This is a genomic window from Actibacterium sp. MT2.3-13A, assembly GCF_018139985.1.
In the GTDB taxonomy this organism is placed as follows: domain Bacteria; phylum Pseudomonadota; class Alphaproteobacteria; order Rhodobacterales; family Rhodobacteraceae; genus JAGSOU01.
This window is the reverse complement of record NZ_JAGSOU010000025.1, coordinates 1-40,793: the sequence shown is the minus strand read 5'-3', so window position 1 is coordinate 40,793 and position 40,793 is coordinate 1. Positions and strand designations below refer to the sequence as shown.

At 63.7% G+C, this 40,793-nt stretch carries 61 protein-coding genes; 39 read left to right on the top strand and 22 right to left on the bottom strand.

Translation table 11 applies throughout. The features are described 5' to 3' along the window. Positions 1 to 113: 113 nt before the first annotated feature. The 21 genes from KCI33_RS16440 to KCI33_RS16340 form a co-directional block, all read right to left on the bottom strand. Entirely contained in the window at positions 114 to 1,169 is a 1,056-nt protein-coding gene (locus KCI33_RS16440) for a tyrosine-type recombinase/integrase (RefSeq protein ID WP_212525896.1), read from the bottom strand. A gap of 5 nt (positions 1,170 to 1,174) precedes the next feature. Further along, entirely contained in the window at positions 1,175 to 1,345 is a 171-nt protein-coding gene (locus KCI33_RS16435; protein ID WP_212525895.1) for a hypothetical protein, read from the bottom strand. Next, complete coding sequence (locus KCI33_RS16430) at positions 1,345 to 1,866, bottom strand: MmcB family DNA repair protein (protein ID WP_212525894.1); 522 nt, start codon at positions 1,864 to 1,866, stop codon at positions 1,345 to 1,347. The genes KCI33_RS16435 and KCI33_RS16430 overlap by 1 nt, the downstream gene beginning before the upstream one ends. Then, positions 1,866 to 2,051 carry a hypothetical protein gene (locus KCI33_RS16425; RefSeq protein WP_212525893.1) on the bottom strand — a complete coding sequence of 62 codons (186 nt, stop codon included), beginning with the start codon at positions 2,049 to 2,051 and terminating at the stop codon, positions 1,866 to 1,868. The genes KCI33_RS16430 and KCI33_RS16425 overlap by 1 nt, the downstream gene beginning before the upstream one ends. After that, the gene (locus KCI33_RS16420; protein ID WP_212525892.1) at positions 2,048 to 2,605 is read right to left on the bottom strand and encodes a hypothetical protein; all 558 of its coding nucleotides are present in this window, start codon (positions 2,603 to 2,605) and stop codon (positions 2,048 to 2,050) included. The genes KCI33_RS16425 and KCI33_RS16420 overlap by 4 nt, the downstream gene beginning before the upstream one ends. After that, entirely contained in the window at positions 2,602 to 2,901 is a 300-nt protein-coding gene (locus KCI33_RS16415) for a DUF4326 domain-containing protein (RefSeq protein ID WP_212525891.1), read from the bottom strand. The genes KCI33_RS16420 and KCI33_RS16415 overlap by 4 nt, the downstream gene beginning before the upstream one ends. A gap of 20 nt (positions 2,902 to 2,921) precedes the next feature. Beyond that, the gene (locus KCI33_RS16410) at positions 2,922 to 3,680 is read right to left on the bottom strand and encodes a phosphoadenosine phosphosulfate reductase family protein (protein WP_212525890.1); all 759 of its coding nucleotides are present in this window, start codon (positions 3,678 to 3,680) and stop codon (positions 2,922 to 2,924) included. Positions 3,681 to 3,808: 128 nt separating this feature from the next. After that, the gene (locus KCI33_RS16405) at positions 3,809 to 4,438 is read right to left on the bottom strand and encodes a hypothetical protein (RefSeq protein ID WP_212525889.1); all 630 of its coding nucleotides are present in this window, start codon (positions 4,436 to 4,438) and stop codon (positions 3,809 to 3,811) included. A gap of 133 nt (positions 4,439 to 4,571) precedes the next feature. After that, positions 4,572 to 6,386 (bottom strand): DNA (cytosine-5-)-methyltransferase, encoded by a 1,815-nt coding sequence (gene dcm / locus KCI33_RS16400; protein WP_249139118.1) that lies wholly within the window; start codon positions 6,384 to 6,386, stop codon positions 4,572 to 4,574. 5 nt (positions 6,387 to 6,391) lie between these two features. Further along, complete coding sequence (locus KCI33_RS16395; RefSeq protein WP_212525887.1) at positions 6,392 to 6,595, bottom strand: hypothetical protein; 204 nt, start codon at positions 6,593 to 6,595, stop codon at positions 6,392 to 6,394. After that, entirely contained in the window at positions 6,592 to 6,969 is a 378-nt protein-coding gene (locus KCI33_RS17985; protein ID WP_249139114.1) for a hypothetical protein, read from the bottom strand. Before KCI33_RS17985 ends, KCI33_RS16395 begins: the two co-directional genes overlap by 4 nt. Continuing rightward, the gene (locus KCI33_RS16385; RefSeq protein WP_212525886.1) at positions 6,966 to 7,307 is read right to left on the bottom strand and encodes a Ref family recombination enhancement nuclease; all 342 of its coding nucleotides are present in this window, start codon (positions 7,305 to 7,307) and stop codon (positions 6,966 to 6,968) included. Before KCI33_RS16385 ends, KCI33_RS17985 begins: the two co-directional genes overlap by 4 nt. Next, positions 7,304 to 7,756 (bottom strand): hypothetical protein, encoded by a 453-nt coding sequence (locus KCI33_RS16380; RefSeq protein WP_212525885.1) that lies wholly within the window; start codon positions 7,754 to 7,756, stop codon positions 7,304 to 7,306. Before KCI33_RS16380 ends, KCI33_RS16385 begins: the two co-directional genes overlap by 4 nt. Next, entirely contained in the window at positions 7,756 to 7,947 is a 192-nt protein-coding gene (locus KCI33_RS16375) for a hypothetical protein (RefSeq protein ID WP_212525884.1), read from the bottom strand. Before KCI33_RS16375 ends, KCI33_RS16380 begins: the two co-directional genes overlap by 1 nt. Beyond that, the gene (locus tag KCI33_RS16370) at positions 7,947 to 8,654 is read right to left on the bottom strand and encodes a hypothetical protein (protein WP_212525883.1); all 708 of its coding nucleotides are present in this window, start codon (positions 8,652 to 8,654) and stop codon (positions 7,947 to 7,949) included. Before KCI33_RS16370 ends, KCI33_RS16375 begins: the two co-directional genes overlap by 1 nt. Continuing rightward, the gene (locus tag KCI33_RS16365) at positions 8,654 to 9,325 is read right to left on the bottom strand and encodes a phage replication initiation protein, NGO0469 family (protein WP_212525882.1); all 672 of its coding nucleotides are present in this window, start codon (positions 9,323 to 9,325) and stop codon (positions 8,654 to 8,656) included. The genes KCI33_RS16370 and KCI33_RS16365 overlap by 1 nt, the downstream gene beginning before the upstream one ends. 174 nt (positions 9,326 to 9,499) lie before the next feature. Further along, positions 9,500 to 9,685: a hypothetical protein gene (locus KCI33_RS16360; protein WP_212525881.1), complete on the bottom strand. Its 186-nt coding sequence runs from the start codon at positions 9,683 to 9,685 to the stop codon at positions 9,500 to 9,502. 3 nt (positions 9,686 to 9,688) lie between these two features. Next, a complete protein-coding gene (locus tag KCI33_RS16355; protein ID WP_212525880.1) occupies positions 9,689 to 9,928 on the bottom strand; it encodes a hypothetical protein in 240 nt (79 codons plus the stop codon). A gap of 8 nt (positions 9,929 to 9,936) precedes the next feature. Further along, complete coding sequence (locus tag KCI33_RS16350; protein WP_212525879.1) at positions 9,937 to 10,092, bottom strand: hypothetical protein; 156 nt, start codon at positions 10,090 to 10,092, stop codon at positions 9,937 to 9,939. 11 nt (positions 10,093 to 10,103) lie between these two features. Next, positions 10,104 to 10,262, bottom strand: a complete 159-nt coding sequence (locus tag KCI33_RS16345; RefSeq protein ID WP_212525878.1) for a hypothetical protein — start codon at positions 10,260 to 10,262, stop codon at positions 10,104 to 10,106. Between the two features lie 211 nt (positions 10,263 to 10,473). Beyond that, positions 10,474 to 10,833, bottom strand: coding sequence for a helix-turn-helix transcriptional regulator (locus KCI33_RS16340; protein ID WP_212525877.1), 360 nt, complete (start codon positions 10,831 to 10,833; stop codon positions 10,474 to 10,476). A 21-nt stretch (positions 10,834 to 10,854) separates the two neighbouring features. On the opposite strand from KCI33_RS16340, the gene KCI33_RS16335 reads away from it, so the two are divergent. From KCI33_RS16335 to KCI33_RS16205, 27 genes are all read left to right on the top strand, one after another. Further along, positions 10,855 to 11,103: a hypothetical protein gene (locus KCI33_RS16335; RefSeq protein ID WP_212525876.1), complete on the top strand. Its 249-nt coding sequence runs from the start codon at positions 10,855 to 10,857 to the stop codon at positions 11,101 to 11,103. A 406-nt stretch (positions 11,104 to 11,509) separates the two neighbouring features. Beyond that, positions 11,510 to 12,058: a hypothetical protein gene (locus KCI33_RS16330; RefSeq protein ID WP_212525875.1), complete on the top strand. Its 549-nt coding sequence runs from the start codon at positions 11,510 to 11,512 to the stop codon at positions 12,056 to 12,058. Further along, on the top strand, positions 12,055 to 12,255 hold the full coding sequence (locus KCI33_RS16325) for a hypothetical protein (protein ID WP_212525874.1): 201 nt from the start codon (positions 12,055 to 12,057) through the stop codon (positions 12,253 to 12,255). Before KCI33_RS16330 ends, KCI33_RS16325 begins: the two co-directional genes overlap by 4 nt. Beyond that, entirely contained in the window at positions 12,255 to 12,500 is a 246-nt protein-coding gene (locus KCI33_RS16320; protein ID WP_212525873.1) for a hypothetical protein, read from the top strand. Before KCI33_RS16325 ends, KCI33_RS16320 begins: the two co-directional genes overlap by 1 nt. Next, positions 12,491 to 12,685, top strand: a complete 195-nt coding sequence (locus KCI33_RS16315; protein WP_212525872.1) for a hypothetical protein — start codon at positions 12,491 to 12,493, stop codon at positions 12,683 to 12,685. The genes KCI33_RS16320 and KCI33_RS16315 overlap by 10 nt, the downstream gene beginning before the upstream one ends. A gap of 183 nt (positions 12,686 to 12,868) precedes the next feature. Then, on the top strand, positions 12,869 to 13,303 hold the full coding sequence (locus KCI33_RS16310) for a hypothetical protein (protein WP_212525871.1): 435 nt from the start codon (positions 12,869 to 12,871) through the stop codon (positions 13,301 to 13,303). A gap of 38 nt (positions 13,304 to 13,341) precedes the next feature. After that, positions 13,342 to 14,199, top strand: a complete 858-nt coding sequence (locus tag KCI33_RS16305; RefSeq protein ID WP_212525870.1) for a hypothetical protein — start codon at positions 13,342 to 13,344, stop codon at positions 14,197 to 14,199. Beyond that, complete coding sequence (locus KCI33_RS16300) at positions 14,196 to 14,447, top strand: hypothetical protein (protein WP_212525869.1); 252 nt, start codon at positions 14,196 to 14,198, stop codon at positions 14,445 to 14,447. Before KCI33_RS16305 ends, KCI33_RS16300 begins: the two co-directional genes overlap by 4 nt. Then, a complete protein-coding gene (locus KCI33_RS16295) occupies positions 14,441 to 15,997 on the top strand; it encodes a DEAD/DEAH box helicase (protein ID WP_212525868.1) in 1,557 nt (518 codons plus the stop codon). The genes KCI33_RS16300 and KCI33_RS16295 overlap by 7 nt, the downstream gene beginning before the upstream one ends. Next, on the top strand, positions 15,994 to 16,908 hold the full coding sequence (locus KCI33_RS16290; RefSeq protein ID WP_212525867.1) for a hypothetical protein: 915 nt from the start codon (positions 15,994 to 15,996) through the stop codon (positions 16,906 to 16,908). The genes KCI33_RS16295 and KCI33_RS16290 overlap by 4 nt, the downstream gene beginning before the upstream one ends. Further along, entirely contained in the window at positions 16,905 to 17,156 is a 252-nt protein-coding gene (locus KCI33_RS16285) for a hypothetical protein (protein WP_212525866.1), read from the top strand. The genes KCI33_RS16290 and KCI33_RS16285 overlap by 4 nt, the downstream gene beginning before the upstream one ends. Before the next feature lie 319 nt (positions 17,157 to 17,475). Further along, entirely contained in the window at positions 17,476 to 17,664 is a 189-nt protein-coding gene (locus KCI33_RS16280; protein WP_212525865.1) for a hypothetical protein, read from the top strand. A gap of 24 nt (positions 17,665 to 17,688) precedes the next feature. Continuing rightward, positions 17,689 to 18,282, top strand: a complete 594-nt coding sequence (locus KCI33_RS16275) for a transcription termination/antitermination NusG family protein (RefSeq protein WP_212525864.1) — start codon at positions 17,689 to 17,691, stop codon at positions 18,280 to 18,282. Positions 18,283 to 18,493: 211 nt separating this feature from the next. Then, on the top strand, positions 18,494 to 18,853 hold the full coding sequence (locus KCI33_RS16270; RefSeq protein WP_212525863.1) for a hypothetical protein: 360 nt from the start codon (positions 18,494 to 18,496) through the stop codon (positions 18,851 to 18,853). A 55-nt stretch (positions 18,854 to 18,908) separates the two neighbouring features. Then, on the top strand, positions 18,909 to 20,117 hold the full coding sequence (locus KCI33_RS16265) for a terminase family protein (RefSeq protein WP_349252219.1): 1,209 nt from the start codon (positions 18,909 to 18,911) through the stop codon (positions 20,115 to 20,117). Next, positions 20,114 to 21,526 (top strand): DUF4055 domain-containing protein, encoded by a 1,413-nt coding sequence (locus KCI33_RS18110; RefSeq protein WP_212525861.1) that lies wholly within the window; start codon positions 20,114 to 20,116, stop codon positions 21,524 to 21,526. The genes KCI33_RS16265 and KCI33_RS18110 overlap by 4 nt, the downstream gene beginning before the upstream one ends. After that, positions 21,519 to 21,926 (top strand): hypothetical protein, encoded by a 408-nt coding sequence (locus KCI33_RS16255; protein ID WP_212525860.1) that lies wholly within the window; start codon positions 21,519 to 21,521, stop codon positions 21,924 to 21,926. The genes KCI33_RS18110 and KCI33_RS16255 overlap by 8 nt, the downstream gene beginning before the upstream one ends. Continuing rightward, on the top strand, positions 21,913 to 22,962 hold the full coding sequence (locus KCI33_RS16250; protein WP_212525859.1) for a minor capsid protein: 1,050 nt from the start codon (positions 21,913 to 21,915) through the stop codon (positions 22,960 to 22,962). Before KCI33_RS16255 ends, KCI33_RS16250 begins: the two co-directional genes overlap by 14 nt. Positions 22,963 to 23,234: 272 nt before the next feature. Then, positions 23,235 to 23,966 (top strand): hypothetical protein, encoded by a 732-nt coding sequence (locus KCI33_RS16245; protein ID WP_212525858.1) that lies wholly within the window; start codon positions 23,235 to 23,237, stop codon positions 23,964 to 23,966. Between the two features lie 25 nt (positions 23,967 to 23,991). Beyond that, complete coding sequence (locus KCI33_RS16240; RefSeq protein WP_212525857.1) at positions 23,992 to 25,161, top strand: P22 phage major capsid protein family protein; 1,170 nt, start codon at positions 23,992 to 23,994, stop codon at positions 25,159 to 25,161. A gap of 51 nt (positions 25,162 to 25,212) precedes the next feature. Continuing rightward, entirely contained in the window at positions 25,213 to 25,467 is a 255-nt protein-coding gene (locus KCI33_RS16235; RefSeq protein ID WP_212525856.1) for a hypothetical protein, read from the top strand. Position 25,468: 1 nt separating this feature from the next. Next, positions 25,469 to 25,963 carry a DnaT-like ssDNA-binding protein gene (locus tag KCI33_RS16230; RefSeq protein WP_212525855.1) on the top strand — a complete coding sequence of 165 codons (495 nt, stop codon included), beginning with the start codon at positions 25,469 to 25,471 and terminating at the stop codon, positions 25,961 to 25,963. Next, on the top strand, positions 25,960 to 26,319 hold the full coding sequence (locus tag KCI33_RS16225; RefSeq protein ID WP_212525854.1) for a hypothetical protein: 360 nt from the start codon (positions 25,960 to 25,962) through the stop codon (positions 26,317 to 26,319). The genes KCI33_RS16230 and KCI33_RS16225 overlap by 4 nt, the downstream gene beginning before the upstream one ends. Next, positions 26,316 to 26,711 carry an HK97 gp10 family phage protein gene (locus tag KCI33_RS16220; protein ID WP_212525853.1) on the top strand — a complete coding sequence of 132 codons (396 nt, stop codon included), beginning with the start codon at positions 26,316 to 26,318 and terminating at the stop codon, positions 26,709 to 26,711. The genes KCI33_RS16225 and KCI33_RS16220 overlap by 4 nt, the downstream gene beginning before the upstream one ends. Beyond that, positions 26,708 to 27,145, top strand: coding sequence for a hypothetical protein (locus KCI33_RS16215; protein ID WP_212525852.1), 438 nt, complete (start codon positions 26,708 to 26,710; stop codon positions 27,143 to 27,145). Before KCI33_RS16220 ends, KCI33_RS16215 begins: the two co-directional genes overlap by 4 nt. 3 nt (positions 27,146 to 27,148) lie before the next feature. Continuing rightward, positions 27,149 to 28,090: a phage tail tube protein gene (locus KCI33_RS16210; RefSeq protein WP_212525851.1), complete on the top strand. Its 942-nt coding sequence runs from the start codon at positions 27,149 to 27,151 to the stop codon at positions 28,088 to 28,090. Continuing rightward, positions 28,087 to 28,590 (top strand): hypothetical protein, encoded by a 504-nt coding sequence (locus KCI33_RS16205; protein WP_212525850.1) that lies wholly within the window; start codon positions 28,087 to 28,089, stop codon positions 28,588 to 28,590. Before KCI33_RS16210 ends, KCI33_RS16205 begins: the two co-directional genes overlap by 4 nt. Positions 28,591 to 28,888: 298 nt before the next feature. Here the strand turns inward: KCI33_RS16205 and KCI33_RS16200 are convergent, their stop codons facing one another. After that, complete coding sequence (locus KCI33_RS16200; protein ID WP_212525849.1) at positions 28,889 to 29,131, bottom strand: hypothetical protein; 243 nt, start codon at positions 29,129 to 29,131, stop codon at positions 28,889 to 28,891. A 52-nt stretch (positions 29,132 to 29,183) separates the two neighbouring features. On the opposite strand from KCI33_RS16200, the gene KCI33_RS16195 reads away from it, so the two are divergent. From KCI33_RS16195 to KCI33_RS16145, 12 genes are all read left to right on the top strand, one after another. After that, a complete protein-coding gene (locus KCI33_RS16195; protein WP_212525848.1) occupies positions 29,184 to 31,160 on the top strand; it encodes a phage tail tape measure protein in 1,977 nt (658 codons plus the stop codon). Then, entirely contained in the window at positions 31,153 to 32,259 is a 1,107-nt protein-coding gene (locus KCI33_RS16190; protein ID WP_212525847.1) for a hypothetical protein, read from the top strand. Before KCI33_RS16195 ends, KCI33_RS16190 begins: the two co-directional genes overlap by 8 nt. After that, entirely contained in the window at positions 32,256 to 33,074 is an 819-nt protein-coding gene (locus KCI33_RS16185) for a phage BR0599 family protein (protein ID WP_212525846.1), read from the top strand. Before KCI33_RS16190 ends, KCI33_RS16185 begins: the two co-directional genes overlap by 4 nt. Continuing rightward, on the top strand, positions 33,074 to 37,048 hold the full coding sequence (locus KCI33_RS16180) for a vWA domain-containing protein (RefSeq protein WP_212525845.1): 3,975 nt from the start codon (positions 33,074 to 33,076) through the stop codon (positions 37,046 to 37,048). Before KCI33_RS16185 ends, KCI33_RS16180 begins: the two co-directional genes overlap by 1 nt. A gap of 14 nt (positions 37,049 to 37,062) precedes the next feature. Continuing rightward, positions 37,063 to 37,575, top strand: coding sequence for a hypothetical protein (locus tag KCI33_RS16175; protein ID WP_212525844.1), 513 nt, complete (start codon positions 37,063 to 37,065; stop codon positions 37,573 to 37,575). A 13-nt stretch (positions 37,576 to 37,588) separates the two neighbouring features. Beyond that, the gene (locus KCI33_RS16170; RefSeq protein ID WP_212525843.1) at positions 37,589 to 38,308 is read left to right on the top strand and encodes a hypothetical protein; all 720 of its coding nucleotides are present in this window, start codon (positions 37,589 to 37,591) and stop codon (positions 38,306 to 38,308) included. Positions 38,309 to 38,310: 2 nt separating this feature from the next. Further along, a complete protein-coding gene (locus KCI33_RS16165) occupies positions 38,311 to 38,769 on the top strand; it encodes a hypothetical protein (RefSeq protein WP_212525842.1) in 459 nt (152 codons plus the stop codon). 11 nt (positions 38,770 to 38,780) lie between these two features. After that, positions 38,781 to 39,113, top strand: a complete 333-nt coding sequence (locus KCI33_RS16160) for a hypothetical protein (RefSeq protein ID WP_212525841.1) — start codon at positions 38,781 to 38,783, stop codon at positions 39,111 to 39,113. Beyond that, entirely contained in the window at positions 39,106 to 39,228 is a 123-nt protein-coding gene (locus KCI33_RS18080) for a hypothetical protein (protein WP_282960745.1), read from the top strand. The genes KCI33_RS16160 and KCI33_RS18080 overlap by 8 nt, the downstream gene beginning before the upstream one ends. A gap of 25 nt (positions 39,229 to 39,253) precedes the next feature. Next, positions 39,254 to 40,078, top strand: a complete 825-nt coding sequence (locus KCI33_RS16155) for an N-acetylmuramidase domain-containing protein (protein WP_212525840.1) — start codon at positions 39,254 to 39,256, stop codon at positions 40,076 to 40,078. Next, positions 40,075 to 40,332 (top strand): hypothetical protein, encoded by a 258-nt coding sequence (locus KCI33_RS16150; RefSeq protein ID WP_212525839.1) that lies wholly within the window; start codon positions 40,075 to 40,077, stop codon positions 40,330 to 40,332. Before KCI33_RS16155 ends, KCI33_RS16150 begins: the two co-directional genes overlap by 4 nt. Before the next feature lie 159 nt (positions 40,333 to 40,491). Beyond that, entirely contained in the window at positions 40,492 to 40,686 is a 195-nt protein-coding gene (locus KCI33_RS16145) for a hypothetical protein (RefSeq protein ID WP_212525838.1), read from the top strand. The last annotated feature ends 107 nt before the right edge of the window (positions 40,687 to 40,793 follow it).

The following is a 40,793-nucleotide window of genomic DNA, read 5'->3' as shown; positions in this document are numbered from 1 at the left end:
GTGGTAGGCCCGGCAGGCCTGCCGCAATCGTTTAAAAGCAATAGCTTAGGCGAAGTGCTGGGCACATTCTGCCCATTATATATCAATGGCTTACGATCCGGGTGCCCTGCACATCACCAGTCCATGCCGCTCATTTTCTGCATGGCCTCATGGGCCAGGCGCTGGCGGTTCACGTCGCGGGTGTAGTGCTCGCTCGTCTTGGCCTGGGTGTGACCGTGAACGGCCATGATGTGGTATTGGGTCGCGCCCTCCAGTGCCATCAGTTCGCCGGCGGCCTTCCTGATACCGTGCGGGCTGCGGTTCGTCAGCCCGGCCTCGGCGACCCTATCGCGGAACCAGTTCCCGAAGGCGGCGCTGGAGGCGAACGGCTTGCCCCAGGCGTTCAGCAGGTAGGTCTTGCCGACGACGGTCTGCGCCGAGATCGCGTCGGCCAGCGGCGGCATGATCGGAACGGTGACGCGCGCCGATCCCGTCTTGGCCGGTTGCCAGTCCAGATAGGTGATGCCGCCGCGCCTGATCTCGTGCGCGCGGCCTAGGCGGTAGGCATCCCCGATCCGGCAGGCTGTGAACATGAACAGGGTCAGCGCCAGGTGCGCCATCGTCCCCTTCGGGTGCCGTTCGCGGAACGCCTCGAGATCGTCGACCGACCACGGCACCGCCCCTTTTCCCTTGTTGATCGTCCCGATCCCGAGCGCCGGGTTGTCGGTGACGTGCCCGCGTTCCACCGCCCAGGCATACATGGCGCGGACGGCCTTCACCATGTTGTCGGCCGCGCCTGGCGTTGCGATCATCTTGTCGCGAAACTCGATCACCTTCTGGCGCGGCATCGCCATGTGCTTGTCACCATATTCGGCGCGCAGGCGGTCGTAGAACGCCCTGCGCTGCTTGAGCGTGCCAGGGTGCAGCAGGCCTGCCGCTACCTTTTCCTGCATGGCCTTCTCGAAGGCGAGGGACAGCCACGATACACTTTTGGGGATCGGCCCGAGCTGGTCCGGCGCCTGGTATTTCTCGCCGCGGCGCGCGGCCTGGTAGCGCGCCATGAATTCCGGGTGGTCGGGATCGACGCCGAGCGCGATCTTGCGCGTCTTGTCGCCCTTGACGCGGACCCTGTAGGCGTATCTGCCGGAGCGCTGCTTTTCCTTCATCAGGCCGGGCAGGTTGACGCGCATTTCACTCACCACGATTCGGGCTCCCTTTGGTCAGACTGCGCCTTTTCCTCCGCGGCTGGCAAGATTCGGATCGTGCCGTCCGGGTCGATCTTGACCTCACCGATCGGCAATCCGGCGGCGAGGGCGCCCTTGACGGCCCTCCTGACCTGGGCCTCGGTGAAGGTCGCGGCGGCCATCACGGTCTCCCGGATTTGCTTCTGCCGGTGAGCTTGCGAAGCAGCCGATCATTCTCTTTCCGCAGCATCGCGATCTGAGACTTCATCACATCGGTATCGCGTCGGATGTCGCCGCTGTTGCGCATTATCGACACAACCAGCTCCCAGGACGGCGCATCCTTGTCGCGGCGAGGTGCTGATAAGGGGCACTTCCAACCACCATCAGGGCACCACGTCCAAAGGCCAGCCCAATCCGGCACTTCGTCTTTCTCGATCAGTCCCGGCGGTGTCACATAATAGAATTCATCCGAGAAAAGGCGCGCTTGTCGCTGTTTGATCGCGCTATCACGGCGGAAATCCGCGCGGCTTACCTTGATCTCGTAGGCGCGTGCCAGATAGCCCTTTGATGCATGAGGATGCAGCGACCAGAAATCGCAACGCCTCGCGCCGCTGCTTAGAGCCAGCTCGGTAGCCCAGATTTCATGGATGTGCTTTGCTTTCAGGGCTTCGAGAATAGCCTCACTTGTTTCTGCATCCGTCATCACGTCCTCCTGTAGCTTTCCACCAGCCGCCCGGTATGGACGCGCTCTCCGTCGCGGACGGCGGCATAGTTGCGGCAGTCGCAATGATGGACATCCCATCCGGGGCATTCGTCGCAGGACGGAAGATCCATATCCCCCTGCACCAGTGGCCCGTTCGGCCCGCCGATCTGGATCGTGGCGATCATGATGTGGCCTCCCTCATCAACCATTCCGCATCTCGGGTCATGCCTGCGCGGACGATCAGTTTTGCGTGGCCGAAAACCGGAAAATCGAACCATTGGCCGGTTTCGCTTTCGACGATCTCGGGATCCAGCTGAGCCAGCGCGACGTCCGCTTTTTTCACCACGGTCACGACCAATTCCCCTGCCTCGATCTGCCTGATCAGCCACGGGCAGACCTGCGCCGACTGCCGCGCGCAGGCGCGATGACATGGGGCCATCACATGGCCGGTGTCGTCGGTGCCCGTCAGCCGGTTGCCGGGATGCAGCAGGACGCGGGCCTGGTGCTGGCGGATCATCCCGCCACACACATCGCAGCGCCCCTGAATGACGGCCTGCCGTTGCCGGTCCATGTGTGCGCCACCGAAGATCGGGCGGCCTTCGCCCATGGCACTCTTCTGGCTGAGCACGAAATGACCGCCGGCGATCTTGGATCGCACAACCGAATAGCCGGTCTCCTCTCCCGTCCATGGCGTCGTCCAGGGCACTGGTGATCCGTTGTGGGTCAGATCGAAAGTCATCCCGGCACCTCCTCGTTTGCTATCTCGAGCAGCACGTCCGCGTGGCAGGGCGCGTCCAGCGGGCACCAGCAGGCCAGATCCTTGCCGCGTAGCTCGGCCTTGATCGCGGCGACCAGATCGGCCTGCCCCGGCCGGGCAAGGTAGTCGCGATATAGCCGCACCAGGGGGGCGCGGTCGCCGTCGCCATCCTTGCCAGCCTGGTATGGGTTGCCCCAGCGGGACGGGCGGGCCACAACGACTGCGCCTTCGGGCTTGCGCCAGCCGCGGCGGCGCGAGAGCTGGATGCGCTTAGGCATGATTGCGCTCATTTTCGGGATCACAGTGAACAGACACGGCACGCTCCAGTCATGCGGCGCTCGCCCCTGAACATGTCGATCTGTTGAACCGTGCGGGGCGGCACGCGCCCCTTTTCGAACTCGGCGCGGAGATCGCGCAGTCCAGCCGGCCAGCTGTCGCGGCTCGGGTTGCGAAACGTGTAGGTCTCGCCACGCTGCTCCGACACCCATTCCTCCTCGAGCATCGCCGCCTCAAACAGATCCGGATGCATCTTCCAGAGCCGCCACCACTCGCCGAGCGTCTGGTGGTAGCACCTGGCGCAGTCCGTCCGCGCCGGGATCTCCACGCCGCGCTCGTCCAGGAAGGCCCAGACGTCTGCCTCGGTGAAGCCCTGCTCGCGGAGCGGGAACCGCATGGTGATGCCGTCGGTCTCTGGGAACACCATGCCCTGCCGCTCGCTTTCATCCGCACGCAGGCCGACGTATGAGACGGCCGGAGCCTGTTGCGCCAACCACCGATAGTAGGGCTCAAGCTTCAGCTGCCTGGTGCACCACCGCGCCCTGTGGTTCGGCAGCATGGTGTGCTGCTCGATAAGCGCCGAAAGTCCCTTTCCAGCGGTCACCGGCAGGATGCGGCTCCCGAGCATCTTACCGAGCTTGATCCAGTGCTCGATCATCTCTGGTAACTCGTCGCCGGTCGGCGTGCAGACGAACTGGTAATCACGGGGCTCATTCTCTGCCAGCCACAGCGCAAGTGCCGTGCTGTCCTTGCCGCCTGAGAGCGCCACAACGTGCTGCACCCCTGACTGCCTAGGCATATGGCACCTCATTCCATTCAATCTTGGTCATACTTCTGCCTCCTGATAAATCTGCGCCACCTCACCCTGCCCCAGTGGGCCGTTCGGGCCGCCGATATGGACCGTGGCGATCATGATGCGGTCGCCATCTGGTCGATGTTGCAGCGGTGGACGGTGAAGGTCAGGGCTACCACCCACGGGTTCGCGGCCCAGCCGAATCCACGCTTGGCGTTGAGGCCGTCCCATAGGTGCGCAAAGGCATCGCGGGCCATCGCGCGACTATAAACTTCGTCAAATGTCCACCCTTGCAGCTTTCGCGTCGGCTCCATCGCAAAACGCGCGCCCTCGGCCCGCGCATCAGCCTCGCTGATCTCCTGCAAACGCTGCACGCGCACGTCCGTCACCACCAGCGTCAGGCGCGAGGCCCAGCGGGGCATGTGGATGGATGGGTGCCAGTTCCCCCAATAGTCGTGCCAGCCGTGATCAGGATCAGCGGTATAGTGGACCTTCCCGCCGATTGCATCGATCGGTTTCTTACCCCAGCCAATGCCACTTACGGCGAACTTCTCCCGCACCCAGAGCCGATCGCCAATGGCATAAAGTAGCCGCCAGCGTGCACCATCTGGAGTTTCACAGGCAGTGATACCGCGTTCGTACTGGACGGGCGTCAGTGGTTTCAGCACCCTCCGCGTCTGCGTTTTCCGGCCATCAAGGATCGCTCTGATCATCGGCCCGCTGAACAGTATCGGTTTGTCGGTCACACTCCCACCTCCTGATAAATCTGCGCCACTTGCCCAAGGCGACGCAGCCCCTCAAGACACTCGATCTGTAACGCTGGGTGCGCGCTCGCCCAGGCGCTGGACAGCGGGGCGTTGATGTGACGGGCGAGGTAAGTCATGTCATTTCCTCGACTGCTCTGATGCGGTCGAAAACGAACTCTCCGCAGTTCACGGCCCAGCTGTTGCCGAGTGCCTTGTAGCGCGGGCCGTCAGGGCATTTTTCTGGCGGCTTCCCGCGCCATGCTATGCGCGTCCACCCATCTGGGAAGCCTTGAAGCCTCTCGCACTCGGTCGGCGTCAGACGGCGAACGTCCCAAGGCGTGGCGATCGCCGGAGCATCTGCACTGGCCGCGAGGGGGTGACAGGAGTCGCCAGGCCGAGGGTTGCTGTAGTTTCCTGGGCTGGTGATTTGCGTCGTGTCGAAGGCGACGGCAGGTGTCTTCGTCGTCGTTATCGGTGGAGAGTAGTTTACAGATATCTGATCTCCCTGAGCGGCGCTATTCTGCGCCCCGAACGCCAAGGGAACCACATATAGGTCATTTTCTTCGCCGCACATGGGGCACTCAAAAGGAGATAATCCACCAATTCCATCCCCATATTCGTCAACGAACACCTCTCCGCAGTTCCCGCATTTGATATCTGGCGTTCGGCTATGCACCGGAACAAGCGGCGTTCCGCGCCCTGTCCCATCCTCGCTGGCGTCAAAGCCTTCGCCGCGCAGGGAATGTGCGACAATTGTGGAAAGGTCTGCCTCCGGCAAAGCTCCCTTTCGCTCTCGGGCGGTGAGTGTGCATGTCGGGTCGTGGCTGGTGATCAGCCCTCCGTCGCAATCGAAATCTGTTCCGAGCCCGCCACCGCCTGTAGGGCGCGCGCTAATTGTGGGGGCAGTTTCAGCAACCGTTTCACCGCGCTTTACTGCCCAGTGCTTTCCAGCATTGCCGCGACGTGTGTTTTCCTTCCCGGTTACAGGCTCAAGGTGCGCGGGATTAACACACTTGCGATTCCGGCAGAGGTGATCAAGTTCAAGCCCATCTGGTATCTCGCCATCAATCTGCTCATAGGCAAAGCGGTGCGCCCGGACAGACCGATCCTGGTCGTTGCTCCAGAATATGCCGTAGCCCTTCTCGTTTAAGGCGGCAGTCCAATCCCAGCAGGATTCCGTCTTCTCGACCTTCGACCAGAACCGCTCGTGGTCGGTCTCGCCTGGAGCGTTTACCGGCCCGCTTCCTGGCTCTCCGTGTTTGCGCCAGTGCTGATAGTGAGCGTTGCACCATCCTCGCTTTCTGGCGTCTCTGTCACATCCATCAACCGAGCAACGCTTTCCAGCGCCATCTTCAGCTGCGGCAGGAGTTCTTTTCCCCGCTTCTCGGCGCGGCGCAGTATCCCCGCGCATGCTTTCGGCGTCAAATAATACCGCTGCGGCACGTCGCCAGTCTCCAAGATATCCGACAACGAACACACGGCGGCGGCGCTGCGGGACGGCTTGTGGAAAGCTGCGTGTTCGGCAATGCTGAGCGTCAAGCACTCTGTAGGCGAACCCATACCCGAGTTCCCCCAGCGCCCCGAGGAAGGTTCCAAAATCCCGTCCTCCGTTGCTGGACAGGACGCCGGGCACGTTCTCCCAAACCAGCCAGCGGGGGCGATAGCGTCGAGCGATGGCAAGATATGTGAGCATGAGGTTTCCGCGCGGGTCATCAAGGCCCTTGCGAAGTCCGGCCACGCTGAATGATTGGCAGGGGGTTCCTCCGCAGAGAACATCGACAGTTGCATCAGGCCACTCCTCAAATTTCGTCATGTCCCCGAGGTTCACGGCGTCAGGGAACCGTTCGGCCAGAACGGCGCAGGGGAACGGCTCGATCTCGGACTGGTATTTCCAGTCGATCCAAGGCGCGGCGACTTCCGGCGCGCCGATGCCGGAGCATACTGTCATGCCGATCACGCGCACCTCCAGCCAACTTGGCATTCGTGGTGCGACACGTCGGAAGCCGCTTGCGGTAATTCCTCGGGCTCCGCGGGCGCGGTCAGCCAGACGATAAGGCCCGCGCAGATCGCGATGATCGCGGCCTTGGCAATGTGCGCTCGGCGGCCTTCCTGAGCGGCGCGCTGTTCGGCCTGCCATTGGCAGGTGACAATGGTCATTGATCGCCCTCCCATCCGATCGGCATCTGAAAGCCAGCCGCGTTGCGATGCCCGCCGCCGCCGTAGCTGGCGGCGATCTCAGACACGTCCTGCCCGCCGTCCCCGCGCGAGCGCAGGCTGAACACGCGGGCGGCGGCGCGGTCGGTGTTCAGGTGGCGGCGGCTGGTCACGCCGCATTCGTGGCGCAGGAACTCGGCCGCCGCCGAGGCGGCAAACCGCCCGCCGGAAAACCCGCGGCGTTCGGCGGCGAAGGCCTGGAACTGCTGGTCGTTGCACAGCATCCCGGCCTGCTGGTCGGGCGTCAGGTCGCCGCCTGCCAGCCGGTCGAGCTGGTCGAACAGGTGTTTGTTCAGGTCGGACAGGTTGTTGGTCATTGCGAAATCCTTTCCTCTACCCAGCTCAGCCAATCGGTGTCTGGCCCGTATGCCGCGCGCCACGCCTGCGGGCTGCGGTGCAGGGCAACCTTCGTGGTGTCGAACATCCCGAGGTGATGACCATCGCAGAGCGGGATGGTCATGCTGTCGGGCGCGCGGCGCGTGGAGAACCGACCCATGATGCAGTGATGCACCTGCGTCGGCGTGACCTGCTGGTAGTTGTATTCGTGGCAGATCACGCAAGGCAGCTTGGCGACCGCGGAGAGGCGCGCCTTATCACGGTCTCCCGCCCGGCTCGTCTTAAGGCCGAGCGGGGGTTTGTGTGCGAGATTGCTCATAGGAACTCCTGCTCATATTTCAGTGCTTCTGGATCAGTCAGGCGGATTCCTTGCCTGGTCCACTTGCGCTGCATTTCATCCATGAAGGCGGTCATCTGCTTGACGGTCATCAGCCGTGTCACCGGCAGGTCGAACGCCTTGATCGCTTCGAGCTTTTCCTCATACGGCAGTCCCTTCATGGTCCTGTCGTAGGACACGCGGAACGCTTCGTTCTCGGTCCGCAGAATGGGCACACCGATTGTCAGCTTGCACTCGGCGCGCACGTCTTCATGGGTCTGGTCGCCGAGCTGCGTGGCGATATCGGTGAACCAGCGCTGCGCCAGACGGTTCTGCGCGCTGGATCGAGACGCGCCTTGAACCCAAGAGACGGTGAGCGGCATCTTGCGTCCGCGCAGCAGCACGGCGAGGGCATCAACGTGTCCTGGATCGCGCAGAACCTTGGTGGGCATCAGATCAGCCCCTTTTCCTCAGCCAGCCATTCCGGCATCGTCACCACGATGAAGCCGTTTTCGGGCTCGATCTCGATCTGAGACAGGGGAAGCCATACCGCGCTGTCCTTGTCGCCGGAGTCGCTCACCAGAATGGCCTTGGCGGTTTCGTGGTGCAGGTGCACCTCTATGTCGATTACGTCGCTGCGCATCAGAACGCCTCTTTTTCCTGCCAGACCAGAAGGCCATCGGCGCTCACGTCGCGATGGTTCAGGCGCGCCCATTCATCGAGAAAGGCGGTCATGTCGTCCTTGCGGTTGCGAGCGATCCAGTGAAGCATGGCCTTGTAATCGGTGATCTCGTAGCGCGTCACCGTGCGCATGCCCTTCACCTTGCCCTTGCTGGCGGCCGCGGCGCGGGCCTGCGCAATCTCGGCCTCTTCCTGGGCTTCGGCAGCGGCGCGCTGCGCCTCGATATCACCGGCATTGGCGGCGCGGGCGGCTTCTTCGGCCTCGCGGCGCTTGCGCTCCGCTTCCTCGCGCGCCTTGCGCTCTGCCTCGGCCTGCTCGACTGCCTTCTGGCGCTTGTAATCGCTGACGATGGAAACGAGGCCATTCTTGATCCGATCAAGATCGTCGATGGTCGGCTTCCAGCGCGCCTTGATGGACTTCCACTGGTCATAGACCGGCTTGGCTTCGGATTCCTCTCCGGCCTTCGCCGCCTTGATGGCCTCCTTGATCGAGCGCGTCAGCGTGTCCACGGCCTTCATCTGGTCGTCGTTGCTGACAGGCTCTCCATCCAGCCAGTTTTCGGCCTCGCTGATCGTGTCGCCGAACGGCTCAAGGGCCGTGTCGATGGGATCTGGCGGCATGTTGTGGCCGGTGGTGGCAATTGCTGCGTCTTTCATGTCGGCCTCCATCAAAACGGGATTTCATCCCTGAGATCGGGATCGTAGCCATTGCCCTGCGGCGGCGGCGTGCTGTCTGCCGACGCGTTCTGCTGTGCCATGATCGCCTGGTATTCCGGGGAGTTCTTGATGGTCTCCTGCAGGCGCTCGGACAGTTTGTCGAATTCGGCCTGGTCGAAGTCGTCCAGGTCGAAGAAAATGCGCTCACCCTCGATCTTGCCTTTCCACTGATCGAACTGCGCCTTCGGGGGCTTCATGATCGAGTTCAGGTTGGCATAGGTTTTGCCGTCCTTGTGCTCGTGGACGATCTGACCGAAGGCCGGGATGCCGAGCAGCTTGGACAGGTGGAAACCATCCGGCGGGCCGCTGAAATCACGATCCGTGAACGCGGCGCCGCGCCAGCTTTCCAGCATCTTGCGCAGGTTCGCCTTCTCGTGGAACGAGACCGTGTATTGCTCGCTGTGGAGCACGGGCATGTCCCGCTCGCCGCCGTTCTCGTCGGCGATCCTGATGCGTTCCTCGGGCAGCTCCCAGAAGATGCGGAGCTTGTGCTTCGGTGCGGGGAACATCTGCGAGCCCGGCTGAGTGCCGAGGTCCACAATGCGGCTGCACACCATGATATGCTGACCAGCCGGCGTTGGCGTGAAATTCCCCCCGGTGTCCTTGTCGATATAGCCAACCATTGCTGAACTCCTTGATATGGTAGTCGGTATTGGGTAGTCAGAAACTGTGTGCGAGGCGGCGGCGCATCGAGCCGGTCCATTGGCAGCAGTCCGCCGCCTCGCGCTCCCTTTCAGGAGCATCCCCGTCACTCTTCCGGCGCTTGGGGAACTGGGTGTTGGGGAATGGGCCGAGGCTCATGCCGCGTCCTCCGCAAGATCAGCCTGACGCTTCCAATAGCTGATTTGCGCATCTGCCAACGCGATGTCTGTGCTGACCCAGCCAGGACGGCAGCCGCGACCGTATTGCTCGATCAGGCGGTCGATATCGCGCTGGTATCCGGCGGCAATGTCGATGCATTCCTGGCGGGTGTAGCGCTCCATGGATCAGTCCCCCAGAAGGTGGCCGCGCCCGGCTTCGCGGATGGCCTTCTCTGCGGAGAAATCGCGCGGCATGTGAACAGGCCGAGGCTTGGTCGGTTCTTCTGCGGAAACGAGCTTGACGCGCCCGGCCCAGAACTTCGCGGCCTCGCGCACATCGTCCGCGCTTCCAACAAGGATCACGCCTTGGACTTCATCGCCATCCGGCAGGGTGATTTTTCCAACGGTGTCTACAACGAAGGACATGGCGGACCTCACTGTGCTCTGGTTTCGTTCATGCCAGGCAGCGTGACCTGCTGCGGGGCGCGAAAGCGGCAGTCCTCAAACGAGGCCATCATGACGATCCGGGACACGCGCTTGCGGTCTGTCGTCAGCGTTCCGTCGGGGCTGATGTAGGCGCTGGGTTTCATGGTGATCTCCCTCAGTTCAGGCCAATGCCGTGGCCGATCCACAGCATCACGAACACGGTGACGAAGACTGCCAGCGCGCCGATTGCATCCTCGGCAAACCGAAGAACGCGCTCGCGACGCAACTCGCGCTCGATGGCCTCTTGGGACTTGATCTGCGGAAAGCGGGTCATTGTGGTCTCCCTCAGTGGGTATGGAGGGAGAGTATGCCAAAAAAGTTGGCGCGTCAATCAGGCTGCGCCAAAAAATTTGGACCGGCCCCTTGGCCTTGTTTCATTAACAGCTAATGAATACCCTGCGTCGGGGTGCACAAACAGGGAACATTGAAATGGAGCGATTAGACTTGCTGATCGAAGGCGCCAATGAAAGCGGCTTCACTATCGACTATTTGGAGGCTTTGACCTCGGGCCTTTCAATCCAGGCCTGTCGCAGGGTCATCGGCAACGCATCGGCGATGCCTTCATACATGAAGTCCAGCGACAACCCATACACGCGCCGGATTTCCAAAGCGCCGTTGAGCGACAGGCGCGACGTGCCTGCTTCCCAGTTCGAGTAAGCAGACCTCTTTATTCCGTGAAGCGGCTCAACAAATTCCGACTGGTCTAGTCCGAGCAATTTTCGGTGCCAGACCAGTCTTTCTGCGATGTCCGCGTATGGTTTGTTCTCTAGGTCTGCCATGGCGCGCACACTGACGCGCCAGCGTTTTTGACACAATCCACTTTCGTTTGGCTTGACCTGTGCCAAGTTCTTTGGCATTGTCCGCGTATGAGCAAATCCGACACCCATCAGATCATCGACGCCATCGGGGTGGATGCCCTGACCGAGATCGGTCTTTCAGAGCGGAACATCCGCCATGCCAAATCATCTGGCCAGTTTGCCGCGCAATGGTATGAGCGGATCAAATTTCTCTGCGATGAACAAGGCATTGAGTGCCCCCTGTCGTCGTTCTCGTTCAAGCCAATAGACAAAAATATTGGCAGCGATCACGAAGAGTTCAAGAGGGCCGCGCAATGACCTGCATCATCGCCGCAATGACCACCACTCACGAACAGCGCGAGCCCTTTGCAAGGGGTCCGCTTGCCAGTCTGGGGGAGCTGGTCGCGCGAAAGTCCCCCGTCCGTTTCCCCACCGCCGCCCATCGGCCGTTGCCTCGGCCAGCCTCAGCGGCGGTGCACCTGGGCGCGCGTGTCCATCCGCGCGCCCGCCTTTCTTCGCATCCGCGCGCACCTTTCCCTCGCGCGGTCTACCCCCGGCGGGCGTCCTCCTCCCTGCCTGCCGGGGCCCCTGTTTCGCGGCCGGGGTCGGTCCTCGACCCGCGGAGCGTCCCGGCGGGCGGCGTCGGCCGCGAATGCCCGCCACCTCCCTGTTGGACTGCCCCCGGCGCTGACGTGCCGGGGGCCTTTTGTCACGGGGCGCAAGGATGAGCCGTCGCGTCATCCAGGACAGCGCGGAATTCCGCCGCATGTGGGCCGACGATATGCCCATCGCCGAGATGGCCATGGCTTACGGCGTGTCCGATGCCTGCATTTCACAGGCGGCCAGACGGTTCGGCCTGGCCATGCGCAGCGGCGGCCGCGCGTGGAAGATCACGGATGAGGCGGCGTTCCGCCGGATGTGGCACGCGGGCCTGCCCGTGGCCGCGATCGCCGAGCATTTCGACGCCTCGACCAAGAGCGTCACACAGGCCGCGCGCCGATACGGCCTGCCGCCGCGCAGGTCGCGCGGGCCGCGCAAGGTCAAGCTGACCGTCGTGGAGGATGAGGCCCCCGTGAAGGATGAGGCCTCGGAGCAGGCCCTGCCCGCCGACCTGGTGGCGCGGATGGAGGCGCGCGGCCTTGGCGCGGCGCTGATCCTCGACCTGGCGCGGGCCGGTGGATACGCCGACCTGCGCGCGCTGGCCGCGCGCCACCGCCTGACGGAGCGCCGCGCGCTGAGCCTGTGGCACGAGATCAGGAGGGCCGTGGCATGAAGCGTCTGTCGCGCGATTCCGACGATCGCATCCTCGCCTGGCTGGCCGCGCGGCGTGCCGGCGGGCGGCTGGTCGATATTGCCCGTTCCTGGGGCGTCTCGCCCGGCGCCGTCGGGCGCGCGACAGACCAGGTGCGCGACGCCGATCTGGCCGAAAGCGGCAAGCCCGCGGGCGCCGTCAGGGCGGGGTATTGGTGATGTCCTTCATGAACAAATGCGCGGTTGATGGGTGCCCGAACATCCTCGGCCCGACGAACACCTCGGGCGTCTGCCGCCTGCACAATCACTGCGATGTCTGTGGCTGCCCCGCATGCCGCCAGCGCCGCGAGAGCGGTTTGGCCGGCACCAGCGCGAAGCGCATCGTCGAGGTCGCCTATCCGACGGGAAACTCGGGCGTGGGCGGCATCGCGAGGGTGTCATTGCCGAGGGAGCCGTGGCTGTGACCGTGCCCTACGCCGCGATCCGCGCCCAGATCGGCCAGGCGGAGGAAAAGTTGCAGACCGCCTGCGCGCTGATGCGCCGTAGCGGCCTGCCAGAAAACGCCGACGAGCTGGCCCGCGAGCTCAAGCGCCTGCGCGTCTGGACGCAGCGGGACGGCTGGCTCGACGTGCTTGAGGCGCAGTCATGAGCGGCGGATCAATCACGAGAGAAGGCGATTACGCCGTGATCCGCGTGCCGATGCGCGAGGTGCACGGCCTGCGCGTGGCGCTCACTCCGTGCTCGTGCAGGGCCGCGAAGTCCAACGCCACGAAGACCATCCGAGAGAGACTGGATATTGGCCTGGCGCGTCTTGAAGCGAAGGGGGTGGGCCGTGGCTGATTGCGTCTACTCCATTCGCCTGCCTTGGCCGCCGTCAAAAGCCAGCCCAAACGGGTCGCAAGGCGACTTCCGCGGCAAAGCGGCGGCTGGGAAAAGCTACAAGGCCGAATGCATCAAGGAGTGCTGGGCGCAAAAAGTGCGCCGTATCCGCGCGCTTGGCGTGAGGGTCGAGATCGTTTTCCACCCTCCGACTGCGCGCGCTTATGACCTCGACAACGCATTGGCGAAGGCGAAGCGCGGCCTGGATGCAGTCGCTGAGGCCATTGGCGTGGACGATGCAGATTGGACCGAGATGCGCCTGGTGCGCGGCGAGAAGGTTAAGGGCGGCGCTCTGGTGGTCAACGTCACCCCAGAATGCCCAGAGCCAGACGCATGGAGGCAGATCTGGCAGATCGCCAGCAACATGATTAAAGGGCAAATCGAATGAACACTCGCGGTCATAACGAACGCGCCATGCGCCTTGACATGCTGGCTGATGAAGCCCGACAGGGCTTGAAGCGCGTCGAGGAAGGTGAAGAAAACACCATTGGTGGATGGCTGGCATACGGCCATGCTCTGAACGAGGGGCGGGCGCTGTTTCCGGGGGACAGAGAGTTCGGTGAGTGGGTTGCGCTGTGCCAACTTGACACAGCGGATCGGCACGACCGCGCCGCCTCCATGTGGGCCGCCGCCAATGCCGACCAGTTCGAAGAAGCCCGCCAGCGCGGTAATCCCCGCACCATCCGCGGCATTCACGCCAAGTGGAAGGAGATCGAGGCTGAGCGCGCCGAGGCCGAACGGAAGGAGGCGGCACGCATGGCCACAGAGGCCGACCAGAACATCGGCAAGGCTAAGCCAGTCGAGCATCCGGCGGCGCAAGGGCAGGATGAATCTGCCGCGCCCGTCGATGGGCCGGATTGTCAACCCGATCACGCGGATGAGCAGTCGGAGTCCGCATCCTGTCAACCGGAAATGCCGGATCGTCAACCCAAACCTGCTGACCCTGATCCGCACGCCAAGCTGCGCACCGAATTCCGCAGCATGACGCCGGAGGGACAGGAGGAAGACTGGATCGGCCTGCGCGGTGAAGTCTCCGACTTGCGCAAGCGCGTGTCCAAGCAGCGCGGAGAAATCGCGGACCTGAAATCCAGGATCAAGGAACTGACATCGGACGACGATGCCGGGCGCAAGATCGGAAACCTGCAGCGCCGGTTGGATCAGTCCGAGGGACGGTCGAAGGAACATCAGAGAGAGAGGGCAAAGCTGCAGCGCCAGGTGAATGCCCAGCAGGCTGAAATCAAGAAACTGCGCCAGCAGCTCGAGGATCAGGAGATCGCGCTGTGAGCATCTTGGACCGCGTCCGGGCCAATGGCGGCGAGGTCATCCGCAATGAATGGCGGATCACGCTGCGCCGCGGGCGGCTGTCGGATGCGGCCCTGGCATGGGTCAAGGAGCACCGTGCCGACCTGATGCGCGAGGTCTGGCCCGCCTATGACGATTTCGAGGAGCGCGCGGCAATACGCCAGTTCGACGGCGGCCAGAGCCGCGAGGACGCGGAAAGAGACGCTTACGAGGAGGTGATGGCATGCTGAACTTCGCCGATCCGAAGGAGATCAACCTCAGACCGTATCAGGCCGACGCGATCGAGAATCTGCGCGACGGCATCCGGGCCGGGAAAAGGCGGCTGTTGCTGTGCGCCGGCACGGGCGCTGGGAAAACCCTTACGGCCGCCCACCTGCTGAAAGAAGCGGATCGCAAGGGCAGCTATGCCTTGTTTATCGTTGACCGGGTGGCGCTGGTTGACCAGACGAGCGCGGTTTTTGATGAATACGGGATCAGCCACGGCATCGTGCAGGGCATCAATGACCGCTGGATGCCGAGCGAGAATGTGCAGGTGTGCTCGGCGCAGACGCTTGCCAGGCGCAGCCTGCCGCGAGATCCGTCGCTGATCGTCGTGGATGAGGCCCATTGCCAATACAAGGCCACGCTCGATTACATGGACCGCCACCCGGACGCGGTGAAGATCGGCTTGACCGCGACACCGTTTACGAAGGGCATGGGCGAGCACTGGGACGATGTGGTGAACGTCATCCCGACGCGGCGCCTGATTGATGACGGATTTCTGATTGAGCCGAAAATCTACATTGCCAAGAGCCCGGAGGATTCAGAGCTCGGGCTGAACAGCTACGGCGAGTTCTCCGACAGCAGCGCTTCGACGGCTGGCATCCAGATCGTCGGCGACGTGGTGCAGGAATGGATCGCCAAGACGGCCGAGCATTTCGGCGGGCCGGTCAAGACAATCGTGTTTTCGCCCACTGTGGAGCACGGGCGCGAGCTGTGTGCAGCTTTCTCGGCGGCCGGGTTCAATTTTCAGCAGATCAGTTACATGGACCGCAGCGACGAAGAGCGGGCCGAGAAGATAGCGGAATTTCGGCGCCCGGACAGCATCATTGACGGTCTGGTCTCCTGCGGGGTGCTGACCAAGGGGTTCGATGTTCCCGACGTGAAATGCGGGATTTCCTGTCGGCCATATCGCAAGAGCCTGTCGAGCCACATGCAGGAGATCGGCCGCGTCATGCGGACGCACCAGACCAAGGACATGGCGCTGTGGCTCGACCACTCCGGCAACATCGAGCGGTTCGGGCTCGACATGTTCGACGTGTGGGAGAATGGCGTCGGCGATCTGGATCACTCGACCAAGCGCGACAGCAAGCCGCGCGAACGCAACGAGCAGGTGCGCGAGAGGGTGGTATGCCCGGAGTGCTCCGGCGCGCTGCGCGGGAATACCTGCATGGCCTGCGGTTGGGAGAAACCGGCCCGCTCCGGCATCGTGAACGTCGATGGCGAGATGCACGAGTTTAATCCGCAAGCGATGGAGGCAAGGCCCGGGCTGCGCGCCGAGTGCCTGAAAGACCCGCGCAAGGTCTGGGAGGCCTGCCTTTCATACACGTTTGAACGTGCCAGCCGCGGCGAAGATGCAGCCAGAAAATGGGCCTATGGGATCTGGCGCGGGGTGTATCCGAACAACAAGCTGCCATTCGGCTGGTATGGCATGGAGCCACCGCACATCGCTGATCCGGCTGCCTATTCGCTTGTTGAGCGCGAGGTGAGACGATTTCGCAAGAGCAGGAGGGCGGCGTGAGCCTCAACGACGCCATGCACGCCGCCTGCGATGCGGTCCAGATCAAGGCTCCGCGCTTTACCAAGCCTGGAGAGTGGGTCAGGTGCCCTGTTGTTGGCAAGGCCGCCAGCAACCGCAGCGGCGCCGTGCTGGTGTTCGATGATGGCAAGGGCGGGATCTGCCACAACTGGATTTCAGGGCAGCAGCAGCGGTTCACCGTCGATGGGCTGGCTGGCGAAAACGAGGTCAGGGCACCTCGGCGTGATCCAGAGGAAGAACGGCGCGCCGCGCAGGAACAGGCAGAGGCCGCGCGCATCTGCGCCGGTATCGTCCGGGCAGCCACGCCATCGCAGCACCCGTATCTGGTGGCCAAGGGGTTCCCGGACGAGCTGGGGCTTGTGCTGGACGACTTGCGGCCGCTGATCCCCGATCACCAGCTCGGGCGCGACATCGCCTTCCGGCTGCCGGCCGGTGACGGCCCCTGGCTGATCGTTCCCGGCCGTGTTGGCCAGCAGATCACCACGGTTCAGATCATCGGGCCTGACGGAGCCAAGAAGAACATCTACCGCGGTCAGATGAAGGGAGCGGCCCACAGGATCGCCACAGGGCGCGAGACGTGGGTCTGTGAGGGCATTGCCACTGCGCTGAGTGTCAGGGCTGCCATGCGTCTGCTGGGGCGCTCGGCGGCGGTCTACAGCGCCTTCTCGGCAGCGAACGTGGCAACGGTGGCCAAGCGCCTCTCAGGAGCGATCATCGCGGCCGATCACGACCAGCCGCTGGAACAGCTGCACGGGCATGGCACCGGCGAGTTCTACGCCCGCCAGAGCGGCTGCACATGGACGCAGCCCATCGAGCTTGGCGATTTCAACGATTGGCACCAGCGGGACGGTCTGCGCGCCGTGGCGCTGCATCTGCGAGAGGTGATGGCGTGAGGGTTTCGCTCAAGACATTGATCGGCGCAGCGAAGGTCGCACAATGGCGGGCTTCCGGCGCTGACTATCATGCGATCAAGAGCGCCCGTCTTGATCGTCGTGTAGACCAGATCGAGCCGATCATCCGCAGATATGTGAGTGACGATGAGTTGCGCAATATCCGCAAGCGCGGGTGCGTTCACTCGGTAGATTTTCCAGAGAAGCGCGATCCGGCGCTTCGCACAGGGGGAGGGAACGCGGCCCGCTGACGCGGGAGCCTTGCCGGTCGGTTTGAATGACGGTGGCGGCGAGGCAGGTAGCCCACCATGGGGCGGGATCATAGGCAAAGCGTAGTCCGAAAGGCCGAAGCGCGATCCCCGGAGCGCACCAGTTCCGAAAATAGCGGCCAACCTGTCCGGGCGGTGCAGCCACGGCAGGGCCAATGCGACGGCCCGGCTCCGATGAGCAGGACAAGATCGCGGAGGCATGGGACAGCCCTGGCATTCCGCCGGGGCTGTCGTCCTATGCCTTCTGCTCAAGCCCTCACCAATGAGCAAGAGACGATAAAGCAACTGTAGGAACAGAGAGATGAGCAAGAGACGAAAGGCGAAAGCGAAAAAATCGGCTCGGAATCTGCCGGTTTACATGCAGAACATCGCGTTTTCGAAACGGACCGGAAGGGCTGATCGAAAGCACAAGAGCCGAAAGCTCGGCACGTTTGGCGCGGCGAGCGATGTTCGTCGCGTCGATCCATCCGAATACAATCCGACTGAGTGATAACGACAAAAAGAGGGGCAGAGCATGATGCACTACAGGATCGGTCAGACAATCCCACTCGATGGCCACGGAAAGATCATAGGGCAGCCGCTCGATCGGCCGGAGTGGTATATCTTCACCACTGCGCCCCAGATGGAGCTGCCGTCCATCGCCTGGCTGGCGCGTAACGGCGTCGAGGACGCATGGTGCCCGACAGAGACGAGGTTTCGCAAGGTTCCGCGTGGCAGGCGCAAGAAGGTTCCATACGAGGCCCCGATCGCGCCTGGCTATTTGTTCGTGCGTTTCGATCGCATCCCTGTTTGGCACATCCTGCGCGAGCGGTCCAAGGGCAAGATTACCGGAGTCGTGTCGCGCGACGGCATGCCTATGGAAATCTCCGAGGACGCGATCTCGCAGATGAAGCACGTCCCGGCCCGCATCGCGGCGCTCAAGAAGCGAGAGCAGGAACGCCGGCGCATCAGGCCAGGTGATCGAGCGGACATCGTGGACGGACCGCTGGAAGGCTGGTCCGTCGAGGTCAGCCGCATCCACGCTGGGATTGCCTATTTCGTGGCTCCGCTGCTCGGTGAACGCGAGGTGGCGGTCGAGGCCAGCAAGCTGCGAAAGATCGGATGTTGAAAATGCGCGCGTTTCATGGCACCTTTCCTGCAATCCGGTGAGTAATTCCGCGCCGCGCGGGACAGAAAGCCTAGGAGATGCCACGCCGCTTGCCAATAGGTGCCCGGCGTGCGCTACGGCGAAGCTGTGCCGAAACACGGGCGGGAAGCCCATTCACATCATCAAAGACTGGAAGTCGAACGATGGCGCAAGCGCCAAGGACCGCAGAGGCTTGGGCCGTGCCACATGGCCAAGCACTCAGGCCCGAAGCACTGAAAAAACAATCAAGGTAATCAAGATGGCGCAGCATGGCGGGAAGCGAGCTGGCGCAGGTCGAAAGCCTGGAAGTGTCAGCAAGGCGAAGAAAGACCTGGCTGATATGGCAAAGGGCCATGCTGAAACGGCCCTGAAGACTCTGGTTCAGATCGCAGAGAAAGGCGATAGCGAAGCGGCGCGTGTAAGTGCCGCAAACGCGATTCTTGATAGGGCCTACGGCAGGCCGTTTCAGGCAACTGTCACGGCAACTGTGGAGCAGGCGCCGGAAGCATTCGACGGATGGTCCATTGGGCGCCTCCAACCCGATACAGATTGAGCTTACGGAGCCACAAGAGCGGTTTCTCAGATGTGAGGCAAAACATCCGCTCTTTGTGGCCGGCTTCGGAGCGGGAAAGTCCGAGGTAATGGCGTGGTCTGCAATCGGAGACGCGGCGCATTCTTCGGATGCGCTTATCGGCCTCTACGCGCCAACCTATGACCTGACGCGACTGATCACGGCGCCGAGACTGTCTGCACGACTTTCTAAAATCGGCGTTCCGCACAAATGGAACAAGCAAGAGAACATCATATACACCTCGTATCCGAGGTTCGGTGATTTTGTGATCCGCACAATGGACAACCCGGAACGGATCGTAGGATACGAGACATACCGCGCTCACGTTGATGAACTGGATACGTTGAAGCCAGAGCCGGCGGGGCGCGCCTGGAACCAGATCGTTGCGCGCAACAGGCAACGTCCGCAGGGAATCGCAAGGCCATTCAACCGGGTCTCAGCCTACACTACGCCAGAGGGTTTTCGCTTCGTCTATGACAGGTGGGTGCGCAACAAGGTGGCTGGGTATGAGATTATCCAGGCGCCTACCTACAGCAATCCAACGCTCCCGCACGACTACATCGACAACCTGCGCGCTACTTATCCAGCTGAGCTGATCGAGGCCTACATCGAGGGGCGCTTCGTCAACCTCACAAGCGGGACGGTCTACCGCAACTATGACCGCGAGCGCTGCCGATCAACGGAGACGATCCGCGACAAGGAGCCGCTGCACATCGGGCAGGACTTCAACGTCGGCGCAATGGCCAGCGTGATCAACGTGGAGCGGCCGGAGCGGAACGACGACGGGACGTTGAACGACAAGCCGGGCTGGCACGTCGTCGGGGAGCTGGCGGGAATTCTGGATACGCCGTCGCTCATCGAGGCGCTGCGAAACCGCTTTCCGGGCCGGGTGATCTACATCTACCCGGACGCCTCGGGCGGTTCGCGCAAGACGATCAACGCGAGTGAGAGCGACATCGCGCTCCTGCGGCGCGCCGGCCTCAAGGTCAGGGCCAAGGACAGCAACCCGCCCGTGAAGGATCGCATCCTGGCGATGAACACGGCCTATTCCAAGGGCCGGCTGTGGGTGAACGACAAGGCCGCGCCACGGTTCGCTGAGGCGCAGGAGCAGCAGGCCTACGACAAGAACGGAGAGCCGGACAAGACCACCGGCCATGACCACCCGAACGACGCCGAGGGCTATTTCGTCCACTGGACGATGCCGGTTCGCAAGCCGAGCCACGGAACAAAGGAACTGATCCTGTGAGCGACACCGTAGCAAAGCGATCCGCCGCGTCTAAGGCAATGGTGGACGCGTCGGCAAAGGGCCGGGCCCTGATGGGCGGCACGGCTGCGATGCGCGCGGCCGGCGAGACCTACCTGCCCAAGTTCGAGGCCGAGAGCGCCACAGCCTACAAGGCAAGGCTCCACTCGTCCTGGCTGTTCAACGGCTATCGCAAGACGGTTCGCGACATGTCGGGGCGGGTGTTCGACAAGTCGGCCGAGATCGCCGAGGGCGCCCCGGATCAGGTTGAGGAGTGGGCCAAGAACATAGACATGGCCGGTCGCGATCTCTCGACGTTCGCCAGGGATGTGTTCGAGGACGGGCTGTCTGGCCCGGGCATCAGCTATATCATGGTGGACGCACCGCCTCGACGGGGCCAGGTGACGCGGGCGCAGGCGATGGCCGCGAACATGAGGCCATACTTTGTGCACCTCAGCGCCGAGGATATCCTTGGTTGGCGCACGGAGACGTCGGACAACGTGACGCGGCTGTCGCAGCTGCGGATCGCGGAGACCGTCAGGGAGATCGACCCAGAGGATGAGTTCAACGAGATCGAGGTTGATCAGGTCCGCGTTCTTGATCTGATCAATGGCCGTGTCCAGGTCCGCTTGTATCGGAAGAACGGCGATCAGGAATGGGTGCTCTACGACGAGCCGTATTTCGTGGATATGCCAGAAATCACGGTGGTCCCATTCTATGCCAACCGCAATGGCTTCTTCACAGGAGCCCCGCTGCTCGACGATCTGGCCGACGTGAACGTGGCCCATTGGCAGAGCCAGTCGGACCAGCGCAACATTCTGCGGGCGGCACGGGTGCCGATCCTGCACTCGGCTGGCCGCGATGACGACGAAGCGAAGATCGTGATTGGCGCCAATGTGGCGGTTGCCTCGCGAAACCCGAACGCGAAGCTTGAGTGGGTGGAACACAGCGGGCAGGCAATCAGTGCAGGGCGACAAGACCTCAAAGACCTCGAATTCCAGATGGAAACGCATGGCCTTCAACTGCTGGTGGCGCGACAGGGGGCGCAATCTGCGACAGGTGAGGCACTGGACGCGGCGAAAGAGACCAGCCAGCTAGCCATGACGGCGGACAGCTTGCAGGATGCGCTTGAGCAGGCGTTCGTCTGGGCGCTGGCCTATGGCGGGATCACCGGCGAGGTCGCGGTCACGGTCAACAAGGACTTCGGTGTCAGCATGATGGGCGCGCAGGAACTGTCAGCGATGCTGTCGGCCGTGAACACCGGCAACCTGTCGCGCGAGACCTTCCTGCGGGAAATGGCCCGCCGCGGCATGATCCGGCCCGACATCGACGTGGAAGACGAGCTGCAGCGCATCGAGGACGAGGGCGGCGACCTGATGGGCGGGTCGGCTGAGGACGACCAGAATGTCTGAGGTCGTTAACTTCGTCCCCCCAAAAGTCGTGTGGGTTTGTTGTTGCGGTTGCTCCACGTTCGAGCTTCGTGGCGATGGCGAGGCGGAATGCGCCAATTGCGGGGCGTTCGCAAGCGCGGATGACGGCAACTGGTATGACAGGATCAAAGGCGGACAGGCGCGCGATGAATCAGCCGACGAGCCTTTCAAGGACATCCAAGGCAACGGCTCGGTTGAATTTGCTCGCGCGCGGATCGCGCGCCTAGCGGCTGATTGCGACGCTGTGGCGATTGTGGTTGTAAAGGACGATGGGCGTCTTCATGCTTGGTATGAGGCGTCAAGCGAAGATCAGGTGCAGTGGACCGTAGGGCGTCTCGATGAGGCGAAGGGTCTATTGAGGTTCCGCGATGCCGGTCAATGACGACATCGCAGACGCTCTGGTTCGCCACCAGATCGGGTTGCAGCGACTGAGCAATAACACCGTTCGAAAGGTCGTGGCGCTGCTGAACCGCTCTGATGCGCGGATCGTGGAGCGCCTGCTCAGTGCAGACGTGAGCGAGTTGTCGCGGGCCCGTCAGGAGGCGTTGCTGCGCGAGATCCGGCGCGTTGTGGAGAGCGTCTACGAGGACGCCACCGGCGCGCTGCATGTTGAGCTTGAGGGGCTGGCCGAATACGAGACGGATTACCAGCTCGACCTGTTCAGGAGAGCGGTTCCGGTGCCGCTGGAATTCACCAGGCCAGCGCCAGACCAGATCATCGCGGCCGTCAACGCTCGGCCATTTCAGGGCAAGCTGCTGCGGGAGTGGTATTCTGAGCTTTCGGCCGGCGCGTTCCGGCGCTTGCGCGACACGATCCGGGCCGGGTTCGTGGAGGGTCGCACAACGGACCAGATCATCCGCGAGGTTCGCGGAACAGCGGCGCAGGGCTACAAGGACGGTATCCTGCAAGTCAATCGCCGCGCGGCAGAGGCGACAGTCAGGACGGCGATAAACCACACCGCCAACGCGGCCCGGGCAAAGCTCTACGAGGCCAACGACGACCTGATCAAGGGCGTCAAGTGGGTCTCCACGCTGGACAGTCGCACCAGCGCGGTTTGCCGGGCGCGTGACGGTCAGGTCTACCCGGTGGACAAGGGGCCTCGGCCGCCTGCGCATCCGAATTGCCGGTCGAGCACGACCCCTGTCCTGAAAAGCTGGCGGTCGCTGGGTCTCAAGGATCTGCCGGCGGGCAAGCGGGCCAGCATGAATGGCGCGGTGCCGGAGGATATGGATTACGACGCCTGGCTGCGGAAACAGCCGGTCGCGTTGCAGGATGACATTCTTGGCGTTAAAAAGGGCCGTCTGTTCCGCGCTGGCTTGAAGATGGATCGCTTCGTCAACAGGGCCGGCGACGAACTCACGCTGGACGACCTCAAGCGCCAAGAGGGCGAATATTGGGAAAAAGCGGGCCTCGGCTGACGTTGGTCGATAGCAAGGCGGCCAAGCCTCGACGCACATACGCGGGCGAGCCGCTTGAATGCCGCTGCGGGTCGCGGGCAACGACAGAGGTTCGCTTGGGCCGAACGGTCAAGAACGGAAAGGTGACGGCGGGACACAGGCAGATCCGCTGCGCTGACTGCGGGGCGGTCCTCTGGGGCTGACCTGACACCCTGAAAATCTAGTTTCACCGGCCCTGCGCGAGCGGGGTCTTTGTCGTGGCGGGAAGCCACATCACCAGCGCGGGAAGCGACATGGCACTCAAGTATCAACTGGATAATCTGGAAGCGATCGAAAGCGACGCAATCAAGGGCCTTTATGTCGAGAAGGACGGGAAGTTCGTTCTGGACGTCGAGGGCGTGGAGCCCGCTGATGCGGTCAACGGCCTCAAGACGGCGCTTGTGAAGGAGCGCGAGAACGTCGGCGCCTACAGGAAGTTCGGCTCGCCGGATGAACTGGCGCAGAAGATCGCTGACCTTGAGGCCAAGGCCAGCAAGGGCGGCAAGGCTGGCGAGGAGCAGCAGCAGATCATCGAGCAGCTCAAGGCCGACTACGAGGCCAAGATCAAGGAGCGCGACGACCGGATCGCCCAGACATGGCAGCGGCAGGCCACGTCGGACCTCAAGGCCGAGCTGGCGAAGGTCGGCGTCGTGCCGGAGGGCCTCGACCTGCTGGCCGGGTTCGCGGCCTCGCGCATCAAGTTCAACGATGATGGCACTCCGAAGGTGCTCACATCGGACGGGTCGCAGCCGATGATCGGCAGCGGCGCGAATGGAGGGGCAACCCTTTCGGATCTGGCCAAGGAACTGGCCGGGTCGATTCCGCATCTTGTGAAGGATGTCGGGGCAGGTGGCAGCGGGAAGCAGCCGGAGAGCAAGGGCGGGAAGCTGGAAGCGAAAACAGTCAAGCGGTCGCAGTTCGATGGCATGAGCCATATGGAGCGGGCCGAATTTTCCAAATCTGGCGGCAAAGTCGTAGACGACTGACCCCCAATCAGAAAGGAACTGAGCAATGGCAAACGTGCTCACCGATCTGGCGGCTGACATCTACAAGGCCGCCGATACCGTTGGTCGCGAGCTTGTGGGGTTCATCCCCGCCGTGACCATCAACGCAGGCGCGGAGGCGGCGGCGCAGGGCGACACCGTGCGCTCGCACTTCACCCGTGCGGCGACCGTGAATACCTCGGCCACGCCTTCGATGACCCTCCCCGAGGGCGATGACCAGACGGTTGACAACAAGACCATGACCGTCAGCCAGATCGCCTCCGTCCGCATTCCGTGGACCGGCGAGGACATCAAGCATGTCAACAACGGTTCGGGCTTCGAGACCATCTATGGCGACCAGATCGAGCAGGCTATGCGTGGCATCGTGAACGCGATCGAGACCAAGGTCGCGACCGTGGCCTATCAGGGCGCCTCGCGTGCTGTCGGCACCGCCGGGACCACCCCGTTCGCCTCCGCCCATGGCATCGTGAACGAGGCTCGGCAGATCCTCGCGGACAACGGCATGCCGACCAATGACGGGCGCGTGACGCTGGTCATGAACACCTCGGCTGGCGTGAACTTCCGCAACCTCTCGAACCTCTACAAGGTCAACGAGGCCGGCGACAGCCGCCTGCTGCGCCAGGGTGTCCTGACGGACATCTCGGGCATCATGATGCGTGAAAGTGGTCAGGTGCAGAGCCACACCGCAGGCTCCGTTACCGGCACCGTGACCGTCACCGGGGCGAATGCGGTCGGCGCAACGGCGATCGGTGTGACCACCGCCGCTGGCGCTGCGGTGTCCCTGAGCGCCGGCGATATCGTCACCTTCGCGGGCGACAGCAACAAGTATGTTGTGGCTTCGGCGGTTTCGATTGGCGCCTCCACCACCGGCACCATCACCATCGCCGCCCCCGGGCTTCGTGAGGCGACGGCAGGCTCCGAGGCTGTGGCCGCTGGCGCAAGCTATACCGGCAACGTCAGCCTGCATCAGTCGGCGGTCGAGCTGGTCATGCGCCCGCTCGCCAAGCCGCTCGGCGGCGACGCTGCCGTGGACGTGATGACGGTTCAAGACCCGTTCTCTGGCCTCGTGTTCCAGATCAGCGTCTACAAGGGCTACAACAAGGCGATGATCGACGTCACCACGCTCTACGACGCCAAGGCGTGGAAGCCTGACGCGATCGCCAACGTTCTGGGCTGATCTTTCTGAGGGGCGGGGAAACTCGCCCCTTTCTCAAGATCAGGAGGCAACATGGCACAAATTCCCACCATCAAGGTTGTGAACGAGAAGGCGCGCGGCGGCTTCATGATCATCAACGAGTCCGATTTCGACCCGGATGTGCACGAGCCGTTCGAGGCGGCCGAGCCGGTCACGCGCGAGGGCGTCGCCAAGATGAAAAAGTCTGATGTGATCGAACTGCTCAAGGCGCACGGCGTCGAGGACACCGACGGAAATCTGCCCGATCTGCGCGAGCGCCTGATCGGCGTGATGTTCGTGGATCTCTGACATGGCCCTCGTTACAACCATCGGCGGGGCGTCCTCGGACAGCTACGGCACGCTCGCGGACTACCAGGCCTACGCGGCGAGCATGGGCTGGACGCTCTCCGGTGTCGATGCGACCGACGAGCAGAACCTGCGCCGCGCGACACAGGTTCTGGACCGTGGGTTTTCGTTCATCGGCTATCGTCAATATCAGACGCAGGCGCTGGCCTGGCCCCGGATCGTGAGCGATCTTGTGAAGGATTGGCCCGTTGACGCGGACACAATTCCGCAGGACATCATCGACGCGCAGTTCGAGGTTGCATACCTGATCCAGGGCGGGCTCGACGCGTTCGCAACAATCACGGCCACCGTTTCCCGCACGCGCGTCAAGGCGGGGCCGGTCGAGAGCGAGACGGAATACACCGGGGGCAAGGCCACACCCCGCCTCGTGGCCGTCGAGGGTCTGCTTGGCCCGTATCTCAAGGCGGGGCGCGGCCAGATCGCGCTGGTGCGCGCGTGACGACGGTCGCGGCCATTGCAGCGGCAGCGTTCGATGCAGTCGCGGCAGAGGTGACGGACGCGATTCAGTCTGCGACTCTCACCCGCACGACGAAGGGCGCCTATAGCACGACGACGGCGACCTATGCCGAGACCACCAGCAACCAGACCGGGCGCGCGGTGATCGACACTGTGAAGCCCATCGCTGACGTGTTCCCGGACTATGTGGCTGGGCCGGGTGAGGAACTGATCCTGCTGGAAGGCTTCACCTCCTGCCGGGAGGGCGACACGCTGACATTCGGGGGCCGCGCGCGTTCGGTTATGATGGTGCAGGATATCCTCGGCGCTGGGACGCTTTTCTATGCGGTGGCGCGATGAACGACGCCAAGAGTTTTGCCCTGCAAATCGACAAGGAACTCGCGGACAATCTTGACGAGCTGCGGCAGGTCGTCCGCGTGATCGCTCTGGAGGCCCTGCGCCGGATCGTGAACCGCACCCCGGTCGATACGGGCCGGGCCCGCGGCAACTGGTTCGTGAGCATCGGGGGCGGCGGCGTGGAGGTCACGACCGATGTGGACCCTGCCGGTGGCGTGACCGTCACCAGGGGCGGTGAACGGATCGCCTATTACGAGGAAGTCGAGGGATTCCCGGTCATCACCATCTACAACAACCTGCCCTACATCGAGCGGCTTGAGGATGGATATTCCAAGCAGGCCCCCGGCGGCATGGTTGCGGTCACGGTGGCAGAATTGCAGCAGGCGTTGGCATGAGCTACGAAATCGAGCGCAAGGTAATCACCAACTATCTGCAAGCGCAGTCTTTCTATGGCCTGACCCCATTCGGGCTCGACGGCGACGACGTGACCGTTGCGGACGGCGCGGGGTTCATGACGCTCATACCGGGAGAGGCGCGGCAGACCTCCATCGGCGCCCCTGGTGCGAACTGCCACGAATACGTTGGCATTCTGGCAATCACGATCATCGAGGGCGACAGCCCATCGGCGCGGGCTGTGGCTGACGCGGTGATTGCCGACCTGACCGGACTCAAGCTGGACGAGGCCGGAACAACGCCTGACGCCGCAAGCACGGTCGTCATTGACTTTGGGCGGAACGGATTCTCGCCCTATCTTGCCTCGTCGCGTGCCGAGGCGCCATATCACCGGGCCGTTGTGAACGCCCCATTCGTTCGGACAGAAAGGAAGTAATCAATGGCTGGCGCATCCAACTATGAACGTCAGGACGCCTATGTCCTGGAGACGACGGCGGGAACCACGCCCGCCACGCCTGGCTTTACCAAGCTCAGCTTCGAGACGCTCTCGATGCAGGCCAATCCTCGGATCTCGGAGTCCTACACGCTCGCGGCGAACGGCCAGCGCGCCGACATCGCCCGCAGCGGGATTGCCGTTTCCGGCCAGGCTCAGGGCAAGATGATCTACGGCGAATACGACAACTTCCTTGCGTCGATGTTCCAGGCGTCCTGGGCCTCCAATATCCTGATCAACGGCTATGATCAGGTGACGATGACCATCGAGCAGGCCATCGCCCAGGGGGCCGGCGGCGCATACGCATATACTCGGTTCAAGGGCGTCGAGGTCGTAAGCGGGCAGATCGCCCTCACCGCGGGGCAGGACGCCACGATTTCCGTCGATTTGATCGGCAGCGCGTCCGACGCAACCGCTACGGCCATCATCACCGGCGCGACCTATGCCGACCCGTCCAACACGGCAATCCTCGGGTCTGGCGCGGACATCGGCACGATCACGATGGGAGCCTGGACGCTCGACTGCATGGAGAGCTGCACCATCGACTTTGGCGTGGCCGAAAAGACCGAGCAGCCCAAGCTTTCGTCCAATGATCTCTGCGGGGTCAACCGCGGCGTGATGCGTCCGACGATCACTGGCAGGTTCTACATCGAAGACAACTTCGTCAACATCTACGATGCCGCCCGCGCCGGCACCGAATTCGCGCTGACCATCCCGATCGGCTCGGTCTCTGGGCAAAAATACAGCATCTACTTTCCGGCGTGTGAGTTCTCCGAGGCGCCGCTTGAGCCCGGCGACAGCGGGCCGGCCTTCCAGACCTTCACGATCATGCCGAAGTATCACGCCGCCACGGGCGGGACGTGCAAGATCACGAGGGCCATCGTATGACGCTGGATCTTGACGGCGCGGCACTGGACATGGGTGGTCGCGAGTTCACCTATGACGTTCCGAAGCCGTTCGGCCCGAAGCGCGGGCCGGCGTTCTTCAAGGTCGTTGCCAAACCTGCGGCGGCCGTCAACGCCAGCTTCCGAGCGGCGATTGATGAAGTGATGCACCGGGCGCAGGTGCGCGACCTCGAGGCCGAGAAGGCCCTTGAGAAGACGGGCGATTACGATGCCTACGTCCGCGCCAGAAAGGACGGGGCGAAGTGGGTCCAAGAGGCGATTGCAGCGCTGAACCACGACCATTGCATCGTGTCGTGGGCGACGAATATCCAGAATGCAGGAAAGGACCTGGCGCCGACGCGGGAGAACTTTATCGCGCTGTCGCAATTCGAACACCCCGATATCCGGGCTCTGTTCGCGGCGATGCAGGCTGACCTGACCGATGCTGGGAAGTTCGCAATCGAGGCCGAACGCCAGGCCACCGAGGATACCGCAAAAAACTGACCGAGGCCCTGCGTTCGCTCCTGCGGGTGGGCGAGGGCCTCGATTATCTTCGGAGGAAGGCCGCCGCCGGAAACGGGCAGGCACAAGCTGAGCTTGATGCACTGGTCGAGCCGCGCAGCACGTTCATCTGGGAGGCATTCCACTTCTTGAGCGCCGGCCGCTCGGTCGGCTTCGCAGGATACGAGCCCATCAGCACCGCTGAGATGCTTGCTTATTGCGACATGCATCGCGTGCCGCAAGTGACGAGGCAGCGAATGTTGATCTGCATCCGGGCGATGGACCGGGCTTTCCTGGAGTATCAGCGCAGCGTGTCGCAGTAATCTGCGAGGGCCGAAATATAGGCATCGAGCGCCTGGAACGCAGCCTGTGCGTGCTCGATCGCACCGGGAGCCGCCTCCACGGTCACGGTCATGTTTTCCATCGCATCGTCGCGCACCTCATAGGCGCCGGCGAGGTGCTGAATGCAGGACTGGTAGTCCTGAATGTCGCCCGCCACGGCAGGCGTCGCGGAAATCAGAAAAGCAATCAATGCGTGTCTCATGTGGTCTCCCCTCTACGGATGGAAGATAGGGCGCGTCGGTAAGTGAGGCAAGATGGCAAGACTTGAGCTCAATGTCGATCCTACCGGCGTCCAGTCCGGCGCCAAGAAAGCCGAGGCGGCCCTTAAGGGCGTCAAGCGCGAGGCCATGGCGGCAGAGCGCGGACTGGCGGGCGTTGGGAAGACTGGCGCTGTCGCAGGTCGCGGCGTTGCGAGCGCGGCTGGCGCTGCCTCCAGGCTCGGAGGTGCATTCGCCGGCAGCAGCAACGGCATTCGCATGGCGTCGCTGCAACTCGGCCAGGTGGCGCAGCAGGGGGCCGTCACGGGGAACTATCTCGGCGCGCTGGCCATTCAGATGCCCGACCTTCTGCTCGGGTTCGGCACTCTCGGCGCCGTAGCCGGTGTGGCTGCTGGTGCGCTGATCCCGCTGGCGAACAGCCTAATCGGGACCGCTGACAACGCGAAGGCGGCAGAAAACGCCCTGAGCGACCTGTCGGACGCCGTGTCCAAATTCCAGGACCGCGCCAAACTTGCCAGTTCCAGTGCGGCCGAGCTTGGGCAGAATTTCGGCACCATGGGCGACGAAATGCGCGGCATCCTGGACTATCTCACGGCCTCCGCGCGCAGGGATGCTGTTGAGGCGCTGGCTTCGTCCATTGACGTCCTGACGGAAGCCTACGGCGGGTTCAGCCGCAAGAAGATCCGCACGAGCTTTATTTCGGAGTTCGAGGTGACGCTTCTGAACCTGCGGAAGGAGTTCGACCTGTCGCAGGAGCAGGCGACAAAGCTTCTTCTCACGCTTGAATCATTCTCGACGGCGCGCGGCATCCCCAACCAGGTCGCAGCGGCTGACCGGCTACTCCGCGTTCTGGTCGATATCTACGGCACCGTCGATGACATTCCGCCCGAGCTGAAAGCGGTTGCCGACGCCGCCGGAGAGGCCGCAGTCAAGGCCGGAAATATCCAGAAGGCCACAGAAGATGCCTATGGCTCGATGATATCTCTCCGGGATGCAGCGCAGGCCGCGCAGGGTGTGTTCGCCGTCACGCAGGGCGTTGTCGATGGGCTCACTGGGAAGGTCCAGGCTCTTGCGAAGGCCGCATGGGACTATGCCGGGGCGCTTGGCGAGGGGCGCAGGATCTATGAGCAGGAGATCGGCGCAGGTCGCGGCCGCGCCGCGGGCCCAAGCGCGGACGAGCTGCGCAAGAATGTGCCCGCCGTTCAGTTGGCCTATGACGCCATGGACGAGGCAGACCGAAAGCTCAAGGCGTCCAAGTCGCGGTCGGGCGGGGGCGGAGCCTCTATCGACACGGAAGCGCAGAACGTCGAGCGCCTCAGCAACGCATACAGGTCTTTGGTAGGAAGCCTGGACGAAACCCTGCGCCGGCAGTTCGAGTTCGAAGACGGGCAAAAGACGCTCAACGAGGCGCTGGCCGCTGGCGTGATCTCGGCGTCAGAATACGCTAACGCCATGGACCTCCTGACGCAGCAGTATCAGGCGGGCGGGCAGGCGCTTGAGTTCTGGAACTCGACGCGCGCGGATTTCGAGCAGGGCATCGCCTCGGCTATCGTGCACGGGGAGAGCCTGACGGACGTTTTCCGCAACCTTGCGGCCTCCATCGCGGAGGCGGCGCTGCAAGCCGCCCTGTTCGGGTCTGGGCCGCTCGGCGGCAGCGGCGGCGGCCTGCTCGGCGGGCTGCTGGGGGGGCTGTTCCCGTCAGCGAAGGGGAACGTCTTCTCGGGCGGGAACGTTGTCCCATTCGCTTCTGGCGGCGTTGTCAGCGGGCCCACGCTGTTCCCGATGACTGGTGGCAGGACCGGGGTCATGGGCGAGGCGGGCCCCGAGGGAATCTTCCCCCTCAAGAGGGGGTCTGACGGGAAACTCGGCGTGGACGCATCCGGCGGCGAAAAGCCGGTCAAGATCGTCAATGTTCTCGATCCCTCCATCGTCGGTGACTATCTGGCCACAGCGCAGGGGGAGCGCCTGATCATCAACACCATGCGCGCGAACCGGGAGGCTATCAGTGCCTGACCTGTGGCCGTTCCAGCCGCTCTCGGACTGCGGAGAGGCGTGGGTGTGGAATACCGACGTTCGGACGGCATATTCCGCTGAAATGCGGGACAGCCTGTCCGAGGCCCGGCAGACTGTTTCCTATCGCTACCGCCTGACCGCGGAAGAGCACGCCGTCGCCATTGGTCTGGTCGAGAGCCAGCCATATGGCGACTGGTATCTTCCGATGTGGTTCGAGGCCACGCAATCTGGGGATGTCGCCTCCACCGACACCACACTGACCTGCGACACGGCGGCCAGCTATGAGGCCGGTGGATACGTTGTCGTTTGGCAGGACCGCAGCACATATGCAGTCTGCGAGATTTCGACTGTTGGCAGCGGGGCATTGACGCTTGCAGCGGCGGTCGGGGCAAACCTGACGGCGCCCTATATCGCGCCGCTGCGAACGGCGTTCGCGCCATCGGGGATGGAATTCGAGCGCCAGTTCCATGACGATGTGATCGCCGGCGTGGTATTTTACATCCGCGACCCCGTGGACACTGCCGCTTCGCCTTTCAGCTCCTATTCAGGGCTGGACGTTGTGACGGATCTGTCCTTGGCGGTGTCTCCCGTCGCCGGAAGCTTGCGACAGGTCGTTGAGCTTGTGGACAGCGGCTTCGGGCCCATCGCTGCAGTCCCTCGTCGCAGCGTCATTGACAACATCTATGGCCTGAATTGGGAGGACGAGACGATTTCGGCCAAGGCGCGGCGCAGGAAATGGCTCTGCGGGCTGAGAGGCAAGGACTCGACATTCTGGATGCCGAGCCGCTCGCGTGAAATGGTGGTGACGGCGCCCATCGGGGCCGCAGACACGACGATCAGCATTCGCCCCGTTCTGCCCGATATCGCTAGCTACATCGGGAAGCACATCAGCATCGCCGGGACCATCTATCGCGAAATCACGTCGGCGGTCGTGAGTGGAAGCAATCACGTCCTGACCATCGCAGCCACTGGCGTTGCGCTGACGGACCCGGAAATCTGCTTCCTCAGGAAATACCGCCTCGACACGGATCAAGTGGAGATCGCTCACTCAGGGCCGCGGGCTCGCGGGGCCGCTACGCTCCGGGAGGTGTCCGCATGAGCTATACCGCCATCGCCGCGCTGATCAGCGGCAAGCGCCCGCTGTGGCTCTACGATCTGACGCTGGGCGCCACGACGACACGCTACGCCGCGCGCAGCGCCAACTACACCTACGCCTCGAACAGCTATACCGCGTCCTCCATCGCGCACACGCGCATTCGCCAGACCTCGGCCATCGGCCGGGCCGAGACGACCATCGTGCTGCCGCGCACCGACGCCTTCGCCATTGCCGTGCGCGACAATATCGGAACCTTGGAAACCGCCATCACGATCCGCCATGGCTTCGTGAACGATGCCGACCAGGAGTTCGTCGTCAAGTTCCGCGGCCGCGTCATCGACGTGCGGGCCATGCTGGGCACGATCACGCTGGTCTGCGAGAACCGATTTACCGAGATGCGGCGCAAGGGGCTGGCGGCGGTGATGCAGCGGCCCTGCCGGCATGCGCTCTACCACACCGGGTGCGGGCTCAACATCGCCGATTTCGAGACGGCCGGGACGGCCACGGCCTGGGCCTCGCCCGTGCTGACCGTGACCGAGGCCGGGGCGCAGGCCGATGGATACTATTCCGGCGGCGTCGTGACCTATGCCGGCGCGCGCCAGATGATCGTCAGCCACACCGGCACGGCGCTGAAACTGCTGGGCCCGGTGCCGGACCTGGCCGCGGCGATCGCGGCATCCGGCAGCGCGTCTGTTTCCATCGCGCCGGGCTGCGATCTGAGCACGACGACCTGCAACGGCCGGTTTTCGAACATCGACAATTTCGGCGGCTTTCCGTGGATGACGGACAGCCCCTTTGACGGCAGGGCGATCGGCTGATGTGGACCAACCTGATTATCGGCCTGATCTTCACGGCGATCAGCTACCTTCTGACGCCCAAGCCGAAGGGGCCCAAGCCCGGCACGCTGGACGATTTCGGCATCCCGCGCGCCGCCGAGGGCGACGAGATCGGCAAAATCTACGGAACGGTCTGGATCAAGTCGCCACAGGTTGCCTGGTATGGCGATCTGCGGACCGAGAAGATCCGCAAGGGCGGCGGCCTGTTCAGCTCCGGGCAGGTTGTCGGGCACAAATATTACCTGGGCCTGCACCTGGTGACGTGCCAGGCCCCGATCGACCACATCCGCGCGATCATGTTCCAGGACAAGGTGGCGTGGGAAGGTGTCGCCAACGCCAGGCAAATCAACATCAACAAGCGCGAGCTGTTCGGCAAGGCGAAGCGCGAGGGCGGGGTGTCGGGCTATATCGACGTCGAAAGCGGCGCCGCCACGCAGGCCGCGAACGATTACCTGCAAGGGGTGCACGGGGCCACCATCCCCGCCTTCCGGGGCGTGCAGGGCCTTGTGTTCCGGCAGTTCTATGTCGGCAACAGCGCCAACCTGCGCCCGATCAGCGTGAAGGAGTCGAACGTCTACAGCACCTACGGAAGCTGGTATCCCGAAAAGGCCGCCGTCAACACGGCCGCCGATGTGGATGGGTCATATATCTACATCGCGCTCGATAATTCGAGCCTGATCACGGCGGCCGAGGCCACCGCGCAGGCAGATGGTGTCAAGGCGTTTCTCGAAGGGCTCAAGGGGCAGACGGTCTCGATCCGCATCGTCGCCTACAACGGCGTCGGGTCGAGCGCGACCGAGATTCTGAACTGCACCGATGCCGATTACGACACCCTACAGGCGTGGATCGACGCGCTGCCGGCCGGCACCAGCTGGATCGACTACGAAGAGGCCGTAACCTCGGCGCCCGTGTTCTTCGGCCAATACGACACCGCGCAGGTCACAGATTACCTGCGCGACGACAACGATTATATCGAAACCAACCGGATGCTGGCCCTCGCCAACCCGACCTCGCGCGAGGCGACCGAGGATGCGCCGGACACCCGCAAGATCATCCTCTTCTTCGCCTCTGGCGGGCCGCTCTACACCTGGTCGTTCAACAATGCCAAGGCGGTCATCGACGCGCTGACGAATGTCGATGTCTATTGTTTTGGCATCAACTACGCCAGCACGACCTACACCGGGCCGCTGGACAACACGCCGGCCGACGCGGTGCCGAACCTGGCCGACGACGCCGGGATCACGGCGGCGATCAACTCGGCGCTGGCGACGTGGCAGGATATCAACCCGGCCCACATCCTGCGCGACATCGTGGTATCCCCCACCAGCGGCGGGGCGGGTGACGGCAGCGTGATCGGCGACAGCTTCGAGGCGGTGGCGGATACCCTTTACGACGAGAATTTCGGGCTGTCCTTCCACCACGCCACGCCCTCGGCCAAGGGCGAGTTCAAGCAGCTGATCGAGCAGCATATCGACGGGCACATGTATTTCGACCGCGTGTCGGGAAAGTGGGAAGTCAAGCTGATCCGCGACGACCACGGGTTGCAGCAGGCCAACGCGATCTATATCGCGCTGGATTTCTCCGGCTCAATGACGGCGCCCTACAGCGATCACATCACGACCGCCAAGACGGCACTCCAGACCTTCCTGGAGGGGCTCAAGGGCACGGCGCATTCGGTCAAGATCCTGGCATTCAACAGCGCGGTCGTGGCCAGCACGCAGATTCTGAACTGCACCGATGCCGATTACGACACGCTCAAGGCCTGGGTGGCCGCGCTGGGGACGCCGAGCGGCGGCACGGATTACGGCGCGGCCGTGTCCGAGGCCGCCGCCTTCTTCACCGCCGCGGGCGATCTGCACAAGCGGATCCTGTTCATCACGGACGGCTACCCGGACCCGACCTCCACGGCGGCAACCGCCGTCGCCACCATCGCGGGCATTCCGGCCGTCAAGGTCAGCGCCTACAACATCAGCACCACCGACACGACCTATACGCTGATGCTGGACAACACGCCCTGCGACAGCGTGCCGGTCGTGTCTGGCACCGACGCGTCCGAGCTGGCGGCGGCGATGGCCAGGACGATCGCGGGGGAGGTGTTCGACGCCTCGAACATCGTCGAGTGGGTCGAGAACGCCCGCCCGCTGCAGGAGGATCTGCCGAACCAGCTGACCGTGGTCTATACCAAGCGCTCGGACGGCTCCACCGCGTCGCTGACGGCGACGAACGTCGCGGCGGTCCAGATGCTGGGGCGGGTGATCCCGGACAAACGGGAATACCTCGGCATTTCCGACGACGATCTGGCGGCGCGGGTGGCGCTGCGCGACCTGTCCGCCCTGACGGTGCCGTTGCAGTCCGGCGCAATCCGCGTCACCCATGCCTGCCCCAGCCTGAACGTCGGATCGGCCATCGTTATCAACGAGCCGAACGTCGGCATCACCAACATGATCTGCCGCGTGACCGAGATCGAGGAGGGCGACGGGCGCGACAACACGGTGCTGATCCGGTTCGTCGAGGACAAGTTCTCGACCGAAAGTTCCGGCATCATATCGGTGCCGCAGATCGACGAGGTGAGCGGCGACGCGCTGCCGCCGACCGCGCCCTGGGTCGAGGAAATGCCATACTGGCTTGCGGTGCAGCAGTTCGGCGAGACCACGATCAACGCCCAGCTGGGCCAGGACGCGGGCCTTGGCATGATCGCGGCGACCTGCGACAGACCCAGCGGCCTGCATGCCGAGGCGGTGATCGCCGAATACGATGGCAGCTATTGGTATCGCAAGGACGAGACCGGGTTCGCGCCCCTGGCCGAGGTCAAGACGGCGGTTTCCGCCGCCGCCGACGCGACCACGATCACGGTGATCTACGATGCCTCGATGGCGGATGTGACCGCGGGCGATCTGTGCAGCATCGGGGATGAGATCATCAGGATCGACAACGCCGTGCTCGCGGGCAGCGACGTGACGCTCACGGTCGGTCGCGGTTGCCTAGATACCGTTCCGGCGGCCCATGCCGCAGGATCGAACCTGATCGTCTGGGCGCGCGCCTATGGCGTGTCGCCCACAGAATACACCGCCGGCGACGTGGCGCAGGTCAAGGTTTTGCCGGCGACCGGAACGGATGTCCTGGCGCCCTCGCGGGCCGTGACGCACACGATCACTATGGCGAGCCGCATGAGCCGCCCGTATCCTGCTGGCCAGTTCAAGATCGCCGCCGCCTATACCAGCACCGGCATCGTCACCGGGACGCTGGCCGGGACATGGGTGCACCGCGACCGCACGCAGCAGACCGACGCGACGGTGGAGGACCACACCGACGCCAGCGTGGGGCCGGAGACCGGCAGCACATACCTGCCGCTGCGCGTCCCGGTCCTGGCCGATGGGTCGTTCGGAACCGAGCAGAGCTACACAGAGCAGGCCGGCACGGTCACCAGCTGGACCTACAACGCAGATCCTGTTGACCTGTTCGATTACGCCGACCTGTTCGATGCGGCGGACCTGTTCGATTACGTCTGGCCGGATCAAACGCGCACCCTGCGCCTCGCGGTTCGCACGAAACGGGACGGCTACAATAGCTGGCAGGATGCCTTTGTCGATGTCGCGCCACTGCTGGAGCCCGTCGATCTGGCGGTGACGGCCGAGGCCGCGCCGGTGGTCAACGCGTTGACCTGGACCCCGCGTTGCGCCTGCGACAGCCTCAAGGTCTATCGCAGCGAGGCGCCGTTCGACATTCAGTCGCTGCCCACGGCGCTGGACACGCTGGCATCGACGGCCACCGGCTATGACGACACCACGGCGACGCCCGAGACGGTCTACTACTACCGCGTCGGCGCGGTGGAGGGGGCCGTCGAACGGCTGTCCTCGACGGTCGTCGTGACGACGGCCGCCGGGGTCTGGCTGCTGACCGGAGGAACATGGTCCGACGTCGGCAGCTGGGACGATGCATCGTCCTGGATTGATTAACAGAGGGATAACGCATGTCGATCGGCTCTATTTCCAACGGCGAAAACGGCGCCTCCATCCGCGCGAAGCTCAACAGCGTGATCAGCGCTGTCAACGCGCCCGGCAAGACCTTCGTCGCCGACCTGACGGCGACGGTGAACAACGTCACCGGAAACAGCACCACCTACACCATCGTGTGGAACAACGTGGTCACATCCGCGACCTGGGCCAGCCTGAACACCTCGACGGGGCAGGTCACGCTGGATGAGGGGATCTATGCCGTCGATTTCTCGGCCGTGACCAGCGGTGGATCGGCGGCGGCATCTGCCGAGGCGGTGATTCTGCTGGACGCAGCGACGGTGAAGTTCTCCGGCCGCTCGATGACGAACGAGGCAGTGGTCTATTTCGACGCCGGAACGGTGCTGGCGATCACCGCCGCCTCCGGTGTCGTGACGACCACGATCAAGATCACTGGCGAGGCGTCGGATATCGCGGACCTCCTGGCATTCACCGCGCAGACCCAGCTGCGCATCGTAAAAATCTCGTAACCGGAGGCAGGAAATGAGCCAGGCGACGACGTGGGACATTCCGAACGCCAAGACGGCCGGCGTGACCGAGCCCGTGAATTTCATGGCGCGGCTGGAAAACATGCTGAACGCGCAACTTTCGCAGCATCGCGGCGCGACGCGGCCGAGCTATGCCGTCGCGGGCACGGTGTGGGTCGATAGCGATACGGACACCGTTTATCTCTACGACGGGGCGAGCGATATCGAGATCGTGAGCGGGATCACCGCTGCCGGGGCCGCCCTGCTGGACGATGCAGACGCGGCAGCGCAGCGGACGACGCTCGGCCTCGGGTCGGCGGCTGTGGCCGACATCACCTCCGGCACATGGTCCGTCACCTTCTCAGACAGCAGCGCCAACACCAGCGCGACGACGGGCACCGGGTATTACTACACCATCGGCAGCCTGGTGTTTGCTCACTTCGATGATCTGTTCAATATCAGCACAGCAGGCCTGACTGCGGGCGATCTCGTGCGAATCTCGCTGCCGTTTTCAGCGGCGGCCAACTCGCGAACGATTGGGCATATCGCGCTGAACGCGATGGGGTCCATGACCGGAAGCGGGACGACACAGGTTCCGCGCGTAAACGCGTCAGCAAACTTCGCTAACATCGTCAATGTCGGGGGCACGTCAAACCTAGCTGGCCTCGTCGTCTCCAATTTCACCACCGGCGTTTCGGATATTCTCGATTTCACCGTTATCTATGAGAAGGCGTGACGATGATCACCTACATCAAGCAGCACCCGAACGGCATCATCGACTTTGTGCAGGACGGCGTGGCCCTCAGCATTGGCCCCGGACATGACGTAAGGGTCATGCCGAAGGAGGTGCAAGACCTCGCTGCTACGTGGACGCAAGAGCAGATCGACGCCTATCGCGGGCCACAGCGGACGCCTGCGGAACTGCTGGCGCTGCGGATCGAGGCGGTGAAGTCCGAGACCACGCGCCGGATCGACGCCGCCGCAGCCCCACATACGCGCGAGAACATGATCGGCGCGGCTGCGGCTGGTGTTCTGACGGCCAGCCAACAGGCCGCCTACGCCGCGTCAGTCCAGTGGATTGCCGATATGCGCGCGGCTTGTCAGGCGCTGATTGCTGACTCGACCGCTGATTACAGGGCCGATGCCAACTGGCCACCGCTGCCGCCCGAGGTGGCAGCGCTGGCGGCGCAGTTCTGAAAGGTCGCGGCATGAAGGAAGACCCGTCCGCCCTGAAAGATGTGTTCAGCCAAACCGCCGCCATCATCGCCTTTTTCGGCGCGCTCGGCGGAACCATCCGGGCGCTGGTTCTGCGGCTGAGCTGGCGCGAGACGGTGCGCGTGGTGCTGGTCGGCGCAGGCACGGCCTTCGGCATCGGCACCCTGTCGCCCGTCGTCCTGCGGTGGGCGCTCGGTGTCGATCTGCCCGACGGTGCCTCCGGCGCGCTCGGCGTGCTGTCATCTGCGGCGTTCATCGTGGGCCTGATCTCGGTCGCGCTGGTCGAGCGTCTGATCGCCCGCGCCGAGGGTAAGCGCGATGCGTAAGCCCGGCCTGCGCCGCGACAAGCGGTCCCCGTGCGAGGATTTCTGGCACACCCTGCGATGGGGTGTGCCGGTCGGCCTGGTCCTGATGATCGTCCTGCCGTGGATCATGGCCTGACGCGACCCTGAATTGGAGAAAGAGCATGAGTTACCCGTGGTTCGGGCAGCGCGGCCCGCTGCCGCCGGATGCCTTTGCCTGGGCGTCGCGCCAGCTGCAGTGCGACGAGCCCGCCATCCGCGCGATCTGGGATGTGGAGGCATCGGGGCGATTCTATGACAGCGACGGCGGTGTCCTGCGCCGGTTCGAGCCGCATCACGCGCCCGGTTTCGACGGCTGGACATGGCGCGACAGCCTGAAACTCGGCGCCGCGCGGCGCGAGGCGCTGTTTCTCGACGCATATGCCGCAAACCCGGAGGCCGCGATGCGCGCCACCAGCTGGGGCGGCCCGCAGATCATGGGCTTCAACCATCGCGACGCCGGTTTCGGCACCGCGCGCGGCATGGTCCGGGCCATGGCCGACAGCGAACGCGCGCATGTGGAGGCATTCGTGGCGCTGGTCGACAAGTGGAAACTCGGCCCGGCCATCCGCGCCCATGACTGGCTGAGCTTCGCGCGCGGCTACAACGGCTCCGGCCAGCCGCATGTCTACGCCCGCCGCATCGAGGCCGCCTATCGCGTCCGCTCAGGCGGGCGGGCATCGCCAACTGTGCTACGCCTCGGCTCCCGTGGGGAGGCCGTGAAGCGCCTCCAGCGCGCACTTGGCGTGCCGGATGACGGGGCGTTCGGCCCGGTCACGGCCCGCGCCCTGCGCGCGTTCCAGCAGCAGGCGGGCCTCGTCGTGGACGGTATCGCCGGGCACAAGACATGGGCCGCGCTGGAGGCGCAGCGCGACGCCAGGCCAGCGCCCCAACCAACGAATCTCATTTGCCCCATGATCGGGGCGGCCCTGAAAGGATTGTCGTCATGACCCAACCGATCTTCATCTTCATCACCCGGTCGTTCTGGTTGACCCTCGGCGCGATGGCCTTCATCGCCGGGCAGGGGGAGCCAATGGCGCGCGCGATCGCTGCTCTGGTGGCGCCGCTGTTCGGCTGGGATGCCGATGTCGTGGCGCAGTGGATCGTGGATATCGGCCCGCTGCTGATGCTTCCCCTCGCGCTGCAACAGCGCGACGGGGCGCGCCCATGGACCCTGCGTGCCAACGGGGAGACGCTGCGATGATCTGGGATCTACTACAGCAGTTCTGGGCGCCACTGGCGGGCCTGCTGGCGGCTGTGGTTGCCGGTCTGGGCGTCTACCTCAAGGGGCGCGCCGACGCCGCTCACGGGGCCGCTCGGCGCGACCTGCAGGATTACCGCGACACGCGTGAAAGGATGGACAATGCACAAGCTCCTGGCAGCGTTGACGCTGCTCGCGGCTGGCTGCGCGACCGCGCCCAGCGATAGCGCGATCTGCGACGGCACGCGGCACCTGCGCGCGCAGCACGCGGCGGCGCTGGCCGCCGATGGCGGGGATCGGTCGGTTGTGACCGGCGCCGCACTGATCGCGGCCATAGATGCCGGATGCCCGCGATAACACACGACGGAATTGCAAGGTGCCCTGCATTGAAATTCGCGCAGGGCACAATTGCGAAAAATCGTGTGAAATCAGCATCATATTTTGGCGGTGGTAGGCCCGGCAGG

Bases quoted from the DNA above. Each gene is read 5' to 3' on its own strand.
- KCI33_RS16185 (WP_212525846.1), top strand. From the start codon at position 32,256: ATGAGCTATACCGCCATCGCCGCGCTGATCAGCGGCAAGCGCCCGCTG.
- KCI33_RS16250 (WP_212525859.1), top strand. From the start codon at position 21,913: ATGCCGGTCAATGACGACATCGCAGACGCTCTGGTTCGCCACCAGATC.
- KCI33_RS16360 (WP_212525881.1), bottom strand. From the start codon at position 9,685: ATGGAGCGCTACACCCGCCAGGAATGCATCGACATTGCCGCCGGATAC.
- KCI33_RS16165 (WP_212525842.1), top strand. From the start codon at position 38,311: ATGATCACCTACATCAAGCAGCACCCGAACGGCATCATCGACTTTGTG.
- KCI33_RS16275 (WP_212525864.1), top strand. From the start codon at position 17,689: ATGATGCACTACAGGATCGGTCAGACAATCCCACTCGATGGCCACGGA.
- KCI33_RS16280 (WP_212525865.1), top strand. From the start codon at position 17,476: ATGAGCAAGAGACGAAAGGCGAAAGCGAAAAAATCGGCTCGGAATCTG.
- KCI33_RS16350 (WP_212525879.1), bottom strand. From the start codon at position 10,092: ATGAAACCCAGCGCCTACATCAGCCCCGACGGAACGCTGACGACAGAC.
- KCI33_RS16330 (WP_212525875.1), top strand. From the start codon at position 11,510: ATGAGCCGTCGCGTCATCCAGGACAGCGCGGAATTCCGCCGCATGTGG.
- KCI33_RS16440 (WP_212525896.1), bottom strand. From the start codon at position 1,169: ATGCGCGTCAACCTGCCCGGCCTGATGAAGGAAAAGCAGCGCTCCGGC.
- KCI33_RS16420 (WP_212525892.1), bottom strand. From the start codon at position 2,605: ATGACTTTCGATCTGACCCACAACGGATCACCAGTGCCCTGGACGACG.
- KCI33_RS16160 (WP_212525841.1), top strand. From the start codon at position 38,781: ATGAAGGAAGACCCGTCCGCCCTGAAAGATGTGTTCAGCCAAACCGCC.
- KCI33_RS16155 (WP_212525840.1), top strand. From the start codon at position 39,254: ATGAGTTACCCGTGGTTCGGGCAGCGCGGCCCGCTGCCGCCGGATGCC.
- KCI33_RS16150 (WP_212525839.1), top strand. From the start codon at position 40,075: ATGACCCAACCGATCTTCATCTTCATCACCCGGTCGTTCTGGTTGACC.
- KCI33_RS16195 (WP_212525848.1), top strand. From the start codon at position 29,184: ATGGCAAGACTTGAGCTCAATGTCGATCCTACCGGCGTCCAGTCCGGC.
- KCI33_RS16395 (WP_212525887.1), bottom strand. From the start codon at position 6,595: ATGACCATTGTCACCTGCCAATGGCAGGCCGAACAGCGCGCCGCTCAG.
- KCI33_RS16295 (WP_212525868.1), top strand. From the start codon at position 14,441: ATGCTGAACTTCGCCGATCCGAAGGAGATCAACCTCAGACCGTATCAG.
- KCI33_RS16255 (WP_212525860.1), top strand. From the start codon at position 21,519: ATGTCTGAGGTCGTTAACTTCGTCCCCCCAAAAGTCGTGTGGGTTTGT.
- KCI33_RS16200 (WP_212525849.1), bottom strand. From the start codon at position 29,131: ATGAGACACGCATTGATTGCTTTTCTGATTTCCGCGACGCCTGCCGTG.
- KCI33_RS16170 (WP_212525843.1), top strand. From the start codon at position 37,589: ATGAGCCAGGCGACGACGTGGGACATTCCGAACGCCAAGACGGCCGGC.
- KCI33_RS16145 (WP_212525838.1), top strand. From the start codon at position 40,492: ATGCACAAGCTCCTGGCAGCGTTGACGCTGCTCGCGGCTGGCTGCGCG.
- KCI33_RS16385 (WP_212525886.1), bottom strand. From the start codon at position 7,307: ATGAGCAATCTCGCACACAAACCCCCGCTCGGCCTTAAGACGAGCCGG.
- KCI33_RS16325 (WP_212525874.1), top strand. From the start codon at position 12,055: ATGAAGCGTCTGTCGCGCGATTCCGACGATCGCATCCTCGCCTGGCTG.
- KCI33_RS16205 (WP_212525850.1), top strand. From the start codon at position 28,087: ATGACGCTGGATCTTGACGGCGCGGCACTGGACATGGGTGGTCGCGAG.
- KCI33_RS16345 (WP_212525878.1), bottom strand. From the start codon at position 10,262: ATGACCCGCTTTCCGCAGATCAAGTCCCAAGAGGCCATCGAGCGCGAG.
- KCI33_RS16215 (WP_212525852.1), top strand. From the start codon at position 26,708: ATGAGCTACGAAATCGAGCGCAAGGTAATCACCAACTATCTGCAAGCG.
- KCI33_RS16230 (WP_212525855.1), top strand. From the start codon at position 25,469: ATGGCCCTCGTTACAACCATCGGCGGGGCGTCCTCGGACAGCTACGGC.
- KCI33_RS16175 (WP_212525844.1), top strand. From the start codon at position 37,063: ATGTCGATCGGCTCTATTTCCAACGGCGAAAACGGCGCCTCCATCCGC.
- KCI33_RS16220 (WP_212525853.1), top strand. From the start codon at position 26,316: ATGAACGACGCCAAGAGTTTTGCCCTGCAAATCGACAAGGAACTCGCG.
- KCI33_RS16370 (WP_212525883.1), bottom strand. From the start codon at position 8,654: ATGGAGGCCGACATGAAAGACGCAGCAATTGCCACCACCGGCCACAAC.
- KCI33_RS16210 (WP_212525851.1), top strand. From the start codon at position 27,149: ATGGCTGGCGCATCCAACTATGAACGTCAGGACGCCTATGTCCTGGAG.
- KCI33_RS16335 (WP_212525876.1), top strand. From the start codon at position 10,855: ATGAGCAAATCCGACACCCATCAGATCATCGACGCCATCGGGGTGGAT.
- dcm (WP_249139118.1), bottom strand. From the start codon at position 6,386: ATGACAGTATGCTCCGGCATCGGCGCGCCGGAAGTCGCCGCGCCTTGG.
- KCI33_RS16380 (WP_212525885.1), bottom strand. From the start codon at position 7,756: ATGCCCACCAAGGTTCTGCGCGATCCAGGACACGTTGATGCCCTCGCC.
- KCI33_RS16180 (WP_212525845.1), top strand. From the start codon at position 33,074: ATGTGGACCAACCTGATTATCGGCCTGATCTTCACGGCGATCAGCTAC.
- KCI33_RS16365 (WP_212525882.1), bottom strand. From the start codon at position 9,325: ATGGTTGGCTATATCGACAAGGACACCGGGGGGAATTTCACGCCAACG.
- KCI33_RS16240 (WP_212525857.1), top strand. From the start codon at position 23,992: ATGGCAAACGTGCTCACCGATCTGGCGGCTGACATCTACAAGGCCGCC.
- KCI33_RS16425 (WP_212525893.1), bottom strand. From the start codon at position 2,051: ATGATCGCCACGATCCAGATCGGCGGGCCGAACGGGCCACTGGTGCAG.
- KCI33_RS16245 (WP_212525858.1), top strand. From the start codon at position 23,235: ATGGCACTCAAGTATCAACTGGATAATCTGGAAGCGATCGAAAGCGAC.
- KCI33_RS18080 (WP_282960745.1), top strand. From the start codon at position 39,106: ATGCGTAAGCCCGGCCTGCGCCGCGACAAGCGGTCCCCGTGCGAGGAT.
- KCI33_RS16375 (WP_212525884.1), bottom strand. From the start codon at position 7,947: ATGCGCAGCGACGTAATCGACATAGAGGTGCACCTGCACCACGAAACC.
- KCI33_RS17985 (WP_249139114.1), bottom strand. From the start codon at position 6,969: ATGACCAACAACCTGTCCGACCTGAACAAACACCTGTTCGACCAGCTC.
- KCI33_RS16235 (WP_212525856.1), top strand. From the start codon at position 25,213: ATGGCACAAATTCCCACCATCAAGGTTGTGAACGAGAAGGCGCGCGGC.
- KCI33_RS16320 (WP_212525873.1), top strand. From the start codon at position 12,255: ATGTCCTTCATGAACAAATGCGCGGTTGATGGGTGCCCGAACATCCTC.
- KCI33_RS16435 (WP_212525895.1), bottom strand. From the start codon at position 1,345: ATGGCCGCCGCGACCTTCACCGAGGCCCAGGTCAGGAGGGCCGTCAAG.
- KCI33_RS16415 (WP_212525891.1), bottom strand. From the start codon at position 2,901: ATGCCTAAGCGCATCCAGCTCTCGCGCCGCCGCGGCTGGCGCAAGCCC.
- KCI33_RS16305 (WP_212525870.1), top strand. From the start codon at position 13,342: ATGCTGGCTGATGAAGCCCGACAGGGCTTGAAGCGCGTCGAGGAAGGT.
- KCI33_RS16355 (WP_212525880.1), bottom strand. From the start codon at position 9,928: ATGTCCTTCGTTGTAGACACCGTTGGAAAAATCACCCTGCCGGATGGC.
- KCI33_RS16430 (WP_212525894.1), bottom strand. From the start codon at position 1,866: ATGACGGATGCAGAAACAAGTGAGGCTATTCTCGAAGCCCTGAAAGCA.